The 57,671-nt window shown below is 69.1% G+C and carries 48 protein-coding genes (1 of these 48 running past the window's edge); 31 read left to right on the forward strand and 17 right to left on the reverse strand.

Annotation, left to right across the window (positions count from 1 at the left end; genetic code table 11):
• The first annotated feature begins 233 nt into the window (after positions 1–233).
• Positions 234–839 carry a YdbC family protein gene (locus ACZ4EF_RS31415; RefSeq protein WP_391049019.1) on the forward strand — a complete coding sequence of 202 codons (606 nt, stop codon included), beginning with the start codon at positions 234–236 and terminating at the stop codon, positions 837–839.
• A 161-nt stretch (positions 840–1,000) separates the two neighbouring features.
• Positions 1,001–1,837 carry a sigma factor-like helix-turn-helix DNA-binding protein gene (locus tag ACZ4EF_RS31420; RefSeq protein ID WP_467507522.1) on the forward strand — a complete coding sequence of 279 codons (837 nt, stop codon included), beginning with the start codon at positions 1,001–1,003 and terminating at the stop codon, positions 1,835–1,837.
• Here ACZ4EF_RS31420 and ACZ4EF_RS31425 read toward each other — a convergent pair.
• On the reverse strand, positions 1,800–2,555 hold the full coding sequence (locus ACZ4EF_RS31425; protein WP_467507524.1) for a TetR/AcrR family transcriptional regulator: 756 nt from the start codon (positions 2,553–2,555) through the stop codon (positions 1,800–1,802). The two genes, ACZ4EF_RS31420 and ACZ4EF_RS31425, sit on opposite strands and share 38 nt — an antisense overlap.
• Positions 2,556–2,627: 72 nt before the next feature.
• Between ACZ4EF_RS31425 and ACZ4EF_RS31430 the strand changes: the two genes are divergently transcribed.
• The 5 genes from ACZ4EF_RS31430 (at position 2,628) to ACZ4EF_RS31450 (ending at position 6,661) form a co-directional block, all read left to right on the forward strand.
• Positions 2,628–3,497 carry an SDR family NAD(P)-dependent oxidoreductase gene (locus ACZ4EF_RS31430; protein WP_355338245.1) on the forward strand — a complete coding sequence of 290 codons (870 nt, stop codon included), beginning with the start codon at positions 2,628–2,630 and terminating at the stop codon, positions 3,495–3,497.
• Between the two features lie 58 nt (positions 3,498–3,555).
• The gene (locus tag ACZ4EF_RS31435) at positions 3,556–4,218 is read left to right on the forward strand and encodes a histidine phosphatase family protein (protein ID WP_401857237.1); all 663 of its coding nucleotides are present in this window, start codon (positions 3,556–3,558) and stop codon (positions 4,216–4,218) included.
• A 69-nt stretch (positions 4,219–4,287) separates the two neighbouring features.
• Entirely contained in the window at positions 4,288–5,193 is a 906-nt protein-coding gene (locus ACZ4EF_RS31440; RefSeq protein WP_401311896.1) for an ADP-ribosylglycohydrolase family protein, read from the forward strand.
• 49 nt (positions 5,194–5,242) lie between these two features.
• Positions 5,243–5,929 carry a ribonuclease HII gene (locus tag ACZ4EF_RS31445; RefSeq protein WP_467507527.1) on the forward strand — a complete coding sequence of 229 codons (687 nt, stop codon included), beginning with the start codon at positions 5,243–5,245 and terminating at the stop codon, positions 5,927–5,929.
• Positions 5,930–5,983: 54 nt separating this feature from the next.
• Complete coding sequence (locus ACZ4EF_RS31450) at positions 5,984–6,661, forward strand: hypothetical protein (protein ID WP_467507529.1); 678 nt, start codon at positions 5,984–5,986, stop codon at positions 6,659–6,661.
• A gap of 3 nt (positions 6,662–6,664) precedes the next feature.
• Here ACZ4EF_RS31450 and ACZ4EF_RS31455 read toward each other — a convergent pair whose 3' ends face one another.
• Positions 6,665–7,255 carry a hypothetical protein gene (locus ACZ4EF_RS31455; protein ID WP_355338259.1) on the reverse strand — a complete coding sequence of 197 codons (591 nt, stop codon included), beginning with the start codon at positions 7,253–7,255 and terminating at the stop codon, positions 6,665–6,667.
• Between the two features lie 196 nt (positions 7,256–7,451).
• The gene (locus ACZ4EF_RS31460; protein ID WP_467507531.1) at positions 7,452–9,632 is read right to left on the reverse strand and encodes a RecQ family ATP-dependent DNA helicase; all 2,181 of its coding nucleotides are present in this window, start codon (positions 9,630–9,632) and stop codon (positions 7,452–7,454) included.
• Between the two features lie 268 nt (positions 9,633–9,900).
• On the opposite strand from ACZ4EF_RS31460, the gene ACZ4EF_RS31465 reads away from it, so the two are divergent.
• On the forward strand, positions 9,901–11,004 hold the full coding sequence (locus tag ACZ4EF_RS31465) for a DUF4192 domain-containing protein (protein ID WP_467507533.1): 1,104 nt from the start codon (positions 9,901–9,903) through the stop codon (positions 11,002–11,004).
• Here the strand turns inward: ACZ4EF_RS31465 and ACZ4EF_RS31470 are convergent.
• The gene (locus tag ACZ4EF_RS31470; protein ID WP_391163821.1) at positions 10,916–12,226 is read right to left on the reverse strand and encodes an alpha/beta fold hydrolase; all 1,311 of its coding nucleotides are present in this window, start codon (positions 12,224–12,226) and stop codon (positions 10,916–10,918) included. The two genes, ACZ4EF_RS31465 and ACZ4EF_RS31470, sit on opposite strands and share 89 nt — an antisense overlap.
• Positions 12,227–12,421: 195 nt before the next feature.
• Between ACZ4EF_RS31470 and ACZ4EF_RS31475 the strand changes: the two genes are divergently transcribed.
• The 6 genes from ACZ4EF_RS31475 (at position 12,422) to ACZ4EF_RS31500 (ending at position 20,995) form a co-directional block, all read left to right on the forward strand.
• Entirely contained in the window at positions 12,422–14,410 is a 1,989-nt protein-coding gene (locus ACZ4EF_RS31475; protein ID WP_467507535.1) for an amylo-alpha-1,6-glucosidase, read from the forward strand.
• A 107-nt stretch (positions 14,411–14,517) separates the two neighbouring features.
• On the forward strand, positions 14,518–15,252 hold the full coding sequence (locus ACZ4EF_RS31480; RefSeq protein ID WP_467507537.1) for an NUDIX hydrolase: 735 nt from the start codon (positions 14,518–14,520) through the stop codon (positions 15,250–15,252).
• A 48-nt stretch (positions 15,253–15,300) separates the two neighbouring features.
• Positions 15,301–17,079: an ATP-binding cassette domain-containing protein gene (locus tag ACZ4EF_RS31485; protein WP_467507539.1), complete on the forward strand. Its 1,779-nt coding sequence runs from the start codon at positions 15,301–15,303 to the stop codon at positions 17,077–17,079.
• A gap of 105 nt (positions 17,080–17,184) precedes the next feature.
• On the forward strand, positions 17,185–18,093 hold the full coding sequence (locus ACZ4EF_RS31490) for a FadR/GntR family transcriptional regulator (RefSeq protein ID WP_355338277.1): 909 nt from the start codon (positions 17,185–17,187) through the stop codon (positions 18,091–18,093).
• A gap of 306 nt (positions 18,094–18,399) precedes the next feature.
• Positions 18,400–19,962 carry an RNA polymerase sigma factor gene (locus ACZ4EF_RS31495; protein WP_391048985.1) on the forward strand — a complete coding sequence of 521 codons (1,563 nt, stop codon included), beginning with the start codon at positions 18,400–18,402 and terminating at the stop codon, positions 19,960–19,962.
• 169 nt (positions 19,963–20,131) lie between these two features.
• Complete coding sequence (locus ACZ4EF_RS31500) at positions 20,132–20,995, forward strand: S1 family serine peptidase (protein ID WP_467507541.1); 864 nt, start codon at positions 20,132–20,134, stop codon at positions 20,993–20,995.
• 139 nt (positions 20,996–21,134) lie between these two features.
• Here the strand turns inward: ACZ4EF_RS31500 and ACZ4EF_RS31505 are convergent, their stop codons facing one another.
• On the reverse strand, positions 21,135–21,365 hold the full coding sequence (locus ACZ4EF_RS31505; protein WP_188286081.1) for a DUF7455 domain-containing protein: 231 nt from the start codon (positions 21,363–21,365) through the stop codon (positions 21,135–21,137).
• 442 nt (positions 21,366–21,807) lie between these two features.
• On the opposite strand from ACZ4EF_RS31505, the gene ACZ4EF_RS31510 reads away from it, so the two are divergent.
• Positions 21,808–23,928: a DNA gyrase/topoisomerase IV subunit B gene (locus ACZ4EF_RS31510; RefSeq protein ID WP_467507543.1), complete on the forward strand. Its 2,121-nt coding sequence runs from the start codon at positions 21,808–21,810 to the stop codon at positions 23,926–23,928.
• Between the two features lie 94 nt (positions 23,929–24,022).
• Here the strand turns inward: ACZ4EF_RS31510 and ACZ4EF_RS31515 are convergent, their stop codons facing one another.
• Together ACZ4EF_RS31515 and ACZ4EF_RS31520 are read right to left on the reverse strand one after the other, a co-directional pair.
• Positions 24,023–25,138 carry a tyrosine-type recombinase/integrase gene (locus ACZ4EF_RS31515; RefSeq protein WP_467507544.1) on the reverse strand — a complete coding sequence of 372 codons (1,116 nt, stop codon included), beginning with the start codon at positions 25,136–25,138 and terminating at the stop codon, positions 24,023–24,025.
• 21 nt (positions 25,139–25,159) lie between these two features.
• Positions 25,160–25,654 carry a helix-turn-helix transcriptional regulator gene (locus ACZ4EF_RS31520; protein WP_467507546.1) on the reverse strand — a complete coding sequence of 165 codons (495 nt, stop codon included), beginning with the start codon at positions 25,652–25,654 and terminating at the stop codon, positions 25,160–25,162.
• A gap of 137 nt (positions 25,655–25,791) precedes the next feature.
• Between ACZ4EF_RS31520 and ACZ4EF_RS31525 the strand changes: the two genes are divergently transcribed.
• From ACZ4EF_RS31525 to ACZ4EF_RS31550, 6 genes are all read left to right on the forward strand, one after another.
• Positions 25,792–25,998, forward strand: coding sequence for a helix-turn-helix transcriptional regulator (locus ACZ4EF_RS31525; protein ID WP_188286077.1), 207 nt, complete (start codon positions 25,792–25,794; stop codon positions 25,996–25,998).
• Between the two features lie 253 nt (positions 25,999–26,251).
• Positions 26,252–27,412 carry a DUF3631 domain-containing protein gene (locus tag ACZ4EF_RS31530; RefSeq protein WP_467507619.1) on the forward strand — a complete coding sequence of 387 codons (1,161 nt, stop codon included), beginning with the start codon at positions 26,252–26,254 and terminating at the stop codon, positions 27,410–27,412.
• 396 nt (positions 27,413–27,808) lie between these two features.
• A complete protein-coding gene (locus ACZ4EF_RS31535) occupies positions 27,809–28,627 on the forward strand; it encodes a DUF2637 domain-containing protein (protein WP_467507549.1) in 819 nt (272 codons plus the stop codon).
• 380 nt (positions 28,628–29,007) lie between these two features.
• Positions 29,008–29,664, forward strand: a complete 657-nt coding sequence (locus ACZ4EF_RS31540; protein WP_467507550.1) for a MobC domain-containing protein — start codon at positions 29,008–29,010, stop codon at positions 29,662–29,664.
• On the forward strand, positions 29,661–31,391 hold the full coding sequence (locus tag ACZ4EF_RS31545; protein ID WP_467507552.1) for a relaxase/mobilization nuclease domain-containing protein: 1,731 nt from the start codon (positions 29,661–29,663) through the stop codon (positions 31,389–31,391). The genes ACZ4EF_RS31540 and ACZ4EF_RS31545 overlap by 4 nt, the downstream gene beginning before the upstream one ends.
• 122 nt (positions 31,392–31,513) lie before the next feature.
• Complete coding sequence (locus tag ACZ4EF_RS31550) at positions 31,514–32,467, forward strand: phosphotransferase enzyme family protein (protein WP_467507554.1); 954 nt, start codon at positions 31,514–31,516, stop codon at positions 32,465–32,467.
• An 8-nt stretch (positions 32,468–32,475) separates the two neighbouring features.
• Here the strand turns inward: ACZ4EF_RS31550 and ACZ4EF_RS31555 are convergent, their stop codons facing one another.
• Positions 32,476–33,849, reverse strand: a complete 1,374-nt coding sequence (locus ACZ4EF_RS31555) for a sporulation protein (RefSeq protein WP_467507555.1) — start codon at positions 33,847–33,849, stop codon at positions 32,476–32,478.
• A 233-nt stretch (positions 33,850–34,082) separates the two neighbouring features.
• On the opposite strand from ACZ4EF_RS31555, the gene ACZ4EF_RS31560 reads away from it, so the two are divergent.
• The 7 genes from ACZ4EF_RS31560 (at position 34,083) to ACZ4EF_RS31590 (ending at position 39,588) form a co-directional block, all read left to right on the forward strand.
• Complete coding sequence (locus tag ACZ4EF_RS31560) at positions 34,083–34,610, forward strand: ATP-binding protein (protein ID WP_467507557.1); 528 nt, start codon at positions 34,083–34,085, stop codon at positions 34,608–34,610.
• Positions 34,611–34,727: 117 nt separating this feature from the next.
• Complete coding sequence (locus ACZ4EF_RS31565) at positions 34,728–35,108, forward strand: hypothetical protein (RefSeq protein WP_467507559.1); 381 nt, start codon at positions 34,728–34,730, stop codon at positions 35,106–35,108.
• A gap of 173 nt (positions 35,109–35,281) precedes the next feature.
• The gene (locus tag ACZ4EF_RS31570; RefSeq protein WP_467507561.1) at positions 35,282–35,725 is read left to right on the forward strand and encodes a DUF6907 domain-containing protein; all 444 of its coding nucleotides are present in this window, start codon (positions 35,282–35,284) and stop codon (positions 35,723–35,725) included.
• Positions 35,726–35,742: 17 nt separating this feature from the next.
• Complete coding sequence (gene dapF, locus ACZ4EF_RS31575; protein ID WP_467507562.1) at positions 35,743–36,540, forward strand: diaminopimelate epimerase; 798 nt, start codon at positions 35,743–35,745, stop codon at positions 36,538–36,540.
• Positions 36,537–37,625, forward strand: a complete 1,089-nt coding sequence (locus tag ACZ4EF_RS31580; RefSeq protein WP_467507564.1) for a D-alanine--D-alanine ligase family protein — start codon at positions 36,537–36,539, stop codon at positions 37,623–37,625. The genes dapF and ACZ4EF_RS31580 overlap by 4 nt, the downstream gene beginning before the upstream one ends.
• Before the next feature lie 23 nt (positions 37,626–37,648).
• Positions 37,649–38,182: a C39 family peptidase gene (locus ACZ4EF_RS31585; RefSeq protein WP_467507566.1), complete on the forward strand. Its 534-nt coding sequence runs from the start codon at positions 37,649–37,651 to the stop codon at positions 38,180–38,182.
• A 14-nt stretch (positions 38,183–38,196) separates the two neighbouring features.
• Positions 38,197–39,588, forward strand: a complete 1,392-nt coding sequence (locus tag ACZ4EF_RS31590) for a UDP-N-acetylmuramoyl-tripeptide--D-alanyl-D-alanine ligase (RefSeq protein WP_467507568.1) — start codon at positions 38,197–38,199, stop codon at positions 39,586–39,588.
• 85 nt (positions 39,589–39,673) lie between these two features.
• Here the strand turns inward: ACZ4EF_RS31590 and ACZ4EF_RS31595 are convergent, their stop codons facing one another.
• Both ACZ4EF_RS31595 and ACZ4EF_RS31600 read right to left on the reverse strand, forming a co-directional pair.
• Positions 39,674–40,447 carry a transposase gene (locus ACZ4EF_RS31595; RefSeq protein WP_467507570.1) on the reverse strand — a complete coding sequence of 258 codons (774 nt, stop codon included), beginning with the start codon at positions 40,445–40,447 and terminating at the stop codon, positions 39,674–39,676.
• Positions 40,448–40,590: 143 nt separating this feature from the next.
• Positions 40,591–43,518: a DUF4365 domain-containing protein gene (locus tag ACZ4EF_RS31600; RefSeq protein WP_467507572.1), complete on the reverse strand. Its 2,928-nt coding sequence runs from the start codon at positions 43,516–43,518 to the stop codon at positions 40,591–40,593.
• Positions 43,519–44,377: 859 nt separating this feature from the next.
• Between ACZ4EF_RS31600 and ACZ4EF_RS31605 the strand changes: the two genes are divergently transcribed.
• Positions 44,378–46,063 (forward strand): DUF6119 family protein, encoded by a 1,686-nt coding sequence (locus ACZ4EF_RS31605; protein ID WP_467507574.1) that lies wholly within the window; start codon positions 44,378–44,380, stop codon positions 46,061–46,063.
• A gap of 169 nt (positions 46,064–46,232) precedes the next feature.
• Here ACZ4EF_RS31605 and ACZ4EF_RS31610 read toward each other — a convergent pair whose 3' ends face one another.
• Entirely contained in the window at positions 46,233–47,336 is a 1,104-nt protein-coding gene (locus ACZ4EF_RS31610) for a hypothetical protein (RefSeq protein WP_467507575.1), read from the reverse strand.
• A 449-nt stretch (positions 47,337–47,785) separates the two neighbouring features.
• On the opposite strand from ACZ4EF_RS31610, the gene ACZ4EF_RS31615 reads away from it, so the two are divergent.
• Entirely contained in the window at positions 47,786–48,376 is a 591-nt protein-coding gene (locus tag ACZ4EF_RS31615; protein WP_467507577.1) for a hypothetical protein, read from the forward strand.
• 141 nt (positions 48,377–48,517) lie between these two features.
• Here ACZ4EF_RS31615 and ACZ4EF_RS31620 read toward each other — a convergent pair whose 3' ends face one another.
• The 4 genes from ACZ4EF_RS31620 to ACZ4EF_RS31635 all read right to left on the reverse strand — a co-directional run bounded on the left by ACZ4EF_RS31620 (position 48,518) and on the right by ACZ4EF_RS31635 (position 54,106).
• On the reverse strand, positions 48,518–49,768 hold the full coding sequence (locus ACZ4EF_RS31620; RefSeq protein WP_467507579.1) for a hypothetical protein: 1,251 nt from the start codon (positions 49,766–49,768) through the stop codon (positions 48,518–48,520).
• On the reverse strand, positions 49,765–51,738 hold the full coding sequence (locus ACZ4EF_RS31625; protein WP_467507580.1) for a hypothetical protein: 1,974 nt from the start codon (positions 51,736–51,738) through the stop codon (positions 49,765–49,767). Before ACZ4EF_RS31625 ends, ACZ4EF_RS31620 begins: the two co-directional genes overlap by 4 nt.
• Positions 51,735–52,529 (reverse strand): toll/interleukin-1 receptor domain-containing protein, encoded by a 795-nt coding sequence (locus ACZ4EF_RS31630; RefSeq protein ID WP_467507582.1) that lies wholly within the window; start codon positions 52,527–52,529, stop codon positions 51,735–51,737. The genes ACZ4EF_RS31625 and ACZ4EF_RS31630 overlap by 4 nt, the downstream gene beginning before the upstream one ends.
• A 332-nt stretch (positions 52,530–52,861) precedes the next feature.
• Positions 52,862–54,106 (reverse strand): helix-turn-helix domain-containing protein, encoded by a 1,245-nt coding sequence (locus ACZ4EF_RS31635; protein WP_467507584.1) that lies wholly within the window; start codon positions 54,104–54,106, stop codon positions 52,862–52,864.
• A gap of 1,827 nt (positions 54,107–55,933) precedes the next feature.
• Here ACZ4EF_RS31635 and ACZ4EF_RS31640 point away from each other — a divergent pair.
• The gene (locus tag ACZ4EF_RS31640) at positions 55,934–56,323 is read left to right on the forward strand and encodes a hypothetical protein (protein WP_391120076.1); all 390 of its coding nucleotides are present in this window, start codon (positions 55,934–55,936) and stop codon (positions 56,321–56,323) included.
• A 116-nt stretch (positions 56,324–56,439) separates the two neighbouring features.
• Here the strand turns inward: ACZ4EF_RS31640 and ACZ4EF_RS31645 are convergent, their stop codons facing one another.
• Complete coding sequence (locus tag ACZ4EF_RS31645) at positions 56,440–56,652, reverse strand: hypothetical protein (RefSeq protein WP_391163825.1); 213 nt, start codon at positions 56,650–56,652, stop codon at positions 56,440–56,442.
• A 133-nt stretch (positions 56,653–56,785) separates the two neighbouring features.
• A protein-coding gene (locus ACZ4EF_RS31650; protein ID WP_467507587.1) for a hypothetical protein crosses the window boundary here: on the reverse strand, positions 56,786–57,671 show its 3' portion. 110 nt of this gene lie beyond the right edge of the window; 886 of the gene's 996 nt are visible here — the last part of the coding sequence; its start codon lies beyond the right edge, outside the window — the gene reads right to left on this strand; its stop codon occupies positions 56,786–56,788.

Consider the following 57,671-nt stretch of genomic DNA (forward strand, 5'->3'; position numbering starts at 1 on the left):
TGTTCTTTTCCGCCCGCCCGCCTGCTCGCCCGTCACCCGGCCCCCAGCCGCCCGCTGCCTATGTACGGCCCCGGGGGGGGGGGGGGGGGGGGTGTGGGGGGGGGGGGGGGGGGGGGGGGGCCCCCCCCCCCCCCCCCCCCCCCACCGCCCTTTTCCGGCCCTTCCGGTCCCTCACGCGATTGCCTCCCCCGCACAGGGACGATCTCCGGCGTCAACGCCACTACGATGGCGCGGTGTTGGTGAAGTGGATGCGCTGCGGGGTTGTGGATCAGGCGGGGTTCGACCGGGGGCAGCGCAGGTGGGCGGCGCTCAAGGACCAGCCCGGCTTCCGAGGGCAGGGCGGCGGCTGGAGCCGTGCCCAGCCCGGAATGGCGCATCTCTTCGCCTTCTGGGACAGCCGGCGGTCCTACGACGCCTTCATGGCCGGGCCGCACGACGGGATCGCCGCGTCGCAGGGCGACACCTACGAGATGCTCGCGGTGAATCTCTTCGAGCACCGGCTGGACGTCAAGGTCGGCTTTGAACCGACCTTCGCCGACGTCGATGTCCTGCGCGTCGCCCTGTGCAAAGTGCGGCCGGACCGTGTCGACCACTTCACATCGATGCAGCAACGGGTGTGGAATCCCGCCATGGCGGGTTCTCCCGGCATGCTGCGCGGCGTCTTCGGTCAGGGTCCGGGAAACGACTTCCTGGTGCTGTCCATGTGGAATTCGGCGACGGAGCGCGGTAAATACCGCGAAGGAGCGGTGACGCGGCTGTCGGAGCGCGCCGAACTCGACACCGATGTGGTGTCCGTGGCGGGTGACGTGGTGGATGTGGTGCAGGGGTGGACGGTCTGAGAGCGGATGGCTCGGGTGACACGGGTGGTGCCGACCACGCGCCGGATATAGGCCGCGCTGTCACGGGTGGGGCGGAAGTCGCCGCTGTGACAGCAGTGGCGGCCGACGATACGCAAGCCCTTTCCTCGCACCAGGTGCGGCTTTTCGGGGCCGCTTATCGGATGCTCGGATCGGCGTGCGCGGCGGACGAGGTCGTACGGCACGCGCTCACCCGTACGGCCGACACCGACGCGGGCGACGCGCTGCCCGAGCTGGTCCGCGAGGTCTTCGGCGCGATACGAGCCGTGCCCGAGCAGGCGGCGCGGCACCGGCGTGAAGCGCACGCGGGCTCCTGGCTGCCGGAACCGGTGCTCACCGAGGGCGGCGCCCTGGGCGCCCTGGGCGCTCTGGAGACGGTCGAGAGCCGGGAATCGGTGTCCATGGCGCGGCTGGTCGCGCTGGAACGCCTGTCGTCGGCCGAGCGGGCCGCGTACGTCCTGCGGGAGACCTTCGGCTACGGGTCGGCGGAAACCGCCGTCGTCCTCGGACTGCCCGAAGTGCAGTGCCGCGCCCTGCGGCGCCGGGCACGGCAACGGGTGCGGGAGTCCGCCACCGGCGTTGACCTGCCCTGGCCGCAGCGGCGGCAGCTGGCCGAGGACCTGATGCGGGCCGCTTCGCACGCGGACCAGCAGGCGCTGGCGGAACTGCTCGCCGACGACGTGGTGGCCTGGTCGGACGGCGGCGGTGTCCCCGGGACGGCCCGGCGTCCCGCCCTGGGAGCCGCCAAAGTGGCCCGTTTCCTGGCCGGACTGATCAGCCAGGCACCGGCGGGAACGCGCGGCCGGATCGTCGAGATCAACGGCGACGCGGCGGTGCTGGCGACGACCGGGGATGTCGTGGTGGCCGTCGTGGCGCCGGAGTTCGGGCCGCAGGGGCTGGTCGGCATCCGCACGGTGGCCGATCCGGGACGACTGGTGTTCCTCAACCGACAGTGGGCGCGGCGGGGGTTGCGGCGCTGACCGGTGCCTGCTCTTTCGCCTGCGCGCTCACCTGCTCTTTCGCCTGCGCGCTCACCTGCTCGTTCGCCGATGAGGCCGCGCCTGTGCTCGCGTCTACGCTTGTGGTCGCGCGTGCCCCGGTGGGTCCGTCCGCGCTCAGCAGCTTTGCCAGGGCGGTGGTGATCTGTTCCCCCAGGCTCGCGTCCACCGGCGCGTGGTGGCCGATCAGCCGGTACCACATGGCACCGAAGGCGAAGTCGACCGCGAGCTCCAGCGTCCGGTCCTCCCCGGCCAGTTCACCGCGCTCCACCCCGCGGGCCAGGAGCGCGCGGAGCGCCTGCCGCCGAGGCCCGATCACCGTGGACTGGAGCCGCTGTGAGAGGTCCGGGTCGTGCTGGGCGTCGGCCATCAGTCCGACCAGGGCCTTGCCGGTGAGTTTGCGGGTGAGCACGAAGGTGGCGTCGAGCAGCGTACGGACGTCGCGCAGCGTGTCGCCGCTGTCGGGGTCCAGGTGCTCCGCCTTGCGCAGACCCAGGTCGCGCAGGGCGTCGAGCAGGACGTCCTGCTTGGCGGGCCACCAGCGGTACACGGTCTGGCGGCCGACCCCCGCGCTCTCCGCGATGCCCTTCATGGTCAGGGCCTGATAACCGCCGTCCTGGCAGAGCCGCAGGGCCGCGTCGAGCACGGCGCGGCGGGCGGTCTCGCTGCGGGGTCTGCCCCGCGCGGGTGTCTCGTCCACGAATCCACTTTACAAGGCATGGTGTCTCGCATACTCTTAACGAGTCAGCATGTCTCGTAAATGGAGCTCGCAATGAACGAACGCGTTGTCGGCGGCCGGGGGGAGCGCCCCGAGGGCAAGGCCGAAACCGACTCCCGGCGGACGATCCTGATCACCGGTTCCACGGACGGCCTGGGTCGCTGGCTCGCCATACGCCTCGCGACCGACGGAGCCCGTGTGCTGATCCATGGCCGCGACGCCCGCCGGGCCGAGGAGGTTCGCGACGCCATACGGGAGGCGACGGGTGAGGACCGCGCGGAGGTGCTGCTCGCCGACGTCTCCGATCTCGGGCAGGTCGACCGGCTCGCCGACGAGGTGCTGGCCCGTGCCGACCGGCTGGACGTGCTGGTCAACAACGCGGGAATCGGGACCGCCTCGCCGGGCGGAGCGCGGGAGGCGGACGAGCACGGCGTGGAGCGGCGGTTCGCGGTGAACTACCTGGCGGGGTACCGGCTCACGCACCGGCTCCTGCCCCTGCTGACGGCGTCGGCGCCGTCCCGCATCGTCAACGTCGCCTCCGCGGGTCAGCAGGCGATCGACTTCGGCGACCCGATGCTGACCAAGGACTACGAGGGCGGGCGGGCGTACACGCAGAGCAAGCTCGCACAGGTCATGTTCACCTTCGACCTGGCCGAGGCGTTGAAAGGCACCGGTGTGACGGTGAATGCGCTGCATCCGGCCACGTACATGGACACCACCATGGTCAGAGAGGGAGGCATAGCGCCGTGGAGCTCGGTGGAGGAGGGCGGGGAGGCGACCTTGCGGCTCATCGAAGGCACCGATGTCGGCACCGGCCGCTACTTCAACGGCACCCGGGAAGCCAGGGCCGACCGGCAGGCGTACGACGGGGACGCCCGACGTCGGCTGCGGGAGCTGTCGGAGGAGCTGACGGCGCGACTGTGAGGCGGATGACCCCCGGATCAGCGCGCCGGAGCGACAGTCGCGCAATAGGCTGATCGTCATGGGACGCCCTCGCCGCATTGTGCTCATTCGGCACGGCGAGTCCCAGGGAAACAGGGACGACACCATTTACGAGCGGGTGCCGGACCACGCCCTGGAACTCACCGCCACCGGCCTTCAACAGGCGAGGGAGGCGGGAACGGGCTTGCGTGAGCTGTTCGGCGAGGAACGGGTCCAGGCATTCGTCTCTCCGTACCGCCGCACCTGGCACACCTTCCGGGCACTGGGGCTCGACCCCCGGCTGACCCGGGCCAAGGAGGAGCCGCGCCTGCGGGAACAGGACTGGGGAAACTGGCAGGACGTCGAGGACATCCAGCGGCAGCGCAAAGCCCGCGACGCCTACGGCCACTTCTTCTACCGCTTCGCGATGGGGGAGAGCGGCGCGGACGTCTACGACCGGGTCGGGGCCTTCCTGGAGACGCTGTACCGCGCCTTCGACAAGGAGGACTTCCCGCCGAACGTGCTGGTGGTCACCCACGGGCTGACGATGCGGTTGTTCTGCATGCGCTGGTTCCACTGGACGGTGGAGGAGTTCGAGGCGCTGTCCAACCCCGACAACGCCGAGACCCGCACACTCCTGCTCGGCCCCTCCGGCGGCTATACCCTGGACCGGCCGTTCGCGAGGTGGCGGACGCCCGGCCCGCCTGGCGGCGGGGAGTGGTGAAGTCGGCCGGTGACTTTGGGCACACGGAGATTGACCGGGATTGAACACGATGTCAGAGTTTCCGACGCCATGACCCCTCACACCACTGAAACCGACCGCGCCGCGCGCGCCGTGGCCAGCCTCCGCGGGCTGGCCGTGGGCGACGCCCTGGGCTCGCAGTTCTTCGTCCCCGCCAACTACCCGGCACTTCAGAACGGCCAACTGCCACCCGGCACATGGGGGTGGACGGACGACACGGAGATGGCCTGCTCGGTGGTCTCCGTGCTGATCAAGCACGGACGCGTCGACCAGGACGCCCTGGCCCACTCCTTCGCCGAGCACCACGACTTCGACCGCGGCTACGGCCCGGCTGTCAACCGGATGCTGCGGCTGATCCGCCAGGAAGGCGGCGACTGGCGGGAACTCGCGGCCGGCCTGTTCAACGGGCAGGGCTCGTGGGGCAATGGCGCCGCGATGCGGGTCGCGCCCCTTGGTGCCTGGTACGCGGGTGACGCCGTCCAGGCCACCCACCAGGCGGAGATCTCCGCCTACACGACGCATCAGCACCGTGAGGCGGTCGTCGGGGCCATGGCGGTCGCCGCCGCAGCGGCCCTCGTCGCCGACCCCACGGGACCCCAGGCCCCGTCCGACCTCCTCGGCGCGGTTCTCGACCTCGTACCGCGCAGCGCGGTGCACGCGGGCATCCGACGGGCCAGGGACATGCTCGACTACGCGGACGTCGCCACAGTGGCCGCCGTGCTGGGCTGCGGGCGGCGCACCAGCGCCCATGACACCGTGCCCTTCGCCCTGTGGGCGGCGGCCCGCCATCTCGACGACTACGAGCAGGCGTTCTGGACCACCGCCAGGGCCGGTGGAGATGTGGACACGACCTGCGCGATCGTCGGCGGCATCGTCGCGTCCCGGCCGGGCGGCCAACCGCCGGTCGACTGGCGGGAGCGGACCGAAGTCCTCCCGGACTGGGCGTTGTCCGACTGACCGACCACCGTGGGACGGCGTGAAGCAGCGGGGTAGGCTTGGTACTGCCATGCCGTACGAACCACCCACCCACAGCGTCGAACGCTCCCTTCGTGCCACTCTCGGGGCGCGGACCGTGGCGGGTGTGGACGAAGTCGGCCGCGGCGCCTGGGCCGGACCCGTCACCGTGTGCGCCGCTGTCACCGGACTGCGTCGCGCGCCCGAGGGGTTGACCGACTCCAAGCTGATCACCCCCAAGCGCCGGGCCCGACTGGCCGCCGTCCTCGGCGACTGGGTCACCTCCTACGCCCTCGGGCACGCCTCACCCGAGGAGATCGACGACCTCGGGATGACGGCCGCGCTCCGGCTGGCGGCCGTACGCGCGTTGGAGGGACTGCCGGACCGGCCGGACGCGGTGATCCTCGACGGCAAGCACAATTACCTCGGCGGTTCCTGGAAGGTCAGGACCGTGATCAAGGGCGACCAGTCCTGCGTCGCGGTCGCCGCCGCGTCCGTCATCGCCAAAGTGCAGCGGGACACGGCGATGGCCGAACTAGGCGCGGACTACACGCCGTTCGCCTTCGCCGACAACGCCGGATATCCGTCACCTGTTCACCGTGCGGCCCTGGAGGAGTTGGGGCCCACCGCGCAGCACCGGATGTCGTGGTCGTATCTGGACGCGCTGCCCCGCTGGCAGCACCTCAAGAAGGTCCGTCAGCCGGTCGAGTCAGGGGAACAACTCGGTTTCGATTTCTGATCCACACGCCACCCCCCGCTGCGCATCCGTGCGGCATTTGATAGACATCAACTCATGCCTCTCATCCCCGAGGAGCCTCAGATTCACGAGAGCGTCCCGGGTCCCCGTACAGCTCCGGCCACCGGCCGCAGTGCGTCGACCCCCCGTCCTGTCCCCGGTCCGCCGCGGCCCGCAGCGCCGCGTCCCGCGCCGCCGAGGGAAGCCGCCGCAGGCGTCGGTCCGGGCCGTCACGGCCCCGCCCGTCCCATCGGTACCCCTGGTCCCGCCGCACCCTCCGGCCCGGTGACCCCGGCCGCGACGGCGGTTCCTCCCACCGTGCCGCAGCAGCGCGCCCAAGAGCCCGCCGCGGCCCAGATCCAAATTATCCCCGCGCCGACCGACGGTGCGCTCGACGCCGCCGACGAGACGGTCGACCTGCTGCTTGACACGGGTCGGGCACCCGGCGAGATCCTGGTTCTCACCACCGGTGACCAGCACCCGTGGGCGGCGCACGAACTCACCTTCGGCGAAGCGTCCTACTGGGCGCAGTACGACGCGGCCGACGACGTCTTCTACGCAGACATCTCCGCCGAACGCACCACCGGGCGACCGGTCGTGGTCGTCGCCGTCAACGGCGGCAGCGACGACACGCTGCCGAGGGCGCTGGCGGGCGCACTGGCCAATGCGGGCGTCCTGCTGATCGTCTGCGGCGACCCGGCCAGGGTCAATTCCCTGCTGGGCGCCAGCGCCTGACCGTCAGCGCGCGGCCGCGCGGCGAAGAGCCTGCGTCGTCCCACCGGGGATGCCGTGCGCCGCGTCGCCCGGCCGCCGCGACCAGGAAGCGGCGTTCGGTGTGCGGCCGACGCGGTTCTCGCCGATCACATTCCAGCCATCGGCGGTCAGGGTGACGTACGACCCGGAGCGAAGGCCGTGCAGGGTGCAGGCGTCACGCAGCCCCCACATCCACGCCCCGTCCTCCTCGGTCCAGCCGGGACCACCGTCCCGGCAGACCATCAGGACAGCGGTGCGTACCGGTTTGCGCAGTCGCAGATCGTGCGGGATGACGCGGCGCAGGTGCGAGAGCAGCGCATTGCGCCGCTCCCAGCCGTCGACCACCCCGCTGCGGGCGGTGAAGGAGGCGCTGGCCCGGATCCGGCCGTCCGGGTCGTACACCGCGATCACCGCGGTGGACGGGGACGGCAGGTGCCGAGCGTGCAGGTCCTTGATCACGTCACGCGGATTGGCCAGCAAAGGTACGCCGATGCCTGCCCATTCGGCCGGCTCCAGAGTGCGCGACGCGAGGGAAGTTGCGGCGGAGGACGTCTCCGGAACGAAGCCGATGGTCACGGTCCTCCTTTCATGGATGCACCCGTAGACCGGGCGCGGGCGCACGCCGGTCAGATGGCTCGATGAGCCGATAGGGGATCCGGCATCAATTCTCGCTCCCGTATTGCCCCGCGGCAACGGGCAATTGAAGCCGCCGACCGGTATGGACCTGTCCGCCGCTTAGATCCTGTCCCGTCCGGCGCCTCGCCACGCACATTCACCCCTGAACGGCCAGGACCAGCGGGAAGACAGCCGTCGCACCGGCCCGCCGCAGCAGCCTGGCCAGGACCGCCAGTGTCCAGCCCGTGTCGGAGAGATCGTCGACCAGCAGCACGGGACCGGGATTCGCCTGAAGGGCCGCGGCCAACTCCTGCGGTACGACGAAAGCCCCGTGCAGGGCGCGTACCCGCTGTGCGCTGTTACTGCGCGGTACGCCGCCCGGGTCTCCCTGATCCGCGTACTCGACCCGGCCGAGCAGGGGCATTCTGCCGACCTCGGCGATACGGGTGCTGAGCGATTCCACCAGCACGCCGTGGCGGCGAGAGGCGACACCGACCACGCCGACCGGGCGTGCGGGGGCGTCCGGCGCGCCGCTGGCCCAACCGCCGGGCCCCTTGGCCCAGTCGGCGAGCACCTGGATCACGGCGTCCACCGCTTCCGGCGAAACCGGCTGGTCGACGGCTCCTTCGGCGAACAGCGGCCGCAGCCGGTTGCCCCACCCGATGTCGGACAGACGGCCCAACGCCCGCCCGGTGGACGCCTGTTCCGTCGCCGGAATACGCCCCTTGAGCGCGACCCCGATCGCCTCGAGACCGGTCGGCCACATCTTGCGTGCTTCCAGCTCGACTCCGGGGCGCCCGAGCGCCGCGCGTGCCGCGTCCAGCGCGGCGTTCGAGACCTCCAGCGGGAAGCGCGCGCCCGCGCAGTTGTCGCAGCGTCCGCAGGGCGCGGCCTGCTCGTCGTCCAACTGCCGGCGCAGGAACTCCATCCGGCATCCGGTGGTGGTCGCGTAGTCCCGCATGGCCTGCTGCTCGGTCTCGCGCTGGCGGGCCACCCACGCGTACCGCTCGGTGTCGTACGCCCACGGCTGCCCGGTCGCCGTCCAGCCGCCGCGCACCCGGTGCACCGCGCCGTCGACGTCCAGCACCTTCAGCATGATCTCCAGGCGGGAGCGGCGCAGATCGACGCGTGTTTCCAGCGCGGGGATGGACACCGGGCGGTCGGAGGCCGCGAGCACTTCCAGGGTGCGGCGCACCTGCTCCTCGGGCGGGAAGGCGAGCGACGCGAAATACCGCCAGATCGACTCGTCCTCGCGCCCGGGCAGGAGCAGGACCTCGGCGTGGTCGACGCCGCGTCCGGCGCGGCCCACCTGCTGGTAGTAGGCGATCGGCGACGAGGGCGATCCGACGTGCACGACGAATCCGAGGTCGGGCTTGTCGAAGCCCATGCCCAGGGCCGAGGTGGCCACGAGTGCCTTGACACGGTTGGCGAGCAGATCCGCCTCGGCCGCCTGCCGGTCCGCGTTCTCGGTCTTCCCCGAATAGGAGGCGACGGGGAAGCCGCGCTGCCGCAGGAACGCGGTGATCTCGTCGGCCGCCGCCACGGTGAGGGTGTAGATGATGCCGGAGCCCGGAAGCGTTTCGAGGTGGTCGGCCAGCCAGGCCAGCCGGTGGGCGGCGTCGGGCAGTCGCAGCACGCCGAGCGACAGGCTCTCGCGGTCCAGCGGCCCGCGCAGGATGAGGGCGCCTTCCTGATCGGCCCCGGTGGCGCCGGTACCGAGCTGCTCCGCGACGTCGGCGGTCACACGGGCGTTGGCGGTGGCCGTGGTCGCCAGCACGGGGACGCCGGGCGGCAGATCGGCGAGCATCGTCCTCAGCCGTCGGTAGTCCGGGCGGAAGTCGTGACCCCAGTCCGAGATGCAGTGCGCCTCGTCGACGACGAGCAGGCCGGTGGTGGCGGCGAGCTTGGGCAGCACCTGATCGCGGAAGTCCGGGTTGTTGAGGCGTTCCGGGCTGACGAGCAGGACATCCACCTCGCCCGCCGCGACCTCCGCCTCGATCTCGCCCCACTCCTCGGTGTTGGACGAGTTGATCGTGCGGGCCCGGATGCCCGCGCGTGCGGCGGCTTCCACCTGGTTGCGCATGAGGGCCAGCAGCGGCGAGACGATGACCGTCGGGCCGCTGCCCCGCTCGCGCAGCAGCGCCGTGGCCACGAAGTACACGGCCGACTTCCCCCAGCCGGTGCGCTGGACGACCAGCGTTCTGCGGCCGTGCGCGACCAGCGACTCGACGGCGAGCCACTGGTCCTCGCGGAGCCGTGCGGTGCCCGGCTTGGCGCCGACGAGTCGGCTCAGTACGGTGTCGGCCGCGGAACGCAGCGCGGTGGGGGTCTCGGTCATGCCCCCATGCAACCTGATCGCACCGACATCGCGCCAACCCCGCTCCGTGGCCTGTGGATAACTCCACCGAAAGTTATCCACAGGTTTTTGGGGGGTCTGGTGTGATTCGCGCGATTACGGCATCGTCGATCTCATGACACAGAGCAACGAGATTCAGCATGGAGAGTCATCATCCGAAGCGGCCGACGTCAAAGTCACCTTGCGCGGGCCCGCCGACCTGGCCGACGCATTGCCGTACTTGATGGGTTTTCATCCCAATGACTCCGTCGTGCTCGTCGCACTGCACGGCGAGCACGGCCGCTTCGGCGGCCGACTGCGACTGGGCCTGCCGGAGGACCCGAGTGAGTGGCCGGAGACCGCCGACCAACTCGCCGACTGCCTCGTGAGGAACAGCACCCGTCGCGGTGGGCGACCCGACGCCATCGTGCTGTTCCTGTGCCGGGACCCGCGTGAAGGAGAGCGCGCGTCGGCCGTGATGGAAAGGCTGAGGCCGCTCGCCCAGCGGATCCGGGTGGCCTGCGGGGCGCTGGACGTGCCCGTCGTCGAGGCGTTGTGCGTCTCGGCCGGCCGTTGGTGGTCCTACTGCCGCCCCGCGGAGACCGTCCCGGCGGAGGGAACGGTCCTGGCTCCGCCCGGCCGGTCCACGATGGCGGCGGCCAGCGCCTACGCGGGAATCCCGGCGCCGGGTTCGCTGCGGGACATGGAAGCCAGGCTGAAGCCGTCCGAGGCGCGGAATCGTGATCACGAGATCGCCCTCGACGCGGCCTGCGCCGAATTGGTGCCCCGCATGCTCGACGACGGTGACTGCGAGAGCGTCCGGCAGCGAACACTCGCCCTGGCCCGTGCGGCACTTGAGAAGTTCCGCTCCGCGCCGCGGATCGACGATCCCGCACGTGCGGACCGGCGGGACGACCGGCTCCTCGCCGACAACGAGGCCGCGGCGGTCATCCTCGGCCTCCAGGACCGCACGGCACGCGACCGCGCCGCCGAATGGATGGAGCCCGAGCGGGCGGACGCCGCCCTTCGACTGTGGCGGGCGCTCGCCCGGCGCTGCGCAGGACCGTACGCGGACCATGCCGCGGCCCCGCTCGCCCTGGCGGGCTGGGTCGCCTGGTCCTCGGGCGACGAGGCCGAGGCGCGGGTCGCCCTCGGCCTCGCGCTGGACCTCGAACCCCACTACACCTTCGCGCGGTTGCTCCACCACTCCGTCAACGAGGGTCTGGACCCTGAGCTGTTGCGGCGGAGCCTGCGGCAGGAGCGGCGGCAGCGCGTGATCGCCTCGACTACAGCTCGCCGCGGGCCAGTCGGATCAGCCGGTCGAGGACCCGGCCGCCACTCACCCGGAGACCGTCGTGTTCGAACTCGTCGGTGACCCAGGTCCGCAGCCCGCGCACCGCACGCGCGGTGGCCAGCGAGTGGGCGGTGTCGACGTACATGTCGTCGTGGTAGATCGCCGCCGCCACCGGAATCTCATTGGCCGCCAACTGGCGGGTGTCATAGAGGTCCGGCCACTTCTCGCGGCGCGCGACAAGCTCCGCCGTCTCGCGCAGTGGTGCGAGCGCCGGATCGGACGTGAACATCCACGGATGGATGCTCTCTCCCGTGAACAGCACGGGAGCGTCCCCTGCCAGCGCGCGCTCGGCGTCGAACCGCGGGAATTCACCACGGACGGCCTCGGCGGCCCAGCCGGTGCCGTGAGGAGAGACGGACCCCTGTCCGTAGACCGACTCGTGCAGCACCGCGTAAAGGGGATTCGCGGCGAAGGACAGATGCTGCTGGACCTGGGAGAGAAAGGAGTCGGAGAAGACGGGACCGGAGGGACCCGTCACGAACGCGTACTCCAGCAGGTAGTGCAGGGTGTGCGAACCGGTGCCGGTGCCGAGCATGAGACCGAGGGACTGGAACGCCTCAGGTGTGAGGCGGCCTCCGCCGGGCAGCGACACCGCCTCGTCGCGCAGGCGGCGGACGATGGTGCGCACCGTCTCGACGTCTTCGGGGTAACGGGCGTAGTGACCGGCGTTCTTGCGCTCGATGCGGGGATAGGCGGCGCGGTAGACGGCCTCGGCGGTCACATCAAGACCCGGCAGGCCGCCCGTGACGAACACCTCCCGCAGACCTTCGGGCGCCGACGACAGATAGGTGACCGCGCAGAAGCCGCCGAAACTCTGGCCCAGCACGCTCCAGCACGCGTCCTCTCCGAGGAGCTGACGCCTGATGAATTCGCAGTCCCGGACAATCGAGTCGGCCCTGAAGTACGACAGGTAGTGCGCCTGGGCGGCGGCGTCGCCACGGGTGGGCAGCGTCTGGCGGGTGGCGGGCGTGGAGCGCCCGGTGCCACGCTGGTCGAGCAGCAGCACCCGGAAGTCGTCGAGCGCGCGCGGCAGCCAGCCGTCCCGTCCCAGCGGGCGCGGCGAGCCGAAGCCCGGACCGCCCTGGAGATACAGCAGCCAAGGCAACGACTCGCGCTCCCGGCCAGCCGCCACGACCTCGCGGGCGTAGACCTCGATCCGCTCCCCGTCCGGGGAGGAGTGATCGAGCGGTACGGCAAACGTGTGGTCGGTGATGACGGTGCCTGGCTGGCGGTGGACGGTCATGGAGTCTCTTTTCGGGGGTGCGGGCCGTGCGGGGAGCCGGGCCTCCCGTTCAGGAACGGTAGACGGGCCGTGACCTGTGCGCTCGGCGGGGCGTTCACCCGGCGTGCAGCACTCTCCCGGAAGACGAATCCCGTACGAGCGGGCGGCGGCTCCGGCCGTCGCCCGGGCCGCACGCGCGGCGAAGGACGGAGCCCGGTGAGCACGCCGCCGGTCGTCGCACCGCGCCGGGCGGCACCCGGCCCGGTACCCGTCCACGACGCCGTCATCTGCGTGGCGGCGCCGGCCCTCGCGGTGTCCGCACAGCACGGGCAGATGCGCGGCGACGGTCTGGACGGCTTCTACCGCGACGGCAGGCGACTGCTGAGCCGCTGCGAGCTGACGGTCGCGGGAGCCGAACCGGTGACCGTGCAGGCCAGGCTGCTCGACGCGGGACGGGCACGTTTCCTGGCGGTCGTCCGGACACCCGGCGACCGTGGCCCCGACCCGGTCGTCACGGTGGAGCGCGTCAGGACCGCCGAGGGCGGTGAGCGGATCACGTTCGCCAACGCGGGGCCGGTACGGGTGGCGCTGCCCGTCGAGATCGCGTTCGGCACGGATCTCGCGGCGCTCTCCGCGGTGGCCGCAGGGCAGGCCGGGGCGGATCTGACGGCCGGCGTCAGCGGCTCGGGGCTGCGCTGGTCGAGCGGCGGGGAATCGGCGCGGGTCACCGCGACTCCCGCGCCGGACGCGGCGCTGGGCGCGTCGGGACTGCTGAGGTGGGACCTGGAGGTGGCGCCGGGAGCGGCACGGACGATCGAGCTGCGAGTGGAGCCGGCACCGGCGGCCACGGCGGCGGGCAGCGCGCGGGCACCGGTCGGCGACAGACCGCCGCCGATGTGGGCCGACGCGCGGCTGGAGGGCGACGACCCCAGAGCCGGTGTCCTGCTGGACGCCTCGCTCGGGGACGCACAGGCCCTGCTGCTCCGCGCGCCGGAACATCCCGCCGACCTCTACGTCGCGGCCGGGGCGCCCTGGCGGATGGGGCTGGCCCCCGCGGACGCGTTGTGGGCGGCGCGAATGCTGCTGCCGTTCGGCACGCGGCTGGCGGCGGGCACGCTCCGCATGCTTGCCAGGTTGCAGGACCCCGCGACGGGCCGTGTGCCCGGAGTGCCGCGGCACTCCGGACCGCACCTGCCGCCGCTGGATTCGGGCGTGGAGGCGACGCTGCTCTTCGTGACCGTGCTGGCCGAGGCCCGACGCTGGGGGCTTCCGGCCCGCGAGGTGGAGCCGTTGCTCCCGGCGGCGGAGCGGTGCCTCGGCTGGATGCGGGCGGCGACGACGGATTCCGGCCTTGTCGTGGACCCGTCGGCGGACGGTCCGGTGCGGGCGGAGGTACAGGCGTACGCGTATCGCGCGGCGGTGCAGGGTGCGGATCTGCTCGACGCCCACGAACGGAGTGGGGCGGACGGCTGGCGGGAGTACGCGGCGGCGCTGCGGGCGGGCTTCCGGCGGGGATTCTGGCTGGAGGATCCGGGCGGTGGGCGGCCCGCGCTGGCGCTGGCCGCCGGGGGAAGACCGGTGCCGGTGCTGTCCTCGTCGCTCGCGCACCTCCTCGACACCGGGCTGCTCGGCGAAGGGGCGCTCGCTCCCGGGTTGTTGGACAAGGGGCAGACGGAACAGCTCGGCAAGCTGTTCGCCGCGCCGGACATGAACTCCGGCTGGGGTCTGCGGACGATGTCGGCGAAGACGCCCGGCTTCAGCCCCTTCGGCCACCGCGGAGGCGCGGTGCGCGTCCATGAGACGGCGCTCGCCGTGTCCGGACTCGCCGCGGCGGGGCTGGAGCAGGAGGCGTCCGCGTTGGTGGGCGGGGTGCTGGACGCTGCGGCGGAGTTCGGACTGCGGATGCCGGAGATATACGGGGGCGAGCAGCGTTATGCGGGCGGTGCGCCATGCCCGCACCCCATGGCGTGCCGTCCGGCGGCGGTCGCGGCGGCCGGGGCCGTCCATCTGCTGACGGCGCTCGCCGGGGTGCGGCCGGACGCGCCGGGCGGCACGGTGGCGGTCCGGCCGATCAGCGCCGCGCCGCTGGGAGCCGTGCATCTGACGGGGTTGCGGGTCGCGGAGCAGCCGTTCTCCGTTCGGGTCAGCCGTCTGGGGATGGCCATGATCGAGGAGGCGGCGCCGGGACTGCGCCTCGGGACCTGACCATGGGCGGGGACCGAGCGGGGAGGGACGGGAAAACGTATCGATCCGATAGGGATCAGGCTCCCGATCCGGCTGATTATCGTCAGGCAGACGACTATGATCGCGCCATGTCGCCCTACGACCCGTCGGCTTTCCCGCCCTTCGCCGTCACCGTCGACCTGGTTGTGCTGACCGTGCGACATCACGCGCTGTGCGCACTGTCGGTAAGGCGCGGCGAGCCGCCCTTCCAGGGGCGGTGGGCGCTGCCCGGCGGATTCGTCCGCGAGGACGAGGATCTTTCCCAGGCCGCGGCGCGGGAACTGGCCGAGGAGACTGGGCTCCGAGCACAGAGCGGCGCTCATCTGGAGCAGCTCGCCACCTACGGGGATCCGCAGCGCGATCCGCGGATGCGGGTGGTCAGCGTCGCGCATCTGGTGCTCGCGCCCGACCTGCCCGTCCCCCGGGCGGGCGGTGACGCCCGCAGCGCGCGCTGGGCGCCGGTCGGGACGTTGCTGGGCGAAGGGGGGCAGGAGCACGCGGGGGAGACGGCGCCGCTCGCGTTCGACCATGCCCGGATCCTGGGGGACGGGGTCGAGCGCGCGCGGTCGAAGATCGAGTACTCGTCGCTGGCCACCGCCTTCTGCCCGCCCGAATTCACGGTGGGGGAGCTGCGGCGGGTGTACGAGGCGGTGTGGGGTGTCGCGCTCGACCCGCGCAATTTCCACCGCAAGGTGACCGGCACGGTCGGTTTCCTCGTGCCGACCGGAGGGACGACGACCCGTCAGGGCGGCCGTCCCGCGCAGTTGTTCAGGGCGGGCGGGGCCGCACTGCTCAATCCGCCGATGCTGCGGCCCGAGGTGTAGAACCGGCTCCTTCCGCAAAACGCCCATTTGCGGAGCTATGGTGCAAGGGTGATCCAGGCCATCGGGTTGACCAGCATGCCCCGCCGCAACGCCCCGCCCGCCGTCACCGACCTCACGTTCGACATCAGGGCCGGTGAAGTCACCGGCCTGCTCGGTCCCGCCGGATCGGGAAAGTCCACAGCGCTGCGCCTGCTGCTCGGGCTGGAGGGCGGACGCGGCGCCACCCTCGTCGACGGCCGGCCGCTGCGCGACCTCCCCCACCCGGCCCGCGTCGTCGGCGCCCTCCTGGGTGACGTGCCCGGACATCCAGGACGCACTGCCCGAAGCCACCTCCGCATGCTCTGCGCCGCCTTCGGACTGCCCGCCGCCCGCGCCGACGAGGTGCTCGACCAGGTCGGCCTCGTCGAGGTCGCCGAACAGCGGCTCGGCACGTACTCGCTGGGCATGGACCGCCGTCTCGGTTTCGCCGCGGCCCTGCTCGCCGACCCCCGCGCGCTGATCCTGGACGACCCCGTGCGCGAACTCCCGGCCCGCGAAGCCGCCTGGGTGCACGCGCTCGTACGACGGCACGTCGCCGCCGGGGGCGCGGTTCTGCTCACCGGCCGCGACACCAAAGCCCTCGCCCGGACCGCCGACCACGTGATCGCGATCGACAAGGGGCGCCTGGTCGCGGACCAGTCGGCCGCGCACTTCGCCCGCACGAGGATGCGCCCGTACGTGGCCGTCCGCTCGCCCTACGCCGAGCGCCTGGCCACGCTGCTCACCGAGGACGGCGCCGAGGTGATCGCCGCGACCGGCAGCCGTATCGCCGTCTACGGCACCACCTCGGCCGCGGTGGGGGAGACCGCCTACCGCCACGGCATTTTGCTGCACCACCTCGCCGACGAGAGCGGAAACGGCGTCACAACCCCGGACGCCACTCCCGAGGCAGAAGGCGACGTGGCGGCCTCCGTACCGCCCGCCCTGCCGCAGCCGCGGCGGCGTCCGGCACGGCAGCACGGCCCGGTCCGGCCACTGCGGTACGAACTGCGGCGCGCCTTCGGGGTCCTCACGCCGTGGCCGATCGCCGGAGCGGCACTGGTCGGCTCGGTGCTCGGCACGGTCCTGATGGCACGCACCGGGGCTGTGTCCGTACCGCCGTTGCGGTTGATCTCCGGATGGGCGGTCCGGCTGCCGCTGCCCGCGGCGGCCGTGGGCGCGGGCGTGCTGGGCGCGCTCGCCTACGGGCAGGAGTTCCGCTACCCCGCCCTCGCGCCGGGGTACGGCCCAGAGCCGCGGGTCCTGCGGCTGCTCGGCGCCAAACTCGCCGTGAGCGGAGTCTGCGCGCTGCTGCTCGCCGCGTTCGCCGCCGTCGCCGACACCCTGGCACTGCGGCTGACCCTCGGCCCGGGAAAGGCGCCGGATCTGACGACGCTTCCTGCCGCGCTCGGCGGCTGGGCGGCGCTCGCCATCGGCTGCGCCTGGGCGGGGGTGCTCGCGGCGGGGGTGTTCCGTACCACCGCGCTCGGTGTGGCCGCCGTCCTCGCCGTACCGCTGCTGGTCGCTCCGGCCGTACGGGGACTGTTCGGTGGGCCGGTGGCACGACAACTCGCCGACGCGGGCGGAGCGTTGTGGTCGGTGGTCAGCGGGGTCTCGCAGGGCGGCGGCGGAACGGTCGAGGGACTGCTGCGCTTCGCCGCCCAACCGGTGGTCTCCGCGCTGTCGTTGTCACTCACCGTGCTGGTCTGCGCCTATCTGGCAACCGCGTTGCGCGGACGGCGACGCTGGCGCCGCCCAACTGCCCCACGCGTCAGCCGAACTGCGCCGCTTACCAGCAAGAAGGGATGATTCATCGCCATAAAACGTCAATTATGAGGTGATGAGCGCTCACCCTTTCGTGTGCTTTTCAGCAAAGCCCTCAAGGCGCGCATCGGCATCGCCGACAAAGGATGCGTGAGTACCCTTGCGCACACCATGATGACCGCGGCTCGTTCTGCCGACTCCGGAATCGCCGGATCGGGCGAGCTGGACCGCTATTCGTACGCCGAAGCCCCTGGCACCGACCGACCTGGACTGACGTCCTGGGAGGGCATGGAGCCGGATATGAACCGGATGGGCCGCCGGGCCGGCGGCAGCCGTGGCCGGGGACTGCACGGACAACTCGTCCAGCAGCTTGGGCAGATGATCGTCTCCGGCGATCTGGGCGCCGACCGCCCGCTGGTCCCCGAGGAGATCGGCCAGCGCTTCGAGGTCTCCCGCACCGTGGTGCGCGAGTCCCTGCGCGTGCTGGAGGCCAAGGGCCTGGTCAGCGCCCGGCCCAACGTCGGAACCCGGGTCCGCCCGGTGAGCGACTGGAATCTGCTCGACCCCGACATCATCGAATGGCGTGCCTTCGGGCCGCAGCGCGACGACCAGCGCCGCGAACTGCTCGAACTGCGCTGGACGATCGAGCCGCTGGCCGCCCGGCTCGCCGCGGGCCACGGCCGCGAGGACGTACAGCAGCGCCTCGCCGACATGGCGGAGATCATGGCGCACGCCGCCGCACAGGGCGACGCGCTGACCTTCTCCAGGGCCGACGCCGAATTCCACGCCCTGCTCCTCCAGGTCGCGGGCAACCGGATGCTGGAGCACCTGTCGGGGATCGTCTCCTCCGCGCTGCACGTGTCCGGCGGCCCGGTGACCGGCTGCGACCGCCCCGGCGACACCTCGGTCGGCCTGCACCAGCGGATCGTCGAAGCGCTCGCCGAGAGCGACGGCGGCACGGCGGAGGCGGCGATGCGCCAGCTCCTCACCGTCCTGCCCGAGCAGCCCGAGTCCGCTCCCGCCGACCACGTCGTCCCCGGTCCGCGCGAGCAGCACTGACCGTGTCGCCCTCCGCCGCGGACCCCGGAACACCTGGGGTCGGCGGCGGTCCCATGTGGTCCCCCGTGGCTCTCCCGGCCGCTCTCCCGCGCCCTCGCACGGCCGGACGGGTCATGTGTCCGGATTTATGACCGATCTGCACGATTTAGGGTGTGACTCGGGCCACGTAGGGTGGGCGTAACGCTTGGCGAGGCAGCGCGATGACTTAAGAGGTGGCCACGGCACAAGGAATATTCAGCGACGATTTTGACGCTGAGTGGCTGTGCGGTTCCACCGAGTCGTTCCCATCGTTCCGAGAGGTTGTTCGTGTCGGCCAGCACATCCCGTACGCTCCCGTCCGAGATCGCCGAGTCCGAGTCTCTGATGGCGCTCATCGAGCAGGGTAAGGCCCAGGGGCAGATCGCCGGCGACGACGTGCGTCGGGCGTTCGAAGCGGACCAGATTCCGGCAACCCAGTGGAAGAACGTTCTGCGCAGCCTCAACCAGGTCCTCGACGAGGAGGGTGTGACGCTGATGGTGACTGCCGCTGAGGCGCCCAAGCGCACCCGTAAGAGCGTCGCAGCCAAGAGCCCGGCGAAGCGTACTGCCACCAAGACGGTCGCCTCCAGGGCGACCCCTGTCAAGAAGACCGCTGCGCCCAAGGCCGCCGCCCCGGAGGCGGAGGCCGAGGCCGAGACCACGGTGGAGCCATCGGTGGAGGCGGAGAGCCCAGCAAGGAAGGCGCCGGCGAAGAAGGCCGCCGTCAAGAAGACCGTTGCCAAGAAGGCCCCCGCCAAGAAGGTGGCGGCCAAGAAGACGGCCGCAGGCGAGGACGAGGCCGTCGACGCGGAGGAGACGGTCGAGGAGGCCGCCGCGGGCAAGGGCGGCGAGGAGGAGACCGAGAAGTCGGAGTCCGAGAGCTTCGTGCTCTCCGACGACGACGAGGACGACGCGCCCGCACAGCAGGTCGCCGTCGCCGGTGCCACCGCCGACCCGGTCAAGGACTACCTCAAGCAGATCGGCAAGGTCCCGCTGCTCAACGCCGAGCAGGAGGTCGAGCTGGCCAAGCGCATCGAGGCCGGTCTCTTCGCCGAGGACAAGCTGGCCGCGGCCGACAAGCTCGCCCCCAAGCTCAAGCGCGAGCTGGAGATCATCGCCGAGGACGGCCGCTGGGCCAAGAACCACCTGCTGGAGGCCAACCTCCGCCTCGTGGTCTCGCTGGCCAAGCGCTACACCGGTCGCGGCATGCTCTTCCTGGACCTGATCCAGGAGGGCAACCTGGGTCTGATCCGCGCGGTCGAGAAGTTCGACTACACCAAGGGCTTCAAGTTCTCCACCTATGCCACCTGGTGGATCCGGCAGGCGATCACCCGCGCGATGGCCGACCAGGCCCGCACCATCCGTATCCCTGTGCACATGGTCGAGGTCATCAACAAGCTGGCCCGCGTACAGCGCCAGATGCTCCAGGACCTGGGCCGCGAGCCCACCCCGGAGGAGCTGGCCAAGGAACTCGACATGACCCCCGAGAAGGTCATCGAGGTCCAGAAGTACGGCCGCGAGCCGATCTCCCTGCACACCCCGCTGGGCGAGGACGGCGACAGCGAGTTCGGTGACCTCATCGAGGACTCCGAGGCGGTCGTGCCGGCCGACGCGGTCAGCTTCACGCTGCTGCAGGAACAGCTCCACTCGGTGCTCGACACCCTCTCCGAGCGGGAGGCGGGCGTGGTCTCCATGCGCTTCGGCCTCACGGACGGGCAGCCGAAGACGCTGGACGAGATCGGCAAGGTCTACGGGGTCACGCGCGAGCGGATCCGGCAGATCGAGTCCAAGACGATGTCCAAGCTGCGTCACCCGTCGCGGTCCCAGGTGCTGCGCGACTACCTGGACTGACCCGGCCGGGCTGACCCGACGTCATTTCCGCGGAGTTCTCCGGAGCCCTTCGGGCCTCCGGAGAACTCCGCGGACGTCTTTCGGGCGACACGGCCTCTTTGCGGATGCGGCCTCCGGCCCTATCGATCACTCTGGGTGTCCAGAGTGCTCCACAGGGTCAGGAGGCCGCATGCGTTTCCCCTTCCGTGCCGTGACCGGTCGTCGTCGTGCTGTGATCGGCGGTCTCGCGGCGGCGCTGTTGCCGGTGCTGGCCGTCTCGCTGGCCGCGCCCGCGACCCCGGCCGCCGCCAACGGCGTCGTGATCGGTGGCAACCCGGCCAGCACGGACAGCACGCCATGGGTGATGGCCCTGGCCAGCCGTAAGCGCTTCGGCTCCGGCAGGTCCGGCCAGTTCTGCGGCGCGGTGGCCGTCGGGCCTCGTACGGTGATCACCGCGGCCCACTGCTTCGGCCGTGAGGCGCTCGGAGCGAGCGACTGGCACCAACTGCCCGACCTGCGTGTGATCGCCGGTCGTACGGACCTCAGCGGCGGTCGTGGGCAGGAACTGGGCCTGTCGCAGGTGTGGGTCAACCCCGGCTTCGACTCGACGACGAACTCCGGCGACATCGCGGTCATCACGCTGGCGACAGCGCTGCCGAAGGGCGCCACGATCCCGATCGCGGACTCCTCCGACGAGCAGGACTACCGGGCGGGCACTCAGGCGCAGGTCTACGGGTGGGGTGACACGACCGGCCGCGGCACGTACTCGAACACGCTGCGTTCCGCGACGGTCACGGTCTTCGCGGACACGGTGTGCGCGCAGGCGTATCCGGGGAGTTTCGACGGCACTTATGTGCGCGCCTCGATGATGTGCGCGGGTGCCAAGGGCGGCGGCCGGGACGCCTGTCAGGGCGACAGCGGCGGCCCGCTGGTCGTGGGGGACCGGGTCGTCGGTCTGGTCTCGTGGGGCAGTGGCTGCGCGGAGGCGGCCTATCCAGGGGTCTACACGCGCGTCTCGGCGATGGCCTCACTGGTGGCGGCGCACAGTAGCTGAGCGCTGGCGCAGCGCGGTCGAGTGCTGGCGGAAACCAGCTGAGCTGCGGCGGGCCGCGGTTGAACGGAAGACGGCGGGCGGACACCCCCTGGAGGGGTCTGTCCGCCCGCCGACTCGAATTCGTCGCTGATGCGAAGTGTCAGCGCTCGTCTTCTCCCGCCGTTGCCGGGGTGTCGGTCAGCCGTCCGGTCTCGTCCTGTATTTCCGAAGCGATCTTCTTGAGCTCCGGCTCGAACTTGCGTCCATGGTGTCCGCAGAAGAGCAGCTCACCACCGCTGATGAGGACAACGCGCAGGTATGCCTGAGCGCCGCAACGGTCGCAGCGGTCTGCCGCTGTCAGCGGACTCGCGGGGGTCAGAACAGTAGTCACGTCGCCTCTTCTCTAGCTCGACGAGCTGTCGTACCAGGGTCAACATCCAACCAGGCCGAAAACGTTCCCGCTCTCAGCTTTTCCTCGAAAACCGACCTCGGGGTGACTGGATGTTACCGATTGGCGGCGAATAGGAGTCAGTTGCGTCAGATGTCGCTTATGGAGCTGTTGTCCGGACTTGCTCCCGGCTGGCTTGCCGGTTGTTGCTGAGGACGTGCCCGGAGCCTAAATGGTTCATGCCTCTTTGGGAACGTGACATGTGTATCACTCGCGCGGATTATCGAACGCATGCTCGAAGAGGGCTAGCATGGAAGCCGGGACGAGGGCCGTGTTGAGGCCCGGATACCGGGTCGCGGCGCTGTCACCCCTCCCGGCATCGGTACCCTCTCACCGACACGGCTGAAAAAAACTTCAGAACATTCCTGATCGAGGAGCTGCCCGCGTGACCGCCGAAACATCCGTGCCGTCCTCTGCGCTGCTGACGGGTGCAGATCGCGACGGCTCCAACTACACCGCGCGGCACCTGCTCGTCCTCGAAGGGCTGGAAGCGGTTCGCAAGCGGCCCGGTATGTACATCGGGTCAACGGACAGTCGCGGTCTGATGCACTGCGTCTGGGAGATCATCGACAACTCCGTCGACGAGGCGCTCGGCGGTCACGGCGACCGCATCGAGGTCATCCTGCACGAGGACGGCTCGGTCGAGGTCCGGGACAACGGCCGCGGCATCCCGGTGGACGTGGAGCCCAAGACGGGCCTGTCCGGCGTCGAGGTCGTCATGACCAAGCTGCACGCCGGCGGGAAGTTCGGCGGCGGCTCGTACGCGGCCTCCGGCGGTCTGCACGGCGTCGGCGCGTCCGTGGTGAACGCGCTGTCGGCCCGGCTGGACGTCGAGGTCGACCGCAACGGCGCCACGCACGCCATCAGCTTCCGCCGCGGGGTCCCCGGGATCTTCACCGAATCCGGCGCCGAGGCGCCCTTCGACCCCGCCAGCGGGCTCACCAAGGCCAAGCGGGTCCCCAAGACCCGCACCGGCACCCGCGTGCGCTACTGGGCCGACCGGCAGATCTTCCTCAAGGACGCCAAGCTCTCCCTGGACCACCTGCACCAGCGCGCCCGCCAGACCGCCTTCCTGGTGCCCGGCCTGACCATCGTGGTGCGCGACCAGCGCGGCATCGAGACCGACAAGCCCGTCGAGGAGGTCTTTCACTTCGACGGCGGCATCAGCGAATTCTGCGAGTTCCTCGCCCCCGACAAGCCGATCTGCGACGTCCTGCGCCTGTCCGGCAGCGGCACCTTCAAGGAGACCGTGCCCGTCCTCGACGACCGCGGCCACATGACCCCCACCGAGGTCACCCGCGAGCTGGGCGTCGACATCGCGCTGCGCTGGGGCACCGGCTACGAGACGACCGCCAGGTCCTTCGTGAACATCATCGCCACCCCCAAGGGCGGCACCCATGTGACCGGATTCGAGCGCTCCGTCACCAAGACGATGAACGAGGTGCTGCGCTCGGCCAAACTGCTGCGCGTCGCCGAGGACGACATCGTCAAGGACGACGCCATGGAGGGCCTGACGTCGGTGATCACCGTGCGTCTGGCCGAGCCGCAGTTCGAGGGCCAGACCAAGGAAGTGCTCGGCACCTCCGCCGCAAACCGCATCGTGGCCAATGTCGTCGCCACCGAACTGCGCGAGTTCCTGACCTCCACCAAGCGGGACGCCAAGGCCCAGGCGCGCGCCGTCCTGGAGAAGACCGTCGCCGCCGCCAGGACCCGCATCGCGGCCCGGCAGCACAAAGAGGCGCAGCGCAGGAAGACCGCGCTGGAGACCTCCTCGCTCCCCGCCAAGCTGGCCGACTGCCGCAGCGACGCCGTCGACCGCAGCGAACTGTTCATCGTCGAGGGCGACTCGGCACTGGGCACCGCCAAACTGGCCCGCAACTCCGAGTTCCAGGCGCTGCTGCCGATCCGCGGCAAGATCCTCAACGTCCAGAAGTCGTCCATCTCGGACATGCTCAAGAACGCCGAGTGCGGCGCGATCATCCAGGTCATAGGAGCCGGGTCCGGCCGCACCTTCGACATCGACCAGGCCCGCTACGGCAAGGTCATCTTCCTGGCCGACGCCGACGTCGACGGCGCCCACATCCGCTGCCTCCTGCTCACCCTTTTCCAGCGCTATATGCGCCCGATGGTCGAACAGGGCCGGGTCTTCTCCGCCGTCCCGCCGCTCCACCGCATCGAACTCGTCCAGCCCAAGAAGGGCCAGGACAAGTACGTCTACACCTACTCGGACAACGAGCTGCGCCAGACCCTCCTCGACCTCCAGCGCCGCAACGTCCGCTACAAGGACAGCATCCAGCGCTACAAGGGCCTCGGTGAGATGGACGCCAACCAGTTGGCCGAAACCACCATGGACCCCCGCCACCGCACCCTGCGCCGCATCAACATCAGCGACCTCGAATCCGCCGAGCAGGCCTTCGACCTCCTGATGGGCAACGAGGTCGCCCCCCGCAAGGAGTTCATCACCAACTCGGCCTCGACCCTGGACCGGGCCAGGATCGACGTCTGACCTGCGGCGGAGCAAGCGGCCTGCTGTGCGGGTGCCCCAGCGGTCCGCACCCAGTCCGCAGCCGCACTGACAGGACGTCAGTGCGGGGGAGTGGCTACGCCCCCTCTTGGGGTGGCGTGTCGCCGTCGTCGGGGTGGTCCGCGTATGCCTTGTCGACGGCAGCCCGGGTGCGCTCCTCGGAGTCGGGCCACAGGTGGGTGTAGATGTTCAGCGTCATGGCCGCGTTGGTGTGGCCGAGTCGCTCGGAGACGGTCTTCACGGACTCGCCGTGCTTGATCAGCAGGCTGGCGTAGTGATGCCGGAGTGCGTGCGGGCCGATGCCGTCCGGTATGCCCGCTTTCCGGCACGCGGGGCGCCAGACCCGCTTCATGAACTCGTTGTACGCCACAGCGCCGCCTTGGGGCGCCGTGAACAGCCAGTCCTGCGGCGCCGGCGCCGGGAACACCCTGAGATGGTCCTTCATGGCCTCGATGGCCATCCTCGGGAGCGGCACGACGCGGTAGGAGCGGTCGGTCTTGGGCGGGCCCACGAACACCCCGTGCTTGGTCTGCTGGACCTGCTGGTCGACGGTGAGGGCCGCCTGGGGCAGGTCCAGGTGCCGGCGCTGGAGACCGAACACCTCGCCTGGCCGCAGCCCGGTGGCTGCCGTCAGGAGGACGAGGCCCTTATAAGGCGGGGCTATCTGCCCGGCGAGGTTGCGCACCTGGGGGACAGTCAGCGGCACGATCCGCTTCCTCGGCACTGTCGGCAGCTTGGCGCCGGTGCAGGGGTTGTTGGGGATCATGCGGTCGCGGACGGCCGCGGTGAAGACGGCGTTGGCGGTGTTGAACACCGTACGTGCCGTGCTGGCGGCGAGGCCGTGGGTCGTCGTCAGGCCGGTGATCCAGCTCTGGACGTCGCCTGGCTTGATGCCTCCCAAGGTCCGTCCCTCCCAGGCGGGATAGGCGTGACACCGGAGGTGCTGCTCAACCGCTCGCGCGGTTGAGGGACGGTGCGGCTGGCCGGCGCGCCACTGCTCGGCGTACTCCTTGAACGGCTTCTTCGCCGACTTCGGGTCGACGTACTGGCCGGTGAGGACACTCGCGGTGACTTCGTCGAGCCAACGCTGGGCGTCGACCTTGCGGTCGAAATGGCGGGAGTGCTCCCTGCCGTTCGGATCGCGGTAGCGGGCGCGCCACTTGCCGTTGGGGCGCTTCTGGATGTTGGCCAAGTCAGGCTCTCTTCCTGTGGGTCAGTAATAGCTCCCGTCCTCGATGTACTCGGACAGGGCACGTGCGTCGCGCTCCTCGCCCATGAGGCGGAGGGCTTGCTGGTGGATAGCGGTGGAGCTGTCCGGGTGGGCTTTCAGGTAGGCGGCGATCGTGGTGACGGCTCTGTGCAGGCGGTCCTGGGCGTCGCGGCATTCGTAAAACGCTTCGACGGCCTCCTGGACGAAGCGCCGCCCTTCGAGGTCGATGCCGTCCAACGGCGGCGACATGAGCTCTTCCAGAGGTAGTTCGAAGACGCGGGCGAAGCCGAGGGCTTCGTCCAGGGTGATCTTGCGGCGGGGCTTGCCGTTCTCCATGCGCCACACGGCGGTCTGGTTCATCGGGACGCCGGCCTTGGTCATGCGGGCGGCCAGTTCGGTGGTGCTCCAGCCTCTCGTCTCGCGTTCCAGGGCGATGCGTGCGGCGGCGTTGCCTTCGCTGTACAGCAGCGGGGCGCTGCCGTGGTCGGTCCCGGTCATCGTTCGTGTCTCCTCTCCGGTATGGTCGGATTCCCCTGGGGCTAGTCAAAATGTACCACGGATTATGCGGTTTGCATAACGGCACTTCGTGTGGGACGATTATTCAAAACCGCTAGCGACCTAGTCGAAGAGGAGAGATGGACCGCTACCTGACCACCGCCGAGGTGGCCGAGCGCTACCGGACGGCTGACAGCACCGTGCGGTACTGGCGCCACATCGGCTACGGGCCCAAGGGGGTGAGGATCGGCCGCCGCGTCCTGTACAGCGAGGCCGAACTCACCCTCTTCGAGCAGCGCCTGGCCCAGCAGAGCCCCAGCCGCGACGACTGGACCCTGGGGGCCTGATGCGCGCAGCCCCGGAAAACGAAACGACCCCCGGCGCTACCAACGCCGAGGGCCTCGTGAACATCCCAGCAACCGAGCTATCGATTCACCACAGTGAAGGCGGGCCTGCCAGCCACAGCCTCACCGAGAGGAGTTCAGGATGAATGCTACGCCCCCGACTCCCGACGGCGCATCCCCGCTGCCTCCGTGGCCACCGGTCACCGTGCCGGGCCAGCAGATCCGGCAGATGCCCGCCGAGCGGGCCGAATCGGAGATGGTGGTGGAGGTATCGCCCGTCGTGGCGCCGAAGCCCCTGGACTGGGGTGCTGCTGAGGGCTCGCGGCTGCTGGGTGCCCTGCGGTCGCAGATAGCCCGCTTCGTCATCCTGCCTTCCACGTACGCGCTTGACGCGGCCACGCTGTGGGTTGCGGCCACGCACTTGCAGGCCGCCTGGCAGCATGCCCCGCGCCTGGCGGTCGTTGGCCCAGCCAAGCGGTGCGGCAAGTCCCGGCTGCTGGATGTGCTGACCGAGACGGTTCACGAGCCGATGCTGACGGTCAACACGACGCCGGCCGCGGTCTTCCGGTCCATCGGCGACCAGCCGCCAACCCTTCTGGTGGACGAAGCCGACACGATCTTCGGCAGCGTGAAGGTCGCGGAGAAGAACGAGGAACTGCGCGGCCTGCTCAACGCCGGTCACCAGCGCAACCGTTACGTCACCCGCGTGGTCGGCAATGACCACACCCCGCACCGGTTCGCCACCTTCGCCATGGCCGCGCTCGCCGGGATCGGCGACCTTCCCGACACGATCATGGACCGGTCGGTGGTGATCCGGATGCGCCGCCGGGCCGAGGGCGAGCGGGTCCACCCGTACCGGTCCAGGCGCGACACCCCCGCTCTCCACGCCCTGCGGGAGCGCATCGTCTCGTGGTCCGGACCGCTGGTGGACACGGCCGCGGACCTGGAGCCGGAGCTGCCGGTGGAGGACCGCGCCGCCGACACCTGGGAGCCGCTGGTCATCGTCGCCGACCTCGCGGGCGGACCGTGGCCGGACCTGGCCCGGCAGGCATGCGTGCGGATGGTCGCCGCCGAAGCCCAGGCGGAGGAGGACAACCCCGGCGGCGCGAGGGTCCTCGCGGACATCCGGCGGATCTTCTTCGCCCGCCGCGAGCCGGACAGCCTGACCACCACGGACCTCCTCGCTGAACTCCGCGCAGATCCTGAGGCGCCATGGGGGGAGTGGGGGAGGGCCGGACTGTCCGCACGAGACCTCGGCTCGCTGCTGCGGGAATTCGGGATCGTCTCGGGCAACGTCCGCATCGCCGACGGCACCCAGCGCAAGGGCTACACGCGCGGCAAGTTCCTCGACCCATGGCGCCGCTACTGCCCCACGGTCCACCCCGCCGCTGGCAGCCCAGCACCCGCTACGGGCTGACCCCAGCCGCCACCCCCGGTTGCCGTCCTTGCCGTCCCTGCCGTAACACCGCAGGCCAACAAGGGTCTTTGCAAGACGGCAACCGGGCCAAGACGGCAACGCGATCATCACCCGGTCACGTTGCCGCCCTGGGACAGCGCCCATACCCGTCCCGTGCCGTCTAGACCGTCCCCGCCGTACCGCCGCAGGTCACACATGGCGTGGCTGGGACGGCAGCACCGCACTCGCCGTCCCAGCGCGCCGCCGTCCCGCCGGGCAGATCAGTGACGGCAGTCTGCCGTGCCCAAGACGGCACCGTCGGCCCACTGCCGTGACCGCCCTGACCTGCGGCTGCAACGGCCAAGACGCCAAGACGGATCTTCCAGCAAGCCCACGTCCGTAAGGATGTTCTCCCGCATGCCCAGCACACCACCGAACGCCGCCCCGGTCGCCACGGGTGCGTTCGCCCGCACCACGATCACGGTCGTGATGGCGGTCATCGCCGCGCTCGCCTTCGTGTTCTCCTTCGGCAACGTCTGGGCCCTGGCCCTGCGGCTCGGCGTGCCCCGCCCGATCGCGCCGCTGATAGCTCCGATGGTCGACCTGTCCGTGGTCGGCCTGCTCGTCGCCCTCCACTACCTCGCCGCCCACGGCACCGACCCCGCCCACCTGCGCTCCGCCACCCGCCTCATGCACCTGTGCGGGCTGCTGACCGTTGCCCTGAACACCGCCGAGCCCCTGCTCGCCAGGCACTACGGCCGCGCCGCCCTGGACACCGTCGCCCCGGCGCTGCTTCTCGGCTGGGGAACCGTCGGCCCCACTCTGCTCCGCCACCTCCACACACCCACCGCCACGGACACGACTCCGACCAGCGCCGGTCGCGCACCCGACGCAGCGGTCGCGGCTGCGGTCCAGCAGCCGGAGCGCGCACAGGCCACAGCCCCGGACCGAATACCGGCACCCGCCCGTAGCCGACCGGAGAGCGCTAAGCGCGCCCCGACCGGCAAACGCACCGGACGACCGCCGGCGGCAACTATGGACCAGCTCATCGCGATAGCCCGCCCCGCTGTCGCCGAACACGGCCTCAGCCTGGCCGTGGTCAAGCAGGCGATAAGCGACACCGGTACACCGGTCGCCAGCTCCCGGCTGACCCAGCTGATGAAGCACCTCAAGGACGAACACGCCCCCGCCGCCGAAGCGATGGAACCGGCGCGGACGCATCCAGCGGACGCCTGACCAAAGCTCCGGCGAGCAGCGCTCGCGCATGTCCGCGATCCGGATGTGCGGAACTCCCGCATGGGAATTCCGCACATCCGGACGCCGCTCCCCATACACCCCGAATCCGGCTCGGCCAAACCGCCACCCGTCCGGACCGTGACCCGTGCAACGAGAGGACCCGCACCGTCATCCGTCATACCGAAAACGCCCCGCTGGAGATCACCGTGAGGACCACCCCTGACACCGGCACGGACGCCGAGGAAAGCCCCGGACCCGCCGCCAAGGGCCGTAAACTGGCTGGTCTGTGGCGGCGGGCCTTCACCAGCACGGCCCCGGGCGGAGCCAGTTGTACCCAGTCTCCGACTGTTGGCCGGAGTCTGGGGTCCTCCGCCCCGGGGGTGGCGGAGGAGGTCCGGCGCGAGGGCGCGCCGGACCGGGAAGCGGGCACTGCTGGCGGCACGTATGAACTCGACGTCGTCCAGCGCATCGTCCTTGCTGCCGCCCACGCCGACGAAGGCGTCCGAACCGCGCCGACCAGCGCCGCCGCCCCGGCGATCGAGGAAGACGCAGCGTTCATCCACGCCAACGTCCCCGCTCTCGATGTGCCGCCGCTTGCCGTACCCGTCGGCACCCAAACGATGCCCAAGGGGAAGATCCGCCGGTTCAACGGCAAGCGCCGCAGGCTGCGCGTCGGGCCAGTGGGCTTCACGGAGTCCGAGCACGCCGACCTGCTGTCGGCAGCCGAGCGGCATGGGTACGAGGGCACGCTGTCGGGGTACCTGGCGGATATCGCGCTGGCGTTCATCCGGGGTGCGTTCACCGTCGATCTTCCGCTGCACACCGACCGGCAGGCGGTGCAGGAGTTCCGCGCGCAGATCCGGTACGAGATCAACCGGATCGGGGTCAACATCAACCAGATGGTGCACGTGCTGCACCGCGACGACCGGATCGAGCCCGACATCCGCGAACGCCTTGAGCACCTGGACCTGCTGCTGACCCGTATCGCCCGCGCCCTGCTCCTGCCCGCCGAGCCCACTGCCGGGGAGGACGCGTGATCCCTTCGGTGAAGAAGCCCGGCAGCAACACCCGCGGGCTGCTGGCCTACCTCTACGGGCCCGGCCGGCACGACGAGCACTACGACCCGCACATCGTGGCCTCCTTCAGCCCCCGCGGCCTGCCCGACCCCGGCCGCGACCCCGACGCCACCCTCACCGCTCTCGGCAAGGTTCTCGACGTCCCCGTCCGCCTCCGCAACGAAGGTTTCGGCAAGCCCGTCACCGATTATGTGTGGCACTGCCCCGTGCGCGCCGCGCCCGGCGACCGGTACCTGTCGGACGCCGAGTGGGGCGAGATCGCCCGCCGTATCGTCCACGCCGCAGGCATCGCCCCAGACGGTGATCCGCTGGCCTGCCGGTGGATCGCCGTGCGTCACGCGGATGACCACATCCACATCCTGGCCACCACCGTCCGTGAGGACGGCCGCCGCCCCAAACTCCACAACTGCGGCATGCGCGCCCAGGCCGAAGCCCGCCTCATCGAAACCGAACTCGGCCTCCACCAGGTCGCGCCCGGCGACCGGACCGGGGAGCGCCGCCCCACCCAGGCCGAGATGCACAAGGCCGACCGCCTCGGCTGGGAGCAGACCAGCCGCCAATGGCTGCAGGAGCGCATCCGGGCCGCCATCCCGCACGCCGCCAGCGTGGAGGAGCTGTTCGCCTACCTTGAGGCCGACGGTGTCGAGGTCAAGGTCCGCCGTCTGCCCTCCGGCGACCTCCAGGGCTACAGCGTCGGCCGTCCCGGCGACCTGAAAGCCGACGGCACCCAGCTCTTCATCTCCGGCGGTAAGGTCGCCCCCGACCTGACCCTGCCCCAGCTCCGCGACCGCCTCGCGGGGAGCGCGCCGGAGGAGCAGCCGACGGCCCGCCGCAACCGCCGCAGCACCAGCTGGCAGCGCACCACCAGCGCCCTCGACACCCTCCACGACCACCTCACCCAGCACCCGTACGCGTGGGACGACGCGCGGGCGCAGGCGCAGATCACCGCGCTTGGCGAGATCATCGACGCCACCGCCCAGACCGGACCCGCCGAACTGCGCGACCAACTGCGCTCCGCCAGCCGGGAGTTCGCCCGCGCCCAGCGCTCCCGCATCCGCGCCGACCACCGCACCTCAACCGGCTTGCGCCAGGCGGCCCGCGACATCGCCCACGCCGGCGACGGCCCCGACGGCAGCACCTTCGCCGTCCTGCTCACCGCCCTGGTCTGGTCAGCGATCCTCGCGGCCCGCTGGCACCAGGCCCGCGGCCACCAGCAGCAGGCCGAAGCAGCCCGTACCGCGGTGATCCATCTGCAAGCCGCCTACGACCAGGCCGCCGCCCCGCACCTCGCAGCCCTCATCCACCGACAGCCCAACATGGAGATCACCCACACCCTCGCTGCCCACATCCGCGCAGCCGTCCCCGACCACGCCGACCGCATCCTCACCGACCCCACCTGGCCCGCCCTCGCAACCGTCCTCGCCGACGCCCAAGCCGCCGGCCACCACCCCCGCACCCTCCTGGCCGAAGCCGCCGCCCGCCGCGAACTCACCACAGCCCGCCAACCCGCCCGCGTCCTCCTCGGCCGCATCCAACACACCAGCCGCAACCCCGCACCCAACCCCCGCGCCGAAGCAGCCCGCTTCCGCTCGCAAACGGTCTCCCCAGCGTTTCCTTCGGCGACGGCCTCTCCGCCGATCTCCTCACGTCCCGCCCCGTCTCCGGACCGCGCGCGGTCTCATCGGTAGTCGCACACCCACGACCATCCGACGCCTGCCCAAGTACGCGCACAGGCTCGCGCTTCTATACCGTCGGGATCGCAGGCGCAGCCCACCGCGTACGTCATGGCGGCTCGCCTGCCGTCAGCGGTATGCCATCGATCGAAGCTGGGAGTGGTCGCGTAATGCCGATGTCCGGTGCTGGACGCGGTCACGAGGGCTTCACCTCGTCCCGTGCTCGCCAGGTCATGGTGGAGGCATGCGGCGTGGCGGGCTTTGACTCCGAGGGAGCGCGTCTGATTCGCCTCGGCGAGAACGCCTTGTTCCGGCTGGAACGCCAGCCGGTGATCGTACGAATCGCGCGCTCGGAGGAGTATCTGGATTCCGCGCGCCGGGAAGTAGGAGTGTCGCGGTGGCTGGCGGACGAGGGGTTCCCGGCCGTACAGGTTGTGGAGGATATCGAGCAGGCGGTCGTCGTGTCCGGTCATCCGGTGACGTTCTGGCGTCGGATCGAGGAGAGCGGGCGGGCGGCGACGTACGGTGAACTCGGCTCGATCCTGCGCGAACTGCACGCGTTGCGGGTACCGGAGGCGCTGACTCTCCCGAGGTTCGAGCCGATGGGCCGGTCGGTCCTGAGGATCGAGAAGGCGGCCGGCATTCCCGAGTCCGATCGAGAGTTCCTGCGGGAACGCCACCGGCAACTAGAGCGTGAGATCGGACAGTTGTCGTTCGCCTCCCCGGTCGGTCCCGTCCACGGCGACGCACACGTCCAGAACCTTATGGTGGACCGCTCCGACCGCGTGATCCTCATCGACTTCGAAGTCTTCTGCCGCGACCATCCCGAATGGGATCTGATGGTGACGGCCACGGAGTACGACAGCCTGGGTTGGCAGACGCCCGACCAGTACGCGGAGTTCGTCGGCGCGTACGGGCGCGATCTGCGCGACTGGCCAAGCTTTCCGACACTGCGGGCGGTCCAGGAATTCAAGATGACCACCTGGCTCATGCAGAACGTCGGCGAGAGCGACGAGGTCGCCAGTGAGTACACGCGCCGTATCGCCTCCCTCCGCGACGATCAGGCGTCCCGGAACTGGCATCCGGGCTGACGTCGCCGCTACTGGTCGTCCAGGCCGGAGAGCGCCGTCCGTACGTGGTCGTTGAACTGCTGCACCTCCGGGTTGCCGGCGTGTACCGAGACCTCGCGCTGGAAGTCCAGGACATAGCGCTGGAAGCGAGCCGATTGAAGAGCGTCCCCCGCCGTCACCGCGAGACCCGCGGTCGTGACGGCCGCTTCCAGTTGCCCGTCCAGAAGTTGGCTCTGTGCAAGCACCATCCGGCAGAAACCCAGTGACCGGGCGTACTTCGGATCGGTGAGCGCGACCGCCTGCTCGGCGTAGGCGACTGACTGGGCTGATGCGCCGAGATCACGGAAGCAGTGGCAGAACTCGCCCACGAGCTCGGCCTCGTCCATGTAGGCCAGCCAGGACGGATCACCTCCGTCACCCGCGTGAGCCAGATGGTTCTCGGCTTCGAGCATGGCACGCTGCGCGCTTTTCACGTCCCGGGCCGTCGCAAGGGCGCGTGCCTCGTGAGCCGAATACATTGCCATCGCGCGCGGAGTTGCCCGACCGTTGCCGCCGCCCTCGACCGCAGCCCTCGCCAGCCGAACCGCTCGCGGCACCTGCCCGAGGTAATTGGCCTGGTGGCTCATGTTGGCGAGGATGCGCGACCCCATCATCCGGTCGCCGGTCACCTGCGTCAGCCTGAGCGTCGACAGGAGGTACCGGTCCGCGAGGCGGTGGTGGCCGCTGTCATAGGCGGTCCACGCGAGGAGTTGGGAAATCTCGGCTGCGGCGTTGAAGAGGGCGGAGCCGACGCGCTCGCTGTAACCGGCGTCCAGCAACGGCAGGACCTCGTGCCGGAAGTAGTGACGCAGCGCCTTGTGACCGTGACCTCCCCCGTAGAGAAAGTCCAAGTGCATGAACATCTCCGCCGCGGTCCGGACGGCGGCGACATCTCGCATTCCGATGCGACGGGACGCGGCCCGGTCAGAGGGAACCCCGTCCGGTCGTGTGACGAGCCAGGACAGCACGGCGGCGTTGACCTCGTTGTCCTGCAGCAACTCGACAGCCGGTGGCTTGTCCTCGGGCCGCAGCTGCGTCAGGCCGTCGAGTACGCCCAGGGCCTCGGCGAGAGTCGCCGCGTAGGTCGTACCGTTCGGAGCGGGGCTGATCGTCGGGCTGGAGAAGCCGCAGTCGGCGGGGGTGATCCTGCGGCCTAACCTGGCGCCGAGCGCTTCTGCCACGAACGCCGCGTTCTCGGCCTGGATGCCGGCGCCGTCGAGCCACCGCTGTACTGACACGTGGGTGGTGCCGACTCGGACGCCGTGCCGCAGCGCAACATCGCGGATGCGTCGGGCCAGGCCCTTGTTGGACGCTCCGACCTCGGCCATCAACGCGGCGAGGCGGCGGTTGGGCTCTCTGTCCATGGTCCCCCTGCCATCGGTCGATGACGGCGAGTGGCAATCCTGTCACGCTCCGGTCGGACGTGGCAGGGGGTTCATGGGTGAACCCCCTCGACACACGGTGAACCTCCCGTACTCGCGAACTCCCCGGTGAACGCTGCCGCTTTCATTGCCGTCGCCGTTGACTGGCGAGCACACCCGGTGGAGCGGCTGACAGGCCGGCTCCGTGGTGCATGTCGCAGCAGGGAGGTGAAGCGATGATTTCCGCAACGGCGGTTCTTCACAGTCGACTCGATCTCGGGCACGAGCTGGTTGGCGTCGGCGACGCCCGGCGTCACGCGCGGGATGTTCTCGGCGAGTGGGGCATGCCCGATGAGGTACTGGACGACGCGCTGAGCATCGTGACGGAGCTGGTCGCCAACGCCATCCGGCACGCCGAGACCGGGGAGTCGCGCCCATGCCACCCGCCGCTGACTTCCGTTCTGGAACTGCGGGTCGTCGTTGGTCACCTCTACGTGGTGGTGCACGACGCGAGTCGGCGGGCGCCGATCCTCCGGCCTCCGTCCGAGGACGCCGAGAACGGACGCGGGCTGTTGCTCGTCGCGGCTCTGACCGAAGGTGCCTGGGGCTTCGCCTACGCCACTCACGGCGCGGGGAAACTCGTCTGGGCCCGACTCTCCCTGCCCCGCGCGGTAGCGGACGAGGCGGCACGGGGCGGCGTGCCTGCCGCCGATCAAGCTGACCAGTTGCCGCGGTCCGTCGTCGCTGTCGGAGCTGGGACATGACGCTGCCGACCTACCGCGTCGCGCCCGGAGTGTGCCGGTCGCCATGACCGCGAGCCGGCCGCCGCCCCGCCCGTATGCCGCCGAAGGCGGCTCCACTCACCTAAGGAACACGAATTCATGCTCGGTGCCCAGGAGGAACGGCTCATCTGCGGCCGGCAGGTGGTCTCACCGCCGGCGCTGGTAAGGGCCGCGCTCACCATGGCCAACGCCCTCATGCCGGGAACGTATTCGGACGACGACGCCCAGCAGGAACTCGTCTGCGCGATCAGCCACGACAACTCGGAGCACCAGGCGGTCGTGCTGGGTCTCCGGGGCCCCCACGCAGGATCTCTGTGGACGGTGTGGCGTGACGGCGCGGAACCGAGCGCCGTCGTCGAGTTGCCGGACTGTCCGGCCGTACGGCTCGGGGAAGCGTGCAGCGAGTTCGAGGGCCACCCGGGCGGCCACAGCTGGGAGTTGGCTGACTCGCGCCTCCTTGCGCCTGAGCGCTCCGCCTGATCGCTGGCAGAGCCCGACGCCTGACTCGGCTCTCATGATTCCCACCTCACGAAGGACTCACTTCCATGCCCCCTGCCGCCACGGCTACGCGGACCCGTAACTCCGCACCTAAAGCGTTCGACGCTCCCATTTCACCGCCTGCATCGGAGACGATCACGGTCTCCAACCGTTGGATGATCACCGCGGACGACGGCTCCGTCGTCGCGGGCCACTTGCCCGACTGGGCTCAGGAGGACCCCACCGCCCACGGTGTCCCCGCCGGTCAACTTCCCGCCCGCATGGCCGACATCACGCACTGGGCGGACTTCGAGGGCGCCTCCCTCCGTGCGCACACCGCCGAAACGGGCGGAGCGACCGGCCTGCCGGAGGCGGTCATGATCTTCGCTAGCAGCATCATGTGCCACCCCTTCCCGGACTCCTCCGAGCCGCGCCTCCCCTTCGCCGAGGTCCAGATCACCCCCGACTGCTGGATGACCGGACTCGACCCAGACGCGCTCGTCGCCCTAGCCGTCACCCTGCGCACACTCGCCGATCGCATCGAGAACGACGTGCGGCCCCTACTGCTCAGCGCCCGCGCGGACTGGGCGGCCCACCACCCCTCGCCCGTCCGCAGTTGAAGGAGAGAGGTACAACCGTGTCCTTCCAGAAGCTCCACGGCGCCGGCAACGACTTCGTCCTGCTCGCGCGCCCTCTCCCCGACGTACACCGGGACTGGTCCGCGACGGCGCGGCAGTTATGCGCGCGGCGCACCGGCATCGGAGCGGACGGCCTCGTACTCACCGCCGTGACGAGCACCGACCCCCTGGTCCTCGACGTGGCGTGCTTCAACGCCGATGGTTCCGCGGCCAGCATGTGCGGCAACGCCCTGCGCTGCGTGGCCTGGTCCGCGGCCGAGACGTACGACTGCCGGACGCCGGCTCTGACGATGGCCGGTGTGAAGCACGAGGCGCTGGTCGACGGCGACGACGTCTGGGTGACAGCCGAGGTCGGCGCGACGGCGCTCCGGCAGGTCGAGGGCGTGATCGACGGCCGCGCGTTCTGGTACGACCTCGCGCACACCGGCACCGAGCACGTCGTGGCCGTCGTGAAGGACGTCGACTCGGTCGACGCCGACCGCTGCGGCCGGATGATGCGCCACCACCCACAGCTCGCCCCGACGGGCACCAACGTCAACTTCGTCCAGGTCACCGGCCGACAGGAGCTGCGCGTCCGCACCTACGAGCGCGGCGTGGAGGCCGAGACGCTGTCGTGCGGCAGCGGTGCCGTCGCGTCGGTCGTGATCGCCCAGCAGCGCGGCCTCGTCGGGGACGAGCAGGTCACCGTCCACAACCGCTCGGGAACGCCGCTGAAGGTGCGCCCGCACACCGAAGGCCGAAGCGCCTTCTGGGTTGGCGGCCCGGTCAACCAGGTCTACCGAGGAGAACTCACATGATGCCCGTGATCGACATCGGCGACCGTGCCGCCGTCAACCGCCAGGCCGAGACGCTACGGCGATGGCAGGACGGTCTCGCTGAGCCGCCGAAGGTGGCACTGCTCTACGGCGGCCTGTCGGCCGAGGACCGGCTCTATCTGGCGCACTGCCCGCCCGAACAGCGCTCGGACACGGCGCTCAGCAGGTCCCTGACGCAGATCGGCGCGGACTTCGCCGTCCTCGACCCCTGCGAACCGGGCTTCGTACGGTCGCTGCCCGCCTTCGACGTCGCGCTGCCGAACCTGCACGGCCCCTACGGCGAGGACGGCCGGCTCCAAGGACTGCTGGACTACCTGCGCGTCCCCTTCTGCGGAAGCGACGTCGCCGCGTCCGCGATCTGCGCGGACAAACTGCTGTGCAAGCGGTTCATGCGGAGCATCGGCGTTCCTACGCCTGACTGGCAGGTGTGGTGGCCGGGCCAGAAGACGGAGTGGCGCGGCCACCCGGTGATGGCCAAGCCTGTGCTCGGCGGCTCCAGCCTCGGCATGAGCCTGGTGCGGGACGAGGCCGCGCTCGCGCCCGCGCTGGAGTACGCGTGGGCGTGCGACCCGTCCCACGTCCTGGTCGAGGAGTACGTGGTCGGCCTGCCGGTGACCGTCGGTCTGCTCCAGTTGCCGGGAGGCCTTCTGGTCTCCCCGCCGCTGGCCACTGAGGCGATCGGAGCGGAGTTCTACGACGCCGAAGCCAAGCTTGACGCCGATGGGCGCGGGGACGTCTCCGTCACCGCAGCGGACCTGCCTGCTGGCGTCCGGGCCGACCTCGTACGTCACGCCTTGGCACTGTGGCAAGGGCTCGGCTGCCGCGGTTGGGCGCGGATCGACTTCATCGTCACCGGGGCCGGCCAGCCGTACGCCCTGGAGGTGAACACCACGCCCGGCATGTCGACGGCGTCGAACTTCGCCGTCGGCGCGGGTCTCGCGGGGCTGAGCCACGTGGACGTCGTACGGGCGATCCTCCACGAGGCACTGACGCGCCAACCGTACGATGTCCCCCTGCCCACTCCCGTGCTCGGCGCTGCGACGGACGCGGGGGAGACCGCTGCCTGACACGCCCTCGGGAGCCCGCCACCGTGCCCCATCTCCACGACGTGCCCATGTGCCGCCAACTGATCGCGCCGGAGGAATGGGAGCAGCACGGCGGGTGGGAACTCGGTGACCGGGAGAAGTGGTCCGACCGAGCTTGCGGGCTCGCCTCTTTGAGGATGATCCTCCTGGCGTACGGCCGCCGGGCACCGACCGTCACCGAGTTGCTGAAACTCGCGTTCAAGAACGAGGTCATGACGCCGCGCGGCGCACTCCACGCGGGCCTCGCGGAACTGGCGGCCTCGCACGGAGTACCCGGCCGCGCCGAGCCCGTCGCGGTGGAAGACCTGCTCGCACGGGCGGCCGAAGCGCCGCTGATCGTCTCCATCACGGAGCAGTTCCCCGACGACGGCCGTCGCGGCGGACACCTGATCGTCGTACGCGGCTACGACGACGTTCCCGACCCCGCAGTCTTCATCCGTGACCCGTCCCGATGGGGCCAGACCCACGACCGCGTACCGCTCAGCCGGGTCGCGGCCTCGTACTCCGGCCGCGCGATCACTTTCCCGCCCCTGCACTGAGAAAGGCTCTGACCGTGATCACACTGACGCTTGCCGAGATCGCCGACGCCACCGGAGGCACCGTCCACGACGCGCCCGAACCGGAGCAGGTATGCGTCACGGGCCCGAGCGCCAGCGACTCACGGCAAGTCGGGCCGGGCGGCATGTTCGTCGCGGTGACGGGCGCGCGGGTGGATGGCCACGACTTCGTCGAGCAGGCCGTGGCCGGCGGTGCCGTCTGCGTCCTGGCCTCCCGCCCGGTGGGCCTGCCCGCAGTCGTCGTACCGGACGTGACGGCCGCGCTCGGGCGGTTGGCGCAGTACGCGCTGACGCGTACGGGGGCGCAGGTTGTCGCCCTGACCGGCTCGGCCGGCAAGACCACAACGAAGGACCTTCTCTCGCAGGTGCTGGCCCGGCACGGGCGTACGGTCGCCACGCCCGGTAGCTTCAACACCGAGATCGGCCTGCCCCTGACTGTTCTGTCCGCCGACGAGGACACCCGCTACCTGGTGCTGGAGATGGGCGCCCGCCACGTCGGTGACATCGCCTACCTCTCGGGCCTCACCCCGCCGCGCATCGGCATCGTCCTGAACGTCGGCTCCGCCCACGTCGGCGAATTCGGCAGCCGCGAGGCCATCGCCGAGGCGAAGAGCGAACTCGTCCAGGCCCTCCCGCCGGCCTCCGAGGGCGGCGTGGCCATCCTCAACGCCGACGACGCCTTGGTCGCGGCGATGGCCGACCGTACGAAGGCCGCCGTCACGTACTACGGCACGAGCGAGCAGGCGACCATCCGCGCCACGGACGTCGAACTCACCGCCGGCCGCACCGCCTTCCGCCTCCACACCCCGGACGGCAACGCCCCGGTCACCCTCCAACTCCTCGGTGCCCACCAGGTCCACAATGCTTTGGCCGTCGCAGCCACTGCCCACGCCCTGGGCATGGCGACGGACGCCATCGCTGAAGCCCTGTCCTCCGCAGCACCGATCTCCGCCGCCCGCCTGGAAATCCTCGAACGCCCAGACGGCGTCACAATCCTCAACGACGCCTTCAACGCCAACCCCGAATCCACCCGCGCCGCCCTGGAAACCCTCGTGTCTCTGGCACGGGGCCGTCGCACGGTTGTCGTCCTGGGCGAGATGAAGGAACTCGGGCCGACGTCGATCGCTTCCCACGAGACGATCGGCCGCCTGATCGCTGCTCTCGGCATTCACACTCTGGTCACGGTCGGCGCTTCCCCCGAGATCACCACCCTCAGTGAAACGGCCCGCACCGCCAACCTCGCCCTCGCGACCGCCACAGCAGAGCACGCAGCCACCCTCCTCGGTGTCGTCACTCCGCTCCTGACTCCGGGCGACGTCGTTCTAATCAAGGCCAGCCGCTCAGTCGGCCTCGAACACTTCGCTGGCTCTTTGCTGGACGATGAGTGACGATCGATGTGTTTCGTGGATAGAGCCGTTAGAGGATGTCCCGTAAATGATCTGAGGCATGCAGGCTGACCTGCTCGTTTGCCTGTTATCCGGTGAGGGTGAGGTTGTGAAGGCGGGCGATGCCGAGCATGGCGTGGTGGACGCTGTCGCCTTTGAGGCGGCAGTCGCGGAGGATCTTCCAGCTCTTCATGTGGGCGAAGGTGTGCTCGACGCGGGCTCGGACCTTGCGGTGGGAGGCGTTGTGCTCGTCCTTCCAGGGTGGCAGTTCCTCGTTCTTGTGGCGGCGGTAGTGCGGGATGGTGAGGCCGGTGCCGCGGTAGCCGCCGTCGGCGATCACCGTGGGGGTGGTGCCGACGGCGGCCTTCGCTCCGGAGTCCTGCCAGGCCAGGCAGTCGTTGCGGTTGCCGGGCAGCGGTCGGCCGACGGCGACCACGAGGCGGGTGTCGGCGTCGATGACGACCTGGTGGTTGGTGGAGTAGCGGTAGTTCTTGCTGGAGGCGGCCACGGTCCGGTCACGGGTGGGGACCAGGGTGCCGTCCACGATGAGAACGGCCTCCTTACGGAACCGCCGCCGGGGCTGGAGGGCGAGAGCCGGCCCAAGGTGGGCGACGATCCGGTCGGCCGCCGACTTCGAGACGCCGAACAACGGGCCGAGTTGACGCAGGGTGAGGTTGGTGCGCCAGTACGCGGCCACCAGCAGCACCCGGTCCTCCAGCGGCAGCGACCACGGCCGGCCCTTGCGGACCGGATCGGCTCCCTCACGCCGCAACGCGGTGATCAACTTACTGAACTGCCGGGGGCTCAGCCCGGTGAACGGGCCTATCCAGGAGGGCTCCGACGCCGTGATCACACCAGCCACGACAAGATCATCTCACCCCTGACCAGCAGTTACGGGACATCCTCTAGGAGGGCTTAATACCGCCAATGACGGGCGGCTGCCCAACGTTGGATGGGCTAAGGATTCTTCGATCCGATCGACGCCGAAACGCAGTGCGTCTTGCGTCATCTCGTTGGTTCTGAGCCTGGCGATACCGAGGTCTGTTGCTCGGTGGCTGCTTCGCTTGCCACCGCCGACCAAATACGGTCAGCGTCATCTGCGAGTCGCCGCACCAGGCTGGACGGGTGGTTTTGCAAGGCGGCGAGCGTGCTGCTGAGCGCGCGACCATGTGAGGGCGAAACGGGGCGGGTAGAGGCGAAGACGGACGCGACGGCGTGGGGGGTCTGGAGTGACGAGTGTTGAGCAGCCCGGAGGGTGGCTTCCGCGGCGACGGCGTCCGTCGGGTTGTGCAGGGTTCGCCGGGCGCATTCGCGTGCTGCGGCGGTGCGTACCTCAGCGCTCGCGTCTGCCAGTAGGTTGGCGAGCGCGATGCTGTGGTCGGGCCGTCGGACCAGTTGCATGAGGATGATGGCGTGGAGGCGCTGCTGCTCCGTGCCGGTCACAAGGCGTACGGTCCAGTGGGTTTCCTGCTGTTTGGTCAGCAGGCCCATCGCTGCCGCGAGCCATAGGATGCCACTGTCTGGAGCGGTTCCGTCGGTTGGCGTGGCCGCTTGGACGAGCGAAGCCACCCTGAGGTGTACCGAGTCCGGCAAGCGTGCGGCGCTGGAGGCCATGTCAAAGCACAGTTGGCGCTTGTAGTCATCGGTTGCCTGCGCGGTACCCAGAAATCTGAGTAGCGGCTCCCACCGAGCTTGATCGGGATGTGTGAGGTTGAGTTCGTTCAGGGCACGGTTGATCCTGCGTACAGATGAAGAGCTCCCACCTCCGTGCCGGAGGCGATCCACTGCCTCGTTGACCTTGGTGCTCAGATGTCGGATGGCCTCACCTGCGTCCTCTTCTGGAAGGCTTTGCAGATCTCCGAAGAGATAGATGGCTTCGACGCTGCCGACCTTGGTCTGTTTGCTCAGTTCCTCTCGGGCTTCGTCATCGTTGTCGGCGATCCTGGCGAGCATGGTGAGACGGATCTCGGATGCGGGATCGCTGTAGGTCCCCGCTGCCGTGCGCCAGCGAGCACGATCGGCCGCAGTTGCAAGCACATGATCGGCACGCAAGCGTCCGGCCACCGCGACGATGAGGTCCCTGGCTGCGTCGGACTTCCAGGGCGAGCCGTCGATCAGGAAGTCCCGTACCCGTTGATGAGCATGGTCGCCGGCCGACGGCATGAGCCCAGCGACGGCTTCGAGTACGGCCCGAGAGACGATGAGAGTCTCCTCCACAGCGGCCGGCACGTGGGCTTGGCCTTGGAGAAGACTCAGGCAATGCGCCACAGCGCTGTCGGCGGCGTCGGTCGTGAGCAAGTCGCCGGCACCACGCCACAGCTTCAAGTTGCCCCGAAAGGTCCGGGCAGACCAATTACCTGTGGGAACTTCGGCGACAAATTCCCGAAGTGGTTCCAGGGGGCCCAGTTCCACCAATCGGTTGATGGCGTGGCCCAACCTTTCGGCGTCACCGCTCGCTTGAAGAATCTGCAGGGCGTCGCGCACGTCGTCATTGGTGTCTGCTCCGGCATCTTCCTGATTCGCGCTGTCGATCAGTAGTTGGCGTGCGAACAGGCTGCTGCAAGCCCGCCAACTGCTCACGTTCGCAGATAGGCCGGCATTCCAGCGCGCCGCCAGAAACTCGTTGTATGCCGGGTGGCCGGAAAATCCGTATTTGACGTTTCGCTGCGCCCATGTATCGAACATACGGTCGGTGGCGTAGTCGTAAGCGCTGCTTAGACCTTGCATCCGCCACCAAGATACCGCTGTGTCGTTCGCGGTGATGTAGTCCTCGAGGTCACCTCCCTCCCAGTCCTGGGCGCGGAATACGGCCTCGGCGGCCGCCGCGGCGATGGCTGAAGCAGACGGGTCTTGCGGCGCGGTCAACACGGTCAGGCGCGCTGAGGCTGCGTCAGCGGCGGCGCCCGCTCGGTCATCGAGATCCGCGCGGACACGGGATCGCTGGACCAGCAGCCAGGCGTGGTCTGTCGGATCACACGCGTCATCTTCGAGGGCGCTGTCAAGCAGTTGGAGAGCTCTCGCGAGGTCTTCATTCTCGATGAGCGCGCACACAGCGATGACTGTAGCTGCGGCACACTCAGCGGGTCCCGGTGCACTGACTGCCAGATCACAGACCGGATCGGCGGACTCGTCCAGCAGCGCCTTCGCGAAGGCGCCAACCAGCCGCCAGGCCCATTCGCTGCTCCCGCCTGCGCTCTCCAACGTCGGCACCGCAGGATGTTTGTCGGCGAAGTAATCCAGGTCTCTTAGACGCGCCTGGGCCAGCAGGGCGAGACCTTCTTCTGGGCCGATCACGTGGGAACGCCCCGTATTCCGGTGCGGTGCAATCATCCGTGGCACCAGCAGGGCATACCGCAACCTGTCCCCGGGAGCTACATCCCGACCGTCGTAACGCCACGCTGAGCCCTCCCATGAAGACCTGTTACGTTTGCTGGCAGCCACGGTCAATAGCGCGGGCAGATGATTACTGTCGAGGATCTGTTCCAGAGGAACGAAGACCTTGAAGGTCTTGCCGGCCCTTCTGACATCCTCGGGTCGGACATGCACCCAATGGGACAGGTTCGTATCGAGGTCGTGAAGGACCAAGATCACGGGGAGATCGTGACGGATCCAGCTGTCCAGATGCCGGGAGTCGCCCTCGCGGAACCACCACCCCGTTACGATGCCCTGTCCATCTTTGACCGGCTCCGAGAAATACTTCCCTCCCTTGCGTCTCTTGGCCTTGCCGGGCCGACTCGCTCTTCCGGCCTTGACTTGTACACCAAGGAGCAGACCTGAATCGAATCGCCGCTCGTCACGGACCTGCACCAGCAGGTCCAGACCGAGATCATGCTCACGCGGAACGTCGATGGGAGCCTGGTGCAGTAACTGCAACTGTGCCTTGACCAGACTCTGCCCAGCGCTTCCGGTTCCTTCTGTCTCAGACGCCCGCATCCCGCACTCCGATCTCCCTCAGGCGTTCACCGTAGCCGCCATCGAACCGGTGCCTTACACCACGACATCGACAGTGTCCGACCGTCCAAGCTGGCGGTGGCCTCGAGCGACACCGTGACTCGCTGGAAAGCGGGTCACGGGTAGCTCGATCTCGACTCCTCCGCCTCCTACTACCGAAGCAGATGCGGTTCCGATCGCTCCAGCGATCGGGCTTAAGCCGTCGGAGGGCTGCAGCTGGCGCGATCAGGCGGCGGGATACCACGCCCAGACGGGGTCTGACCAGTCGGCCGATCTGCTGCGCCTGGACGGTCGCCGACTCCGCCGCCGCCCGGAAGGAGCGAAACCCTCGGTTCGGTCCACCGGAAGCCGCCTCCGCCAAAGTAACAACCTTCAATGGGAAGCGATTGAGGTCCGCCAGCCAACCCCTGAATATTATTCCCCTCGATCTCACCAGGCACCTCCTGCGCTCGCGCGCTTCCGCCGGCTGGTCGCCGACGTTCAGCGTGTGTACCGCCGTGAGTAATCGACTCATGCACGCAATGCGACCACTGAGGACTCACCGAGACAGTTCAAGCCGCGAACGGGGCGGTAGCTATATGGCGGTGCATTCACCTAACGGAAATCCATACCCAGTCCCCGCACAAAGACGAGAACCACTCACAAGACGACGCCAAGCCCGTAGACCCCGTGAGTGAGCTGCAACAGCAGCCTCACCCGACCACTACACCGCACCAGGCACGACTACCACGACCGACCCACCTCATCTCACCTTTGGACGAATAGACTCGTTCGGCAGTGAAGGTGACGCCCTCTCTGCTTTCGTAGTGTCTTCAAAAGCTCCGCGCACATGGAGGACGCCATGGCTGATAACCGCATACCCCGATCCACCACCCGCAAGTCCACCCTTCACCGGCTGAAGCCTCCCGAGGGCACTGCCCCGGAACTGCGCACGTACGTCCGCGAGAGGTACATCGATAGTGAGGACTACCTGACAAGAGAGTTCACCCGCCAGGGGATGGAGGGATTGCTGATCACCGGCGGTGTTCCCCGAGAGCGCGCAGATTGGTGCAGCGCGGTGGAATCCATCACCGGACTGGAAGTCAACGAACGCAGCCGTGCCGCGGCGGGAATCATCCTCATGCGCACCCAGCGTGGCACCTATGCATTGAGTTACGGCGTAGGGCAGCACATGCTGGACCCCTACTTCCGTGACGACGATTTCGGACTGGAGTTCGCGACCCGATGTCTCGACGACGACGGAGTCATCAAAATCCGCAACCAGATCATGGACGGCAGAGGCCGGGTCGACGAGTACTCGGTGTCACGAGGCGAACGGATCAATGACTTCGGCCTTGACCGATTCGGCACCGTTGTTCGCCGCATCTGTGGCACCGTCAGCGGGCTCTCCCTGACCTCCCTGGAGACTGCCAAGGCACGACAGATTCGAGTCGAGTGCTCTCAGGCCACCATAAAGCTCCCCCTGGCCACCACCGTGGAACAGTTCCTGAGTGACCTTCAGACGATCGAGGACGTCTGCGCGCAGCCCGACCCATTGCCGCAACTGCGTTTCGTCACCAGAGTCCACACGCTCGATAACCGCAGCCACAAGGCCGTGGAGGCCCTGAGGATTTTGGAAACGCTCCTCACGGACCCGGACTGTCCCCGCCTGACCATGGGGGTACCCGACTCATGCCAGGAAAGCTACAGCTCTGCCCAAGCGTTCCGTGCCAGACGAGGCGCCCGTACGATCGAGACTAACGATCTAGAACTGCACCACCTGCTGCAGTTCGTACAAGACAAGCCCTCAGGGGAGCGGCTAAAGGCCCTCAGTGAAGTACGGGTCACCATGTTCAGCGACGCTGACTACCAGACACCGACCAGCGTCACCACAAGTGGAAAAGAGTGGCTCATCGCCGACATCACGGTGGGCACCGATCGTCTCTTCTACGGCAACGGCAAGTGGTTCGAAGTGGGCGCCGGCTTCCTCGAGACCCTGGAAGAAGAGCTCACCGACCTGTTTGCCCAGCCACAAACAGTCATATTGCCCCCTTGGACCAAGGGTCCGCCCAACTCTAAGGGTCACGACTCTCACGACGAGGATTGGTTCAATCGCCAGGCGGCTGAGCCTGACGGGTATCTTCTGTTTGACAAAAAGAACATCGTTACAGAGAATTTCCGAGGAGGGGGACTTGAGATTTGCGACGTCCTTGGCCCGGAGAATCAGCTGATCTGTGTCAAGAAGGCGCCAGCCAGCACAGCCCCCCTCAACCACCTCTTCGCCCAGGGCGTGGTCGCTATCGAGACGCTGCGCAGCGACAGCGAAGTACGAGCTAAGTTCCTTCAGCAGGTGGCCGCGCACACGCCAGACCATCGCCTGCTTCATGACTTCGGCACCCTCCGGGTGGTCTTCGGGATCCTTCTGAAGGAGGGCGAGGACATTCACGTCGACTCGCTTTTCGCCTTCGCTCAGGTCTCGCTGCTCCAAGCGGTCAGACGGCTGCGTGCGATGAACGCGGAGGTCGAAGTCGTTTCCATCCGGCGCTGAGCCCGGGCTTAGCCCGTTCATACCTGCAATCTACATAAAGGAGATTGAGAGGGCGTATGCTCGGTCCTCACTCTCCCATTAATAGTCCCGCTCGCGTGACTGGCCAAAGACCGACTTCCTCTTTCGACCCATGACACTGGGCACCTCCTCTTCCGCGCAGGCGGGCTCGTCAGGAGCGGGCGTCCTGGATGGCCTCTTGCAGAGACTGGACGGCACGCTCAGCGTGGGCACGGACGTTGTCCCAGGCCGCGGTGAAGTCCTGGACGGGCCAGGGCAGGTCGAGCATCTTGTGCGCTGTTTCCAAGTCGGCTGACGGTTTGGGGTGGACGGCTGAGTTGCGGATGATGCGGATCTGGTCGAGGAGCTGCACGGCCCGTTCGACGGCCGTCTGGTCAATGGTGGACAGCTTCGCCGCGAGGTGGATTGGCAGTCGCAGATGGCCTTGCGGCGGCTTGTTGCCGGGCACTTTCAGGTCACGCAGCAGGTCGGTGAGAACGGCCAGCCCGTTGGTGTAGCCGGCCTCGTCATGGACGTCGAGGGCCAGGAGGCTGGAGCGGTCCATGGGTGGTTTGACGACCAGTGCATGTCCGACGACAAGTTCGTGGGTGACGTCGAGGAAGTTCAGAGCGCGGAGCAGGGCGCGCGGCTCGCTGAATGAAAATGTCTGCAGCGGGACGGCCGGGGCGAGCGTGGCGGAAACGTCGGCCAGATAGAGGTCTAGTACGTCGTAGTCGGCCTCGGGAAGGGTTCCGAGCTGGCCCATGCGGCTGGTCTTGTTGAAGCGCATGCCCGGCCACTCCTGGTCGGCGATCGCCGCCATGCGTTCAAGGATGCCTCGACCGCCCTCGACGGTCTTGGCGAACTCGTCGAGGTTCAACTCGATGTAGGGCCGGTTGAAGGGACTGTCGAGGATCTTCTCCTGCTCCCAGGTGAGCTGCTGCATGTAGCCAAGGAGGCCGGTGGCCAGGTCTCGGGCGAGCTTGATGTGGTGCAGGTGGTAGAGCCCGGCCATCGTCAGGTACACCGGGCCGTCTGGGTCGGGCGTCGTCCCGCGGCCCCACCAGCCGACGGCGCGGTACCCGTTCGAGACCTGGTCCTGTCCGGCGGCGGGGAAGCTATAGAGCACCTTGGCCGTATCACGGTGGCCCATCTTCCGCATGCGGAAGGCGACGTGATGGAAGTGCGGGAACATCTCGTGCTCGGCGAACACCGACCACACGATGGCGACGAGGTCTCTCTGCTCGTCGGTAAGCGGGTCCGTCAGCTTGGCCATGGGAACAACCTCCTAGTGGGCAACGGACCAGAGTAAGGGCCGGGCGGAGGGCTGTGAGTGTGGTTGCGGGCCGTTTCGTAACCTGGCCGCGGGCAGGGCACTGCTCGGAGACTGAGGACCGCTGCTCACCCCTCCAGATGCCGACGCGATGGGATGACCACCCCACAGATCGGAAGGATGCAGTTCGGATTGCGTTCGCACCCATTCAGGTACATCCGCATGGCACACCTACCTATGCTGCTCCCCAGCTCAGGAAGGCGACGAACCCAGGCGTACCCCACAGACGCTCAATTGAACAGCACGTTGAGGGCAGCATCTCACTGGTTCCAATCTCACGATCACAGCGCCGGATTCTGAAGCCGCCTCGGAGAGCCCTCAGGGGTGCACAGGAATCCTCGTGCCGCCGCCGCTTCTGGCGGACTAGCGTGTTAGGAGAACCAGGAGGCGCGATGCTCTCATTCACGTTGGACACCAACTGTCTCATCGCAGTTGAGGAAGAACGCCCCGAGGCAAAGGCTGTTCGTGACCTCGTGGCACGGCAGCGTGCTGGCTTGGCAACGGTGCGGCTGGTCGCCACCATGGCCGCTGAGACTCAGCGGGACGGAACCGTGCTGGACAACTTCTCCTACTTCCAGCGGCGTATCGAGCGCCTCGGCCTTGGGGATTTGGAGATCCTCGCGCCGGTGGCGGTGTTCGATCTCACCTACCTCGACTGGTGCGTGTTCGCGCATGACGAAGCCGAGGCGGAGAGCCGCAGGTTGCACGAGGTGCTGTTCCCCACTTTCCCCTTCGATTACCTCGACGCGGTCCCCGCAGTCCTGGATGAGGAGGCACGGAGACTCGCTGAGCGCAAGTGGCGCAACCAGCAGCTCGACGTGCTGGTCCTGCACACACATATCATGGCGAGGGCCGACGTCTTCGTAACCAATGACAAGAACTTCCGGAAGCAGGGCAAGCGGCCACGCTTGGCCGAACTCGGAGCAAGGGTCATCCTCGCTCCTGCCGAGGCCGCAGCCTACGAGGCAGCCGATTCAGTCTGAGTTCAGCCAAGGCTCCGAACCGACGGTGCCGAGGCTGGGCTCGGATTGTGATGTTGCCCAGCTTTTGGGGCAGGAAAGACGGCCTCCCCTCGCCGCCGTGTGCGGCGAAGGGAGGCGCCGGAGAGCCGACCGACGACCGGCTCAGCTTGCGTCGTCGTCCTCGCTCGTCTCCCGTCGGCCCTGGTGCCGTTCGTCCTCGTCGTCCTCTGCCAGCTCTGGCGTGAACGTGCCTGCGGCTGCGTCGGTGAACGGAGAGCCGTCGGCGGCAGGGAAGCCCGACGCCCAGGGCTCAGTGGCGTCCGCCTCGGTCGAGGGCCAGCCCTCCGGCTCTTCGCTGCCACCCTCGGGTGTCAGGAGAAGGGTCCGCCTGATCTCCTTGGCTGCCTCACCCAGCCCGGTCGCTTCCAGGTCCCGCACCACCCGGTGCACCAGCACCGTGTACTCGTCCATGTCCGGCTTCAGCCCCAGCGCCGTCAGCAAAAGGAGCAGCCGGTCCGAGACCCCCACTTCTTCCTCGCGGTCGAACATCCCTCCTTCTTGGTCGGCATCGCCCCACTGTGGGCCCCCGACAGTCGCCCCGCTCCGCGCGCCCACGGGCGGGACGAGCAGGTGGCGGAAGAGTTCGGGTACTTCCTCGTCGTTGGCTGCCGCCGAGATCTGAGCGAGCGGGCCGATCATGTTGACCGCCTTCTCGATCTCGTCCTCATGGCGGGTGAGCCACCAAACCACCGCGCTGCCCGCGCTCTTGAGCACGTCGTCACCGAGGTAGCGCCGCTTGTTGCGCTCGTGCTGACGCTCGTATTCCCAGATCTCCTCGTCTTTGCGAAGGTCGTTCAACTTCCGCAGGCGCTCGCGATCGGCCGGAGCCAGGGTCAGCGTCACGTCGGCCGCCTGGGCCGTCACCCGTCCGCTCCGGTCCGGAAGCGGGACGCTCAGTTCCCCCTCCAAGAGGTACCGCGCGAAGCTCGCCCGGTCGGGCTGCTCGCGCTGGACGACTTCTAAGGCCCGGCTGAGCACCGAGGAAGCGGCTAGGGCTCGGGAGGCATGGTCGGACCGGTCGGCGTGGTCGGAAACCGGCCTCCACCACACGGTGGCGGAGAAGAGGAACTCGTAGCCCTCCGCCGCGCTCGGCAACGCCGCGTCGATCACCCGGGTCTCCTGGTACGGCTGTTCCGTCGGCTCCGCGGGCTGTTCGGATTCCCCGGACCCGTACGGATCGGCCGGCGTGCGGGCACCGCTGAGGATCGTCATCACGAGCAGCAGGGAGCCCGAGGCCGTGACCATGGACATGAAGCCCCACAGCAACACCGACCAGTGCAGGAGGCTTCCGAGCACAGCCGGCGCGAGGCAGCAGAGAGCGATGAACAGCAGGCTGGATGAGCGGCGTTTCATCGTGCCTCTTCCGTGGTGTGTGGTCCGGCGCCCGCACGCTCTGTGGGGGCGTACTGCACGTGGTCAATGTGCTGCCAGAAGAGGGCGGCGACGGGTGCCCGGCGGTGGCTCGTGGGAATTGCCCAGCCGCAGGCGATGGCGTACAGGCGGTGCAGGGCGGCCGTGCGCCCATTCGTCGCCCTGACCATCACGTCGAGCGCCAATTCCCGCGACCTGTCGATCGCCACGGCGTTCAACCAGCTGCTCACCATCGGGTTCCAGAGTTCCGTCGGCGGCTGGGAGAAGACCGTCTGCCAGCCCAGGAACAGGTCCGGCCACGACAGCGGGTCCGGTGCCCGGTCGCTCCTCAACAGCTCGGTGAGTAGTTGGAGCTGGGGCTCTGCCCCGCGCGACTCCCTGCGCGTCCAGTCCCGCAGGCGGTCGATCATCAGCCGGTAGAGCCGACGGTCGCGGCCGACGAGGTCGAGAAGGGCTTCCCGGGCCTCGCGCGCCACCTCCCCATTGCGTACGGCGAGATGGTGGAGTCGCACCATCGCCTGATCCGGGTGTGTGGCGCCAAGGCTCTTTACGCATGCCGCTATCAGGACGCGGGCGAGACCATCCGACAAGCGGCCGGATGTCGCTCCGTCGTACATCCGCTTGCGGAACCACCCCCCGAACTTCTGGTGGTTGAGACCGAGTTCGAGGGCCGCCACGGCTCGTGGGTCGCAGGTCGTCCCGGCCGCGCGGTCAGCCCAGTGCGCCACGAGGTCGAAGAGGTCGTCGGGCCGCCCGACGGCCAGGGACCGCTCGCCGAAGCGGACGACGATGTTCACTCGGTCGTCGGTGGTCAAACCGCGGAGACCGGTGGTCTGGCCGATCCAGTTTCGCAGGTCATCGCGCACGCCGGGGAAGTTCGCCCAGAAGTACGTCCTCACCGCGTCGGCGTAGGCCAACTTTCCGAAGCGGAGCCGTCCATCCGGGGCTCGCTCGATCCCGAGCGCTTCCAACCTCTCCCCGAAGTCCGCCCGCCCGAGCTCGGTTGTCGCCTCTTCCTCTTCCTTGACCATGGCCATCAGGCTCTGCCATGCCTCGTAGACGGTGTCGGCGCCAGCTTCCTCGAACACCGCCGCTGTGAGCAGAAGGGCCCGGTCGGGCGCGGCGCGGACCTTGGCCATCTGCCGTCCCACGTCGCCGGCCCGGTCGGTCACCGCGTGCATTGCTTGGTCGAGCCATTCTGCGAAGTCGGTTCCGAACCGGCCGCTGTCGCGAGCCGTTCTCACCAGCCCTGCCAGCCGAGCCAGTTCTCGTATGGGAGAGCGGTCGTACAAGCGCTGGAGGTCGGCGCTCCCCAGGTCCGAGGGTCGGAAGTTCATCCGGTCCATACGGAGGTAGCGGGTAACCACGGCGATCCCCCGGGGGCGCGCCAGCGTCACCGGGTGCTGTTCGAGGTCCAGCGCGTGGGCATGCTCCATCCCCGACGGCAGGACGACGACCATGTGAGCCCCCGCCTCCTGAACCTGTGACCGGCGTACGGCCAGGCGGCGCTGGGCCTCGGTGTACGCCTCCTCGTCGGCTATCCCAGAGAGGTCGAGGAGGAAACGGTCCCCTTCTCCGGGGGCGAGGTGGACCTCGTCCTTGTCCGTGGCGGGAAGCTCCTCGAACCGGACCCCCTCCTCATCGGCACCCTGGTCCTCACCGAGTCCGTGCAGCAGCATGATCGCCGCGGCCCGGCGGCCGCTGCCGGGCGGAGCCTTCAGCAGCACCACTGATCCGGGCTTCTCCAGGCGGTCAGCGGCGACGCGGTAACCCATCGGCGGAACAAACCGGTCGGCCAGGTGCACCCGGTCCTCCCGGGTGATCCGGAGGGACTCGACCCCTTTGCGGAGCATCCAGTCCGCGCCGACGCCGTAGAAGACGTACTGGTGCCCCTCGCCGTTGTTCACGGGGCCGTGCGGATCATTGACGGTGACGTGGTCCTGCTCGGTCATCGTCCGTCGTCCGAGTGCCGACGCTCGCGCTCGAAGCGCTGGTGAACCGTACCGCTGTTGTCGCCTGCCGTGAACTGGACCCCGGCGTTGTCACCGTCGAAGTGGGGTGCGTTGTACTGGTGTCCCTGACCGGTGTTCACAGGCCCCTGTGGCTTGTTGAGGAAGGTGCCGGACAGGTCTCCGTTCAGGTTTCCGATGCCGCCATGCACACGCTGTTCGACATCGCGCGTCCGCATCCTCGTGTGCCGGGCGTCCTGGGCCGTCTTCTTGCTGGACTTCGCTTCCGCCCGCTCCTGCGCCGCGCGGGCGTCGTGGTCCGCTGCGCCCAGCTCGGGAAGCAGCCGGGCGAGGGTATCGCCGAGCGCCGCCAGGTCCGACTCGGCGTTTCGGTGATCGAATCGCCTGTACTGGCAGTCCGCCAGCTCCAGCAGATCGTCCGGGAGGCCGGCGCGGTCGATCCGCGCAGCCTTTCCGACGAGTACGGGGATCACCAGGATCCCGCGGTCGAGCGCGGTCCGGATCTCGCGGCGGGTCCAGTCCTGCTCGGCTTCGAGGGCGGGGCGGCCGTCGGCCCCACGCACCTCTGCCCAGCGCGGACCGATCACGGCGAGGAGCGCCTCCGACTGCTCCACCGCCTTGATCAGTTCCACCGGGAAACGGCGACCGGGCTCAATCGAGTTGCTGGCGAAGAAGATCCGTTCGCCGCCGAACCGCCGGATAAGTTCCCGGGCGATCATGGTCGCGGCGGATTCCTCGTCACCTGTGCGGTAGTTGACGAAGACGTCGGGCATGGAGGTTCCCTTCGTGAGAGGAAGACGGGGGTGAAAGGGTGTGGGCTCGCGGGAGACGACCGGGGCTCCGAGGCCCAGGTCAGCTCAGGCCATGAGGTCCCGACCGGGTGACGGCATGGCGCGTCCCCGGGGAGGGCGTACAGATGATGGGCGCGTCGCCCGGTGCGCGACCGGTCGCGGGCAGCCCGAAAAAGCAGGGCTGCAGTGCGGTGCGATTCGTCGGGCCGGGATCAGATGGGCCCACTGGGGGTCATGGAATCCGGAGTCCGGAGAGCCTGGGTGCTCCGGCGAGCAGGGCGGCTCCAACTGGGGCCCCGGTCGCGGAGCCAGGGTCAGTCGTGCGTCGAGGCGAGGACCCGTGCCAGCGCCGGTTGCAGATCGCGTACGGCCCGGCTGCTCCGGAACCGGGCGAGTTCCCGCGCGAGGCGCCGGATGTCACTGTTCACCGTCGCCGAAGGCACGACAGGCATCACCCCAAGGTGCTCCCCTGCGATCGTGCACGCGTGCTCGACCTCTCCGGAGGCAGCGTGTGCCAAGGACCTGCGGAAGCCGTACCGGGCTCGGGTACGCAGCGCGTGGGGCGGGAGGCGGCGGTATTCCCGGTCGAGGACCTCGGCGGCGGCCTTGGGGCGACCGAGGTCGTGCAGGCACCAGCCGGTCGTCATCTCTGCCGGATCGCTCACGTGGGTGGTGCCGATCACGGGCTCGGCGCCGCTGCGGGCATCGTCGCTGTCGAGCAGTTCCCGTGCCCGGTCGAGGCTGCGCAGGCAGGCACGTTCCGCGTCGACGAGCGCGTGTCCCTGCGCTTCCCGCTGGGCCGCGAGTCCTCGGATGCGCGGCGGGAGTCCGTCGCTCTGAGCTCGGCAGGCCAGGGTGACGGTGCCCGCGGCGTCCCCGGCGTAGAGCGTGACCAAGGCGCGTCGCACGAGCGCATAGGAACCGAGGTACGGATCACCCCCGGCACGCGCCAGTTCGGCGGCCTCACCGGTCCAGCCGAGCGCCGCGTCACTGTCTCCGGCCTCCTGCGCCATCCAGCCGGTGAACTCGGCGAACCGCGAAGCGAGCAGGAGCGCGGGGGTCCGAGTGGCGGACGGGGCGCCGGCTGCCAACCCGGCGACCATGCGCGTTTGCGTCTCCAGGAGGGGAAGCAGAACCTTCGGCGCGGTGGACTGGCCGAGAATTCGTAGCTGGTCGAACTGCGCGCGGAAGGAGGGAAGGAGGGGGGCGCTGGCAGAGAACGCCTGTCCACCGAGCTTCAGGCTGAATTCGCTGAGCGCCCCCGTACCTGCTGCGAGGACCGCCCGACGCCCGATGTGCCAGAGGCTCGGGGCGGCGGGGCTTTGGGCGGTGTCCGGGTCGGACTCGGGGCGGACGACCAGACTCTGCAGCTCGCCGTTCGCGCCGAGGAAGGCATCGCACCGCCGGGCCAGTTCCAGGGACGCGGAACGCTCCCCACGCTCGACCTTGCTGAGGTGCCCCTTGTCGTAGTTGAGCGCCACGGACAACTCGGTCAGAGTCAGCCCCGCCTCGTGTCGTAATCGGCGGAGCTCCGGGCCGAAATGTGAAGTTGTGCTCATCGTCAACCTCCCGTTTGTGACAGCGACCGTGACAGCTCTGCGCCCTCACGGAGAACTTCCGTTCGGCGTTCACTGGCCGACGCGAAGACCGGTGGTGAGCACCCGTTGTGACGGAGTCGTCTCGCTTCGCATCCGAGAGCGAGTTTGGCACGAGGCACGCCTCAAGAATCAGAGTTCGGCGGGGTTGCCCGTTGCCTCTTTCGTTCTCCGTGTTCTCCGTCCCGCAAAGGCGAAGGCGGTGGGCGGCCAGCCGGCCAACGAACCGATTGGCCGCGCCCGCGCCCGGCTCCGACTACTCGTAGTGAGACGGCCTGCTTCAGCAGCTGGCCTGGCGGCTGCTGGCGTCCGAGCTCTGGGGGCGCACTCACTTATTGACGCTCGTTGTTACGTTGGCCGGATGCGAAGTGCGACCCTCAGACACGGTGCCCTGCGCCTCGGTCCTCCGCGCCGACGACACTCTGCTGGCCAACCCGCGTAAGGTCGCGGCTTGATATCGACGTTCAGGAGTTGATGGCAGTCGAGCAACGACCTATGCCCTCTTGGTGTGACTCCGGTTGGATAGCCCCGTAGAACAGTCCGCAAACGGTCCGCAGGACAGTCGAAAACGGCCGTCGGGATAGCGCCAGATCAGCCTCCAGATGGCGGCTCCGCCGCAGGTCAGGACGTTGCCGGATTGATTCATCACCAATTCGGCCTCCACCCTGGACCGGGCGCGGATCGACGTGTGAGGCACGGCGGAGCAGAGGGCGGGCGCAGGGCTCCCCTCCGCGTTCCGCACGTTGTCCGCAGGCGAACTGATGTCAGTTCGGGGGAGTGGTTACGCCGCCGTCTCGGCCTCTATGCCACCCCCGGCCAGGCGGTCCGCGTAGGCCTCATCGACGGGAGCCTGGGGTCCGCTCGTCGAAGTCGGGCCACAAGTGGGTACGGGTGTTGGCCGTCATGGCCGCGTCGGCGTGGCCGAGGTGCTCGAAGAGTCTGAAACGCCCTGCTGGTCGCGCTCCACGTGCACCATGACTTTCGTGCGGTTGGCGTCGGCCCGTGGAAGGCGACGACGCCCGGCGCTGCGCCTCGCCTGCGACGGTCGTTTCGGTGACCCGCTCGTGGGACATCTGCGCGTCGAAGTCGCGCTTGACCCCACCACTCAAGCTGCCCGATGACTGAGGGTGTGGCGCGCTACTCGATGCGCCCAACGCCGTCCATGAACTGCGGGAGCTCTTCGAAGCTGGGTCACTGGTCGTCCGCCACGCACACGCGCAGGCACCTGGACCTCGACCGGTTCGTCCATGGTGTGCATCAAATTCGTGTTGCAACTAAAGCGCCTGAATTCGCGAATACTGAGCACTCGGCGCCCCGAACCTGGGCGTTCGTCGCGTGTCGGTTGGCGATTATCGCCTGGCCCTACCCCAGTGCCGGACCTCGGCGACTAGGGATCATGACCGACCGTCGACCGCTCTCGCTGCCCGTCTCTCCGAGCCCGCTTGCGACGCTCCCGTACCCGCCCAGGCGGGTGGGCGCCGGCTGATGCCGGTCGAGCAGCGCCGACTTCCGCCAGCCGCCCGGCGAACCCGAGCCCGAGCCCGCACCCGGCCCGACGTCCGCTCGCCCCCGGCGGCCTCACCTTCTCAGACCCGGACCGCCGTATCTGAGCGCTACCACCACGGGTTGCGCCACGTCCAGGACCAGCTCACCACCTAGCCCCACCGCCCGGTGTGCCAGCGCCTCCACCTGGACAGTGGTCGTAGCCGGCCCGGCTCCCGCCTCGGATACCGTGTTCCTCTACGGGGTGCCATAACGGATGTGACGCCCCCTACCGGAGGTAGTTAGCGTATGAGTTCAAAGCGCAGCAAGAATCCAGCCCTGCCCGTACTTGACGACGCATTCCGACTCGCGTCGGTCAAGGACGCCGAAGAGTCCACCCGTGACTTGGCCGCGCGGCTGGTCACCACCGAGCTGCGCCGCGTTTCCCACCCGGGCCGGGTCACCTGGGAGCCCACTGATCAGGCCGAGCCCGTACCGGTCCCGCCGACTGTGGTCGACGGTGACGGGGACCTGTGGCTGAGGGACCGGGGCACTGGCACCTGGACCATGCCCGAGTTCAACCCGAAGGAGTTCCCGGCCCGCTGTGGCGAGGTTCTGACGTGGAACCGGCTTGCCCGCGAGTTCGGCCCGCTTACCGCATTGGCCGACGACCGCCGCATCGGCGGCGGCCGGCGCTGACCGCGCAGCCTTCTGGGATGACCGCGCGCCCCTGAAGCGCCCGTTACGGGTAGCTGGGAGCGCCAGCTCACCGCCGAGCTCGACGATGGCGGCGAGCAGGTGAGCGTGGTGGTCGGTCACGTTGTCTCCATGTTGCAGCCGGATACGTCGTCGCTGTCCGTGGGGTCTGGGTGGAAGAAGCGGGTGTAGCGGAGTCCGGTCTCCGGAGTGATGTTGAACACCGCGCATAGGTGCTGCGGATCAGCGGCGGTGACGGCGGCCTTTTCGGGGATTCGGTCCTCGCGAAGTTGCTGGGCGGTGACCGGGAGGCCGCGCAGCAGCGGTTGCATCCAGCCGGTTGTGACCGGTGCCCGGGTGTGCGCGGTCTGCGAGCTGCCTCGCGGGTGCGGACGAGAGGCTGGCGAAGGCCGAGTCTCTGCGCCGCGTTGTGTGTGGCACCTATCCCCACCGAGGACGCGGCGTTCAGGCGATCAGTGCTTCGCGGATCTGTCGTTGTGTCACCTTGTCCCGGGTAAGAACGGACAGCCGCTCCAGTTCGGGGTGGCCTCGGCGCTGAGGGACGCGGGCCAAAGCTCGTATGGCTGTGCTCGTCAGCGGGGTTCGCGAGGATGGACCCTCGACGAGGGCACCTAGGGTGCGGATGGATGAGGGGTGCGAGGGCAACAAGGAGAGCAGCCAGGTGAGCCCGGCGAGCGCGGGCAGGTTGTATCGGTCGTAGCCACCATCGCCGCGGCCCCCGCCGTCGGCGGCAAGATCCAGCCAGGCGGTCAGCGTGAGCCGGAGCAGCTCAGTGTCGATCGGAGCGGTAAGGGCCAGTGCCCGGCGGTCCCAGGTGAGTGTGGGGCGCGCTACAGGTGAGAGCAGGGCGTGGTCGATGAAGCCGGGCCAGAGGTCGCCGAGCGAAGGCAAGCCGGCGAGGACAGCGTCGGCCCACGGCTCACCGGGGTTGAGCACGGGCCCGCGAAGGCGGGTGAGCACGGGAGTCACGCATTCCGGGGGCCAGCCGTGGTCCAGCGCGGAGCGGCGGAGGAGGCCGACCACCGCGTCGGGCAGGCGCCTGTCGGCGTCCAGCAGAGCGTGGCTGCACGTCCAGAGCTCGTCCGAGATGCCGCAGGACCAGGTCTGATCCGCCATCTCCGTCAGGAGCGCTTCCCATGCCTCGCACCATGTGGCGTTGGCGATGTCACGCGAGACAGCGGCGAGCAGCACCAGACCGCGGTTGCCTGCCTCTGTGTCGGCCGACTCTGCTGCTGCGTCCTCGACGAAGGACTGGGCAAGCGCGAATCGGTCTGGCTTCGGGAGACTGCGCAGTACAGTCGTCACGCCGAAGCCCTCGTGCCATGGGTCT

Source organism: Streptomyces sp. NPDC025721 (assembly GCF_055558595.1).

Excerpts from the sequence above, each read along its gene's own strand:
- ACZ4EF_RS31420 (WP_467507522.1), top strand. The coding sequence starts at position 1,001 with ATGCTCGGATCGGCGTGCGCGGCGGACGAGGTCGTACGGCACGCGCTC.
- ACZ4EF_RS31430 (WP_355338245.1), top strand. The coding sequence starts at position 2,628 with ATGAACGAACGCGTTGTCGGCGGCCGGGGGGAGCGCCCCGAGGGCAAG.
- ACZ4EF_RS31435 (WP_401857237.1), top strand. The coding sequence starts at position 3,556 with ATGGGACGCCCTCGCCGCATTGTGCTCATTCGGCACGGCGAGTCCCAG.
- ACZ4EF_RS31440 (WP_401311896.1), top strand. The coding sequence starts at position 4,288 with ATGACCCCTCACACCACTGAAACCGACCGCGCCGCGCGCGCCGTGGCC.
- ACZ4EF_RS31445 (WP_467507527.1), top strand. The coding sequence starts at position 5,243 with ATGCCGTACGAACCACCCACCCACAGCGTCGAACGCTCCCTTCGTGCC.
- ACZ4EF_RS31450 (WP_467507529.1), top strand. The coding sequence starts at position 5,984 with ATGCCTCTCATCCCCGAGGAGCCTCAGATTCACGAGAGCGTCCCGGGT.
- ACZ4EF_RS31460 (WP_467507531.1), bottom strand. The coding sequence starts at position 9,632 with ATGACCGAGACCCCCACCGCGCTGCGTTCCGCGGCCGACACCGTACTG.
- ACZ4EF_RS31470 (WP_391163821.1), bottom strand. The coding sequence starts at position 12,226 with ATGACCGTCCACCGCCAGCCAGGCACCGTCATCACCGACCACACGTTT.
- ACZ4EF_RS31480 (WP_467507537.1), top strand. The coding sequence starts at position 14,518 with ATGTCGCCCTACGACCCGTCGGCTTTCCCGCCCTTCGCCGTCACCGTC.
- ACZ4EF_RS31500 (WP_467507541.1), top strand. The coding sequence starts at position 20,132 with ATGCGTTTCCCCTTCCGTGCCGTGACCGGTCGTCGTCGTGCTGTGATC.
- ACZ4EF_RS31520 (WP_467507546.1), bottom strand. The coding sequence starts at position 25,654 with ATGACCGGGACCGACCACGGCAGCGCCCCGCTGCTGTACAGCGAAGGC.
- ACZ4EF_RS31525 (WP_188286077.1), top strand. The coding sequence starts at position 25,792 with ATGGACCGCTACCTGACCACCGCCGAGGTGGCCGAGCGCTACCGGACG.
- ACZ4EF_RS31530 (WP_467507619.1), top strand. The coding sequence starts at position 26,252 with ATGGTGGTGGAGGTATCGCCCGTCGTGGCGCCGAAGCCCCTGGACTGG.
- ACZ4EF_RS31535 (WP_467507549.1), top strand. The coding sequence starts at position 27,809 with ATGCCCAGCACACCACCGAACGCCGCCCCGGTCGCCACGGGTGCGTTC.
- ACZ4EF_RS31550 (WP_467507554.1), top strand. The coding sequence starts at position 31,514 with ATGCCATCGATCGAAGCTGGGAGTGGTCGCGTAATGCCGATGTCCGGT.
- ACZ4EF_RS31555 (WP_467507555.1), bottom strand. The coding sequence starts at position 33,849 with ATGGACAGAGAGCCCAACCGCCGCCTCGCCGCGTTGATGGCCGAGGTC.
- ACZ4EF_RS31560 (WP_467507557.1), top strand. The coding sequence starts at position 34,083 with ATGATTTCCGCAACGGCGGTTCTTCACAGTCGACTCGATCTCGGGCAC.
- ACZ4EF_RS31565 (WP_467507559.1), top strand. The coding sequence starts at position 34,728 with ATGCTCGGTGCCCAGGAGGAACGGCTCATCTGCGGCCGGCAGGTGGTC.
- ACZ4EF_RS31570 (WP_467507561.1), top strand. The coding sequence starts at position 35,282 with ATGATCACCGCGGACGACGGCTCCGTCGTCGCGGGCCACTTGCCCGAC.
- ACZ4EF_RS31580 (WP_467507564.1), top strand. The coding sequence starts at position 36,537 with ATGATGCCCGTGATCGACATCGGCGACCGTGCCGCCGTCAACCGCCAG.
- ACZ4EF_RS31600 (WP_467507572.1), bottom strand. The coding sequence starts at position 43,518 with ATGCGGGCGTCTGAGACAGAAGGAACCGGAAGCGCTGGGCAGAGTCTG.
- ACZ4EF_RS31605 (WP_467507574.1), top strand. The coding sequence starts at position 44,378 with ATGGCTGATAACCGCATACCCCGATCCACCACCCGCAAGTCCACCCTT.
- ACZ4EF_RS31610 (WP_467507575.1), bottom strand. The coding sequence starts at position 47,336 with ATGGCCAAGCTGACGGACCCGCTTACCGACGAGCAGAGAGACCTCGTC.
- ACZ4EF_RS31615 (WP_467507577.1), top strand. The coding sequence starts at position 47,786 with ATGCTCTCATTCACGTTGGACACCAACTGTCTCATCGCAGTTGAGGAA.
- ACZ4EF_RS31620 (WP_467507579.1), bottom strand. The coding sequence starts at position 49,768 with ATGAAACGCCGCTCATCCAGCCTGCTGTTCATCGCTCTCTGCTGCCTC.
- ACZ4EF_RS31625 (WP_467507580.1), bottom strand. The coding sequence starts at position 51,738 with ATGACCGAGCAGGACCACGTCACCGTCAATGATCCGCACGGCCCCGTG.
- ACZ4EF_RS31630 (WP_467507582.1), bottom strand. The coding sequence starts at position 52,529 with ATGCCCGACGTCTTCGTCAACTACCGCACAGGTGACGAGGAATCCGCC.
- ACZ4EF_RS31635 (WP_467507584.1), bottom strand. The coding sequence starts at position 54,106 with ATGAGCACAACTTCACATTTCGGCCCGGAGCTCCGCCGATTACGACAC.
- ACZ4EF_RS31640 (WP_391120076.1), top strand. The coding sequence starts at position 55,934 with ATGAGTTCAAAGCGCAGCAAGAATCCAGCCCTGCCCGTACTTGACGAC.
- ACZ4EF_RS31645 (WP_391163825.1), bottom strand. The coding sequence starts at position 56,652 with ATGCAACCGCTGCTGCGCGGCCTCCCGGTCACCGCCCAGCAACTTCGC.